Source organism: Streptomyces sp. NPDC033177, from assembly GCF_055577715.1.
Window position 1 is genome coordinate 89,867 of sequence record NZ_JBVIPS010000012.1, and the last position, 57,671, is coordinate 147,537.

The window sequence follows — 57,671 nt, forward strand, 5'->3', positions numbered from 1 at the left end:
GGCAGTTCCCCGCGCCCCTCTGCGGGGCTGGTGCGCCGTTGTTGCCTGCGGGTGCGTGGGGGTTTCTCGCGCCGTTCCCCGCGCCCCTTACGGGGCCGCGCCGTTCCCGGCGCCCCTTGCGGGCCCCTAGCGGGCCCGTAGGGCCCGGCTACGCCGTCGCTGAGCGACGGCGTAGGTGGCCTCGGTTGGGGCGGAGCAGGAGTGAGAGCAGGGCCGCTGCTACGGCTACTGCGCCCGCGAGGGTGCCCAGGGCGTGGCCCGCGCCCAGGGCCATGTGTGTGACGAACGCGCCGATCACGGCGCCTGCCACGCCGGTCGAAAGGACCAGCTTGCGCGCGGGGAGCCGCGCGGCCAGTCGGTGGGCCGCCGCCCATGCCAGGGCGAAACCGAGCAGTGCGGAGCCGAGTGCTTCCAGAATCACAGGGTCTTCCCTCCCTCGCGGCCAGGTGCAAAACGGTCGTAGCCGGTCTTACCCCTGGCGGCCGGAATGCAATCCTCCATAGCCTTCCCCCGCGGATCGCGTCGACGCATCGCGACCGGCGCGGCAGCCCATACGCGCACCACGCGTATCCCGCGTACCAACACACGAGAACGGCCCGGTGGTTGTGACCACCGGGCCGTTCTCGTCGTTCGTCCTGCGTGCAGCGCCTTGGACTACAGGGCGCTGAAGCCCACCTTGCGTGCGGTCGGCTCGCCGAGCTCGACGTACGCGAGGCGGTCGGCCGGAACCAGGACCTTGCGGCCGTGGTCGTCCACGAGGCTCAGCAGCGGCGACTTGCCGGTCAGCGCCTCGGACACCGCGTGCTCGACTTCCTCGGCACTCTGGCCGCTCTCCAGCACGATCTCGCGGGGCGCGTACTGCACGCCGATCTTGACCTCCACGGCTTTGTCCCTCCGACGGTCAGTGATGTGCGCGGCCTGCCGCGCCGTACTCAGCACACATTAGCCCGGTGAGGCGACCTGCATGCTTGTGCCGCTGCACGCCAGTAGCGAACAGAGATCGGGAACAGAAGTCAGTGGCCTTCCAGGCCGTGCAGCGGGAAGCCTGCGATACCGCGCCAGGCCAGCGAGGTGAGAAGCTCCACCGCCTTGTCGCGCGGGACCGTGCTGCCGCTGGCGAGCCAGTACCTGGCGACCACCTGGGAGTAGCCGCCCAGGCCCACCGCGAGCAGCATCGCCTCGTCACGGGGCAGGCCCGTGTCCTCCGCGATGACCTCGCAGATCGCTTCCGCGCACTGGAGGGTGACCCGGTCCACGCGCTCGCGGACCGCCGCCTCGTTAGTCAGGTCGGACTCGAAGACGAGACGGAAGGCACCGCCCTCGTCCTCCACGTACGCGAAGTACGCGTCCATCGTGGCCGCCACCCGCAGCTTGTTGTCCGAGGTCGACGCGAGTGCCGTACGGACGGACTGCAGCAGTGATTCGCAGTGCTGGTCGAGCAGGGCGAGGTAGAGGTCGAGCTTGCCGGGGAAGTGCTGGTAGAGCACCGGCTTGCTGACTCCGGCCCGCTCGGCGATGTCGTCCATCGCCGCCGCGTGATACCCCTGCGCGACGAAGACCTCCTGTGCCGCGCCCAGCAACTGATTGCGTCGGGCACGACGCGGCAGGCGTGTGCCCCGTGGGCGTGCCGCCTCTGTCTGCTCGATGGCTGTCACGCCGCCTCCCATGATCGTGAATGTGCGGTGTGCGCCGCGCGGCCATCGTACTTTTCGGTAACCACGATGTGCGCGGTACGAGCGGAGAATTTCACGGACCGGACGACCGAGAAAGCCGTGCGTAGCAGGGCAAACACGGGCAGCTCAGCGATAGTCGTCTTCGTCGATGCTGACGACGCGGGCCTGTTCGGCCAGGTCGGCCTCATTGGCCTCGTCCGTGTCCACACCCTGCAAGGAGTCGTCCCCGCGCGGTGCGAGGTCGGTCTGCTGCTCCGCGGCGTCCGCCTCGGGAGCTTCGGTGCTGGTGTCGGGGGTTACCTCGGCCTCGAAGGTTTCGGGGTCGGTCGGGTCGACGGTCATCGTGGCTCTCTTCCGTAGAGGACTGGAGGACTAGTGGTGCGAGTGCCCTGTCCGTCCTCTCCTATGAGCGTTTGCGCCCTCTTCTATGAGCGTAGGAGACCGCCGAACCGGGCGCTACGCGATCTCCGGGTGGGATCGGCCGGATCTGTGACGGCGAACACATGAACCACCGTGTGATCGTCTCGTAACATTGCTGCATGTCTTCGACCGAGCTGCCGAACGTGATCGCCGCCACCGTCGCCCCCAAACCGGGTGTCGTGGCGGTCGCGGCGGGCGAGCGGCTCGACTCGGTCACCCTCCCCGGGCTCACGCTTTCGGTGCGTTCCAGGCCGTCGGTCCGCGACGGGCTGCCCGCCGCGCTGTACGTGCACGGGCTCGGCGGTTCCTCGCAGAACTGGTCGGCCCTGATGCCGCTCCTGGAGGACGTCGTCGACTGCGCGGCCCTCGATCTGCCGGGCTTCGGTGACTCGCCGCCGCCGGACGACAGTGACTATTCGGTCACCGGGCATGCGCGCGCGGTCATCCGCTATCTGGACTCGCGCGAGCACGGGCCCGTGCACCTGATCGCGAACTCGTTGGGCGGCGCGGTGACCACCCGTGTCGCCGCCGTCCGCCCCGACCTGGTTCGTACGCTGACGCTGATCTCGCCGGCGCTTCCCGAGCTCCGGGTGCAGCGCACGGCGGTGCCGACCGGGCTCCTGGCGTTGCCCGGCGTCGCGTCCCTGTTCACCAGGCTCACCAAGGACTGGACGGCCGAGCAGCGGGTCAGCGGTGTCATGGGGCTCTGTTACGGCGACCCGGGCCGGGTCTCTCCGGAGGGGTACAGCGCGGCGGTGCGGGAGATGGAGCGCAGGCTCGCCCTTCCGTACATGTGGGACGCGATGGCCCGCTCGGCGCGCGGCATCGTGAACGCGTACACGCTGGGCGGGCAGCACGGCCTGTGGCGGCAGGCGGAGCGGGTGCTCGCGCCTACGCTGCTGGTGTACGGCGGCAAGGACCTGCTCGTGTCGTACCGTATGGCCCGCAAGGCCGCCGCCGCGTTCCGTGACTCACGGCTCCTCACTCTGCCGGACGCAGGGCATGTGGCGATGATGGAGTATCCGGATACGGTGGCCACGGCGATCCGCGAACTCCTCGCGGACGCGGGCGAGTTGCATGCATCCGGTCAATCGGGCGCGGAGAGCTGAGGCGGCGAGTGGGACGTCATAGCCGCCGGGGTTCAACCGACCTCGCAGACAACACGGGCACCACGGGCAGTACGAGCAACGCGAGTACCGACGACATACCGCTAGCGCAGGGCGCGCGCCCGCCGGGCCCCGGCACGGGGCGCCGCAGGCGCGCCCCGGGGGACGCCGGTACGCCCGCGCACGGCTTCCCGCAGGCCACGCCGCCGCACGGCTTCCCGCAGGCCACGCCGTCACACGGCACGCCCCAGGCCACCCCGCCGCACGGCATGCCGCACGTCCGTGGCGGGCACCCCGAGCAGCGTGAGCCGGGTGAGGCGTGGGGAGCCGGGCCGCGGATGGGCGCCGCCTACGGGACGCCGCCGGGAGCGCGGACCGCGCCGCCTCGCATGCCGGGGCCGCGTCGCGAGTATGTGGACGCGTTCGGCGACGAGTTCGTCGACGAGGACCTCTTCGGGGGCAGCGCGACCGGTGCCACGCGCGCGCCGACCGGGCCCCCGCCCGCGCGGACACCCCAGCCCCGCGACCCGTACGCCTCCGTCACCGACTGGGACCGCTCGGTCGACGAGGACGAGGAAGCACGGGGAGAGCTCTGGGCCGGCGGAGCCGACGGGACCGGTGGCACGGACGGAGCCGACGGCCCCGGCGCCTTCGCGGACGACGACGCCCGGGACGGCAAGGCAGGCAAGGGCCGCACCTTCACCGGGATCGCCGCCGCCGCTGTCACGACCGTGCTCGCGGTCGTGGTGGCGGGGCAAGTGGCCGATGGGGCAAAGGATTCTGCTCCCGAGACCGCCACGCGGGCAGCGAAGGGCCAGGACAGCCGTGCCGCGGGCGAGGACGCCTCCCGCTCGGACGACCGGCCCACGCCCCCCGAGTCCGCCCCGGCGACGTACGAGACGAAGATGGCGAAGAAGTACCCGCTCGACGCCAAGCTCACGGCGTCCGGCGACTTCGACGCGATGGCCGGGTTCGAGAAGGCGCCGGGCAAGGGGCAGTTGTTCCGCTACCGCGTGGACGTCGAGAAGGGGATGGGCCTGGACGGCGAGCTGTTCGCGTCGGCCGTGCAGAAGACCCTGAACGACGAGCGGAGCTGGGCGCACGGCGGAGGCCGGACCTTCGAGCGGATCTCCTCGGGGAAGCCCGACTTCGTCATCACTCTCGCGAGCCCGGGGACGACCGGGAAGTGGTGTGCGAAATCCGGTCTCGACACCCTTGAGCAGAACGTCTCCTGTGACTCCGCGGCCACCGACCGCGTCATGATCAACGCCTACCGGTGGGCGCAGGGCGCCAAGACCTACGGCGACCGCATCCACCCGTACCGGCAGATGCTCATCAACCACGAGGTCGGCCACCGGCTGGGCTTCAATCACACGGACTGCACGAAGGACGGCGACCTCGCGCCCGTCATGCAGCAGCAGACGAAGTTCCTCGACCACGACGGAATCAAGTGCAAGGCCAACCCCTGGGCGTTTCCCAAGAGTTGAGACAGAAGTGACCGTCATGCGGTCATTTCTGGATTCGAAGCTTTGACATCTGTCGCAAGTTCGTTCATATTTCTCCGCATGTCGCCTCGTCACGCCTCCTCGCGCGCAGCCCTTGCGCTGGCGCTCTTCGGCGTGACCGCGCTCTGCGTGTCCGACATTCACTGTTGCTGACGCCCGCCCCTGGCGCGTGCGTCGCTTTCGCATGACCTTTCGTGGTCCTGGCCTTCTTCGGCGACCCCGGGGCGAGCTCTGCTCATTTCCTGCTGATTGCTGCCCCACGCCCGTGTGCCGTGCAGCGCTCCCGAGAGGTCCCTTCCCATGCGTCAACCGTCCGTCATAGCCCGCCGCGTGGCAGCGGCATCCGTCAGCCTCGTCCTGGCAGCGGGCGCCGCCGCCTGCGCCGGTCCCGAGGGCAGCGGCGCCGGGAGCGGCGGCGCCGAAGGCAAGCCCGCGAAGGGCGGCACGCTCACCGTCCTCAACAGCGACCCGCAGGTCGACTTCGACCCGGCGCGGCTCTACACCTCCGGCGGCGGCAACGTCCCCTCGCTCGTCTTCCGCACCCTGACCACCCGCAACCGCGAGGACGGCGCCAAGGGCTCGGAGGTCGTGCCGGACCTCGCCACGGACCTCGGCAAGTCGAGCAAGAACGCCACGGTGTGGACGTACACCCTGAAGAAGGGGCTCAAGTACGAGGACGGTTCGCCGATCACCTCCGCCGACGTCAAGTACGGCATCGAGCGCTCCTTCGCCGGTGAACTCTCGGGCGGGGCGCCCTACTTGAGGGACTGGCTGATCGGCGGCGACAAGTACGCCGGGCCCTACAAGGACAAGGGCGGGCTCGACTCCATCGAGACCCCGGACGAGCGGACGATCGTGTTCCGGCTCAACAAGCCCGAGGGCGAGTTCCCCTATCTGGCCACGCAGACGCAGTTCACGCCCGTGCCCAAGAGCAAGGACAAGGGCACGAAGTACGAGGAGCACCCGGTCTCCTCGGGCCCGTACAAGGTCGTCGAGAACGAGAACGACGGCGAGCGCCTGACCCTGGAGCGCAACCCGCACTGGTCGGCGAAGACCGACTCCGAGCGCAAGGCCTACCCCGACAAGATCGACGTGCGGTCCGGCCTCAACTCCTCCGTCATCAACCAGCGCCTCTCGGCGGGCCAGGGCGCGGACGCCGCCGCCGTGACCACCGACACGAACCTCGGTCCCGCCGAACTCGCCAAGGTCACCGGCGACAAGGCACTCGCGTCACGCGTCGGCACCGGACATTTCGGATACACGAACTATCTCGCCTTCAACCCGAAGGTGAAGCCCTTCGACGACCCGAAGGTGCGCCAGGCGATCTCGTACGCCGTCGACCGGTCGTCCGTGGTCAACGCGGCCGGCGGCTCGTCGCTCGCCGAGCCCGCGACCACGTACCTGCCGAACCAGAAATCCTTCGGATACACGAAGTACGACCACTTCCCGGCGGGCGCGAACGGCAATCCGAAGAAGGCCAAGGAACTCCTGAAGGAGGCCGGCCACAAGGACGGGCTCACCATCACGCTGACCCACTCCAACGCCAAGGACTTCGAGACGAGCCCGGAGATCGCCACCGCGATCCAGGACGCCCTCAAGAAGGCCGGGGTCACCGTCAAGCTGCAGGGCCTGGAAGACAACGACTACTCGGACAAGATCCACAGCGCCCAGGACGAGCCGGGCCTCTTCCTCGCCCACTGGGGCGCCGACTGGCCCTCCGGCGGCCCCTTCCTCGCCCCGATCTTCGACGGTCGGCAGATCGTGAAGGACGGCGCCAACTTCAACACCGGCTTCCTGAACGACAAGTCGGTCAACGACGAGATCGACGCGATCAACAAGCTCACCGATCTGGACGCGGCCGCGAAGCGCTGGGGCGCCCTCGACAAGAAGATCGGCGAGCAGGCCCTGACCGTGCCGCTCTTCCACCCCGTCTACAAGCGGCTCTACGGCAAGGACGTCAAGAACATCGTGATCAGCGACTGGACGGGCGTCCTCGACGTCTCCCAGGTCGCGGTCAAGGCCGCGGACAAGTAAGGGTTACCGGTCACATCACCATGAGCGAGGCCCTGTTGGCCTCGGGAGCGGGGACGGGCGCCACGGCGCCCGCCCCGACTTCCGGTGCCCGTCAGTTCTGGCGGCGGCTGCGTGCGCAGCGTGCCGCCCTCGTCGCGGCGTCCGTCGTCGCGCTGCTCGTCCTGGTCGCGCTCACCGCGCCACTGCTCACCGCTGTCGAGGGCCAGGACCCCAGTACGTACCACCCCGACCTCATCGATTCCGGCCGCGGCGGCGTGCCGATCGGCTCGTTCGGCGGCATCAGCGCCGACCACTGGCTCGGCGTCGAACCGCAGACCGGCCGTGATCTTTTCGCTCGTCTCGTGTACGGCGCGCGCGTCTCCCTCGGCGTCGCGCTCGCCGCGACCGTCGTGCAGGTGCTGCTCGGCGTCGCCGTCGGCATCGCCGCCGGGCTCGGCAACCGCCTGGTCGACCAGGTGCTCAGCCGCGCCACCGACGTCATCGTCGCGATGCCCCTTATGGTCCTCGCGCTCGCCCTCATGGCGATCGTGCCCAGCGGATTCCCGCGCCCCGTCCTGGTCGCCCTGGTCATCGGGCTCGTCGCCTGGGGCAGCACGGCCAAGATCGTGCGCGCGCAGACCATCACCCTGAAGGAACTCGATCACGTGGCCGCCGCCCGGCTCAGCGGCTGGAGCACCTGGCGCATCGCGCGCCGCGAACTCCTGCCGGGGCTCGCCGCACCCGTCATCACCTATGCGGCGCTGCTCGTCCCGATGAACATCACGGTGGAGGCGGCGCTCTCCTTCCTCGGCGTCGGCGTCAAACCGCCGACCGCGTCCTGGGGGCAGATGCTCACCTCGGCCGACATCTGGTACCAAGCGGCGCCGCAGTACCTACTGCTGCCCGCCGGAGCACTGTTCGTGACGGTGCTCGCGCTGACCGTCCTCGGGGACGGTGTGCGGACCGCGCTCGATCCACGGGCCGCGTCGCGGCTGCGGATCGGCACCGGGCAGAAGCGGGAGGGCAAGGCATGACCGGCCCCCTGCGAGGCATGAGCGGCTTCTTGGGCTTCTTCTTGAGGCGCTCGGTGGGCGCACTCGTCACGCTGCTCGCCATCTCCGTGATCATCTACGCGGTCTTCTACGTCGCTCCCGGTGACGTCGCCCAGATCACCTGCGGGCCGCGCTGCTCACCGGCGCAAGTGGCGCAGGTGGCCGAGCAGTTGAGGCTCGATGATCCGGTGTACGTCCGCTACTGGGATTTCCTGCTGGGCATCTTCACCGGCCAGGACTACTCGACGGGTACGGGCGTGGAGCACTGCGACGCCCCCTGCCTCGGGCTCTCCTACCAGAGCGACCAGCAGGTCACCCAGCTGATCCTGGCGAAGCTGCCGGTCACCGGGTCGCTCGCGCTCGGCGCCATGGTGATGTGGCTGATCCTCGGCGTCGGCACCGGCGTCCTGTCCGCCTGGCGGCGCGGGCGCGTCACCGAGCGCGTCCTGACCGCCGTCACGCTCGCGGGCACGGCCACGCCCGTCTTCGTCATCGGCCTGCTGCTGATGATCGTGGTCTGCGGGCAGTTGAACTGGCTGCCCTTCCCGCAGTACGTACCGTTCACCGACGACCCCCAGCAGTGGGCGTGGAACCTGCTGCTTCCCTGGCTGTCGCTCGCGCTGATCGAGGCCGCCAAGTACGCGCGCCTCACCCGCGCCTCGATGCTGGAGACCCTCGCCGACGACCACGTGCGGACCTTCCGCGCGTACGGCGTCGGGGAGCGCTCGATCATCGGCAGACATGCCCTGCGGGGTGCGTACGCGCCGGTCATCGCGCTGAGTGCCAACGACTTCGGGTCGATGTTCGGCGGCGCGGTACTCAGCGAGACCCTCTTCGGGCTGCCCGGCATGGGGCGCGAACTCGTGCACGCCGTCAAGGTCGTCGATCTGCCGGTCGTGGTCGGCATGGTCCTGGTGACCGGCTTCTTCGTGGTGCTCGCCAACGCCGTCGCGGACGTGCTGTACGCGGTGGCCGACCGAAGGGTGGTCCTGTCATGAGCCCGGCCCAGAGCCTCGTCCAAGTGACGGACCTGGTGGTCGACTTCGGGGAGACCCGTGCCGTCGACCGGCTCTCCTTCACTTTGGAGAAGGGGGCCGCCCTCGGCCTCGTCGGCGAGTCGGGCTCCGGCAAGAGCACGGTGGCGTCCGCGCTGCTCGGGCTGCACCGGGGCACGGGAGCGACCGTCGGCGGCGCGGTGCGGGTCGGCGGCATCGACGTACAGGAGGCGTCCGGTGCGGAGCTGCGGCGGCTGCGGGGCGGGACGGCGGCCATGGTCTTCCAGGACCCGCTGTCGTCCCTCGACCCGTACTACGCGGTGGGCGATCAGATCGCCGAGGTGTACCGCGTGCACACCGGAGCATCTCGCCGGGCGGCACGCGCGCGTGCCGTCGAGGTACTCGACCGGGTGGGCATCCCGGACGCCGTGCGAAGGGCGCGCTCCCGGCCGCACGAGTTCAGCGGCGGCATGCGGCAGCGCGCGCTCATCGCCATGGCCCTTGCCTGTGAGCCGGAGCTGTTGATCGCCGACGAGCCGACGACCGCCCTTGACGTCACCGTGCAGGCCCAGATCCTCGACCTGCTGCACGTGCTGCGGGCCGAGACAGGGATGGGGCTGCTCCTGGTCACCCACGACGTGGGCGTCGCCGCGGAGAGCGTCGACGACGTCCTGGTCATGCGGTATGGGCGGGCCGTCGAGCGGGGTCCCGTGCGGGAGGTCCTGGGGGCGCCCGCGGACGCGTACACGAAGGAGCTGCTCGGGGCGGTGCCCCGGGTGGACTCGCCGCGGCCGGCGCCCATGGCCCGCCCGCAGGGTGACGTCGTCCTCGAAGCGGTGGACCTGCGCAAGGAGTTCGGCCGCGGCAAGCGCGCCTTCGCCGCGGTGGACGGGGTCTCGCTCACGGTCCGCCGGGGCGAGACGCTCGGGGTCGTGGGGGAGAGCGGCAGCGGCAAGACGACCCTCGGCCGGATGCTGGTGGGGCTGCTTGAGCCCTCGGCGGGGGATGTCCGCCACGGGGACGCGCGGGAGCCGGGCGGGAAGGCGGCGCGCGGTGGCACACGCGGCGGCGTGCAGATGGTGTTCCAGGACCCGGTCTCCTCGCTCAATCCGCGCCGCTCCATCGGTGAGTCCATCGCTGATCCGTTGCGTGCGCGGGGCGAGCGCGACACGGTCGTGCGCGCTCGCGTGAGCGACCTCATGGAGCGCGTCGGGCTCGATCCGGCGTACTACGGGCGCTACCCGCACGAGTTCAGCGGCGGCCAGCGTCAGCGCGTCGGGATCGCGCGGGCCCTCGCAGCCGAGCCGCGGGTCATCGTGTGCGACGAGCCGGTCTCGGCGCTCGACGTGACGACGCAGGCGCACGTGACCGCGCTGCTCGCCGAACTGCAGCGGGAACACGGGCTCGCGCTCGTCTTCATCGCCCATGACCTCGCGGTGGTACGCCAGGTCAGCGACCGGGTCGCGGTGATGCGGCAGGGGCGGATCGTCGAACAGGGCTCGGTCGACGAGGTGTACGGGACGCCCCGACAGGCGTACACCAAACAGCTGTTGGCGGCCGTACCAGCGCTCGACCCGGAGGCCGCGGCACAACGCCGCGCGGCCCGCAGGGAGCTGGCCGCAGCTTAACCCTCCGTAGCGAAAGAGCGCTCTCCCGGCTTCATAGCGCGACAGAACGCTACCGGGGCGAGAAAGTTACTGCCGTTCACCCCTTCTGGTGGCGCGATGGACAACCGTCCGTCGCGCCACCGGCATGTCCGCATACGTTCTTCCCGCTGCGAGCCGCCGGTTCAACGACGGCTCCCCACATGGGAGATCGGGGGTGTACGCGTGCGCATCGGATTGCTTACGGAGGGTGGTTATCCGTATGTGAGCGGTGAGGCAAGGCTCTGGTGTGACCGGCTCGTGCGCGGGCTCGGGCAGCACGAATTCGACATCTACGCCCTCAGCCGCAGTGAGCAGCAGGAGGCGCAGGGCTGGATCGAGCTGCCGCCCCAGGTGAACCGCGTGCGGACGGCGCCCCTGTGGACCGCCGACCGGACCGACGACGGAGCGTCCTTCGGGGCCGGGTACGGACGCCGGGCGCGGCGGCGCTTCGCGGAGTGCTTCGGCGAACTGGCCGCAGCGGTGTGCGACTCCGGAACAGGGGCCGCCGGTAGCGCCTCCGGCGACTCCGAAGCGTTGGCGGACCGTTTCGGCAGTGCGCTCTACGGCCTCGCCGAACTCGCCGGCGACCAAGGCGGACTCGTCGGCGCACTGCGCTCCGAAACCGCCGTGCGCGCCCTGGAGGGCGCGTGCCGCGCGCCCGGCGCACTCCGCGCGGCGCGCACCGCTCGCGTACCCGACCTGCTCGTCGTGGCGGGCCTCCTGGAGCGCGCGCTGCGACCGCTCTCCCTCGACTGGTACGGGGCCGATGGCCTCGGCGCGGTCGACCTGTGCCACGCCACGTCCGGCGGCCCGGCGGCGCTCCCCGGTCTCCTCGCCCAGCACTTCTCCGGAGTACCCCTCCTCGTCACCGAATACGGCGTGCAACTGCGGGCGCACTACCTCGCGACCGGCGACGAGGTCCTCAGCGCGCCGGCGCGGGCGCTGCTCACCTCCTTCCACGGCAAGCTCGCCGCCGAGGTGTATCGCAGGGCCACGGTCATCACCCCCGGCAACACGCACGCCCGCCGCTGGCAGGAGCGGTGCGGGGCCGAGCGGTCGAAGCTGCGCACGGTCTACCCGGGCATGGAGGCGTCCCGCTTCGCGGAGGTCGGCGAGCGGGAAGACCCGGGCGACCCCGACACCCTCCTCTGGGTCGGGCGCATCGAACCCGCCAAGGACCTGATCTCCCTGCTGCACGCTTTCGCGGAGATCCGCAAGGAGGAGCCCAAGGCCCGGCTGCGGATCGTCGGGGCGCCCGCGGAAGGCCCCGACGCGGCCGCCTACCTGGCCCACTGCAAGGCGCTCGCGGCGCAGCTCTTCCCCGACGAGGCGGACGGCGCGCACGCCGTCGGCGACAACCCGGTGTCCTTCGAGGAGATCGGCGCACCCGAGGTGCCCGAGCTCGCCGACGCGTACGCCGCGGGGAGCGTCGTCGTCCTTTCGAGCGTCGTCGAGGGCTTCCCGATCAGCCTGGTCGAGGCCATGTTCTGCGGGCGCGCCACGGTCTCCACGGATGTCGGCGCGGTCGTCGAGGTCATCGGCGGCACCGGACTCGTGGTCCCGCCGCGCAACCCGCGGGCGCTCGCGGAGGCGTGCGTGGCGCTGCTGCGCGACGCCGGACGGCGCGACCGGCTCGGGGCGGCGGCGCGTGCGCGGGCGCTCGAACTGTTCACCGTGGAGCAGAACACCGAAGCCTTCCGCGGCATCTACCTGGAGATCGTCTCGCACTGCCCGGTGCGCAGGGAGGCGCTCGACGACGCCGGCGAGCCGGTGCCCTTCGGCAATCCGGCGGAGGCGTACATGCCGGGCCGGTGGGCGGCGGCCTCCGGTGGCGGGGACGCGGGCACCGGCGCCGGCGGCGCCCCCCGCTGGGCCCAAGAGGCGGACGGACCTGAGCGGTTGAAGGAGGCGGGCGTATGAGCAAGGAACAGCAGATCGACGCGCCACGGGCTCCGGGGAGCCCCGGCGGGTGGGACGTGCGGTCGGAGGAACTGGTGGCCGACGCCGCCCTGGTGCGCGAGCCCGCGGCCTGGCGGGGCGCTGCGGGCGGTGCCGGGACGGACGCCAGGCCCGCGCGGCGCGGTGGCGTCGACCCGGTCAAGGCGCTGATGCACCGGCACCGGGAGCTGTGCGAGCGCGCCGTCGACCCGCTGGAGATCGCCGCGGGGCTCGAAGCGCACGGTGTGACCGACCGGACCGCCGCGCGCTTCAGGCACCGGGACGTGTTCGCGCTCGCCGAGGAGATGTACGCGCGCGTGCCGCGCGACGAGGAGGAACACGGCACCCCCCGGCCGGCCCCCGCACGCCGAGCCCCCGAAGTGCCTGCCGGGTGGGCGCTGTTCGCGCTGCTGCCGGGTGTGGCCTGCGGGCTCACCGCCGTCGGGATCGAGCTGAGCGAGGGGCGTGCGCGGTACGCGGTGGGGCTCGGTGGAGCACTCGCCGTGGCCGCCGCGCTCCGGGTGGCCCTTCGGTACGGGCCGCTGCGTTCCGCGCACCATGTCGTGCCCGCCACGCGCGCGTGGACGTGTTTCCTCGTCGCGTACGCCCTCTTCGGCGACGGGCTCACACGGGCTGCCGTATCGGGCGGGCCCGACGGCCCCTGGGCGCCGTCGATCGCCGCGGCCCTGGGTCTCACGCTCGCCGTGGCCCCCGCCATGTGGTGCGTGCGGCTCTTCGCCGTGGGGGCACGGCGACGGCTCGCGCTCAGCCGCGGGCTCGCCGATTTCACCGCCTCCGTACGGCCGTTGCTGCTTGGCGCCGTCGCGCTGTACCTGTGCGCCCTGGGGGCGCTGCTCGTGGGGGCCGCCGCCGTCCATGACGTACCGGCCTCCGCGGGCGCCGGTGCGCTGGGCGCGCTGCTGCTCCTCGGCCGGCTGCTCTCCTCGTACGGGTTCACGCGGGCTCCCCTGCTGATGCTGGGGGCGGCCGGCGCGGTGGAGGCGGTCTCGCTCGCCTCCGTGTTCGCGGGGCGCCTGCCCGGATGTGCATGGCTCGCGGCTCCGGTGGAGGGCGCGGTCCGGGCCGGGGGGCCCGGCATCGTCCCCCTCGTCGCGTGCGGCGCCGCCGCGTGCGTGCTGTTGCTGCACTGCCTGCGCGTGCTCAGCCGGGCCTCCGCGCACGGCGACGGAGCGCCCTGAGGATGCGCACCGCCAGTTCCACCTGGCCCCATTCGACAACTCACTCTCCCGCGGGGCCGACACCGCGGGCCTTACCCCGTGCATTACGGCAACCCCCTGAAGGAGAACGCCAGATGAGGACCCCCAGCATCCGAGAATCCGATCCGGGAGCCGCCCGATGAGGGTGCTGCTGATCGGAGCCAACGGATACCTCGGCCGGTTCGTCGCCGACCGGCTGCTCGCCGACCCGGCGGTGCAGCTCACCGCGCTCGGCCGCGGCGACGACTCGGACGTACGGTTCGACCTCGCGAGCGGCAGCCCCGGCGCGCTCACCCGCTTCCTGGACGCCGTGCACCCGGGCGTCGTGATCAACTGCGCGGGCGCCACCCGCGGCGGCGCCCGCGAGCTGACCCGGCACAACACCGTCGCCGTCGCCACGATCTGCGAGGCCCTGCGCCGCAGCGGGTGCGGGGCGCGGCTCGTGCAGCTGGGCTGCGGTGCCGAGTACGGGCCGAGCCAGCCGGGGTCCTCCACCGCCGAGGACGCCGTGCCCAGGCCCGGCGGGCCGTACGGCGTCAGCAAACTCGCGGCCACCGAACTGGTCCTCGGGTCCGGTCTCGACGCGGTCGTCCTGCGGGTGTTCTCGCCCGCCGGGCCCGGTACTCCGGCCGGATCACCGCTCGGGCGGCTCGCCGAGGCCATGCGGCGGGCCATGCAGGCCGGTGACGGCGAGCTCAAGCTCGGGGGGCTCGGCGTCCAGCGGGACTTCATCGACGTACGCGACGTGGCGCGCGCCGTGCACGCCGCCTCGCTCTCCGCCGCCCAGGGCATCGTGAACATCGGCGCCGGCCGCGCCGTACGACTGCGTGACGCGGCGGCCGTCCTGGCGCGCGTCGCCGGGTACGGCGGAGCCCTGCACGAGCTCGACCAAGGGACCCTGCGGCAATCCATCGGGCACCCCCGCGCCGAATCCGACCACGGGAGCCCGGCCGCCTACCCCTATCCCGACGGGTGCGGCAGCTGGCAGCAGGCCGATGTGCGCACCGCGCGCGACCGGCTCGGCTGGCGCCCCCGCATCAACCTCGAAGAGTCTCTCGCCGACATCTGGATGGAGGCGGCATGCCGCATCTGACAAGGACCGGCACAGGCACCGCGCACACCGACATACGTCTCGGCTTCGGCATCCCCGGGTTCGCGCACCCTCTCGTCGCGCCCACCGAATGGTCCGAACTCACCCGCCCTGGTGCCCCTTTGCACTGGGTCGTCCTGAATGTGAGCAGGGGCCCGGGGGACCGGCCCGACCCGCACTGCCTGGAGGCTGCCGGGCGGCTGCGGAACGCGGGCGTACGTGTTCTCGGTCACCTCGACGTGACGTACGGTGCCCGCGGCTTCGGGGAGCTCATCTCCGACGCGCACCGCTACCTCGACTGGTACCAGGTCGACGGCTTCTCCCTGGACCGCTGTCCCACGGAGCGGGCAGCGCTCCCGGAGGTGCGCAGGACGGTCACGACGCTGCGCGCGCTCTGTGACGACGCGCACATCGTCCTCGGGCACGGCACCCACCCGTATCCCGGATACGCCGAATCCGCCGACCAGTTGGTGACGTTCTCCGGCTCCTGGAGCGATTACCGCTGGTCACAGGTGGCCGAGTGGACCGCCGACTATCCGCCCGAGCGCTTCTGCCACTTCGTGCACGGCATGCCCCGCGGCCATCTCGACGAGGCGCTGCGCATCGCACGCTGGCAGGGCGCCTCGACGATCTACTTCACCGACAAGGTGGACGGCGGGGGAGGGGACGAGCCCTGGGAGTCGATGCCCGGGTACTGGGACGAAATCGTCTCGCGCATCGGAACGGGTGTCTCGGAATGAAGAGGGGCGTGGCAGTGTTACGGATAGAACAACCGTTTCCACATACCGACCAACGGAGTCTCCGTGTCGCTGCCACCCCTGGTCGAGCCAGCATCTGAGCTCACCGTCGACGAGGTCCGCAGGTACTCCCGCCACCTGATCATCCCCGACGTCGGGATGGACGGGCAGAAGCGGCTGAAGAACGCCAAGGTGCTCTGTGTCGGCGCCGGCGGCCTCGGGTCACCGGCGCTGATGTACCTCGCCGCGGCGGGCGTCGGCACGCTCGGCATCGTGGAGTTCGACGAGGTCGACGAGTCGAACCTGCAGCGCCAGATCATCCACAGCCAGGCCGACATCGGCCGCTCGAAGGCGGCGTCGGCGAAGGACTCCGTCCTCGGCATCAACCCGTACGTGAACGTGATCCTCCACGAAGAGCGGCTCGAGGCCGAGAACGTGATGGACATCTTCAGCCAGTACGACCTGATCGTCGACGGCACGGACAACTTCGCCACGCGTTACCTGGTCAACGACGCCTGCGTGCTGCTCAACAAGCCGTACGTATGGGGTTCGATCTACCGTTTCGACGGCCAGGCGTCCGTCTTCTGGAGCGAGCACGGCCCGTGCTACCGCTGCCTCTACCCGGAGCCCCCGCCCCCCGGCATGGTCCCGTCCTGCGCCGAGGGCGGCGTGCTCGGCGTGCTCTGCGCGTCGATCGGCTCCATCCAGGTCACCGAGGCGATCAAGGTCCTGGCCGGCGTGGGCGACCCGCTGGTCGGCCGCCTGATGATCTACGACGCCCTGGAGATGCAGTACCGCCAGGTCAAGGTCCGCAAGGACCCCGACTGCGCGGTCTGCGGCCCGAACGCCACCGTCACGGAGCTCATCGACTACGAGGCCTTCTGCGGCATCGTGTCGGACGAGGCCCAGGAGGCGGCGCTCGGCGCGACGATCACTCCCAAGCAGCTCAAGGAGTGGATCGACGCGGACGAGAAGATCGAGATCATCGACGTACGCGAGCAGAACGAGTACGAGATCGTCTCGATCCCTGGCGCCAAGCTGATCCCCAAGAACGAGTTCCTCATGGGCACCGCCCTGGAGAGCCTTCCGCAGGACAAGAAGATCGTCTTGCACTGCAAGACGGGTGTCCGGTCCGCGGAGGTCCTCGCCGTGCTGAAGTCCGCGGGCTTCAGTGACGCGGTGCACGTGGGCGGCGGCGTGATCGGCTGGGTCAACCAGATCGAGCCCGAGAAGCCGGTCTACTAGGCGTAGCGCCTGAGCAGACGAGATGGGGCCCGCACCTTTTGGTGCGGGCCCCATCTCGTCTGCGGCCCGTCCGGGGGCCGGCCTCAGAGCATCGCCTTGACGGCTCGTCCTCAAACGCCGGACGGGCTGGGGTTCCTTACGTCTCGCAGACCTTGCCGTCCTTCGGGGGCTTTCCGTTCAGGAGGTAGGCGTTGACCGTGCTGTCCACGCAGTCGCTGCCCATGCCGTACGCCCCGTGGCCCTCGCCCTTCCAGGTCAGCATGGTGCCGACCCCCTTGCCGAGCTCGTCGGCCATCTTCCGCGCACCTTCGTAGGGCGTAGCCGGGTCTCCGGTGTTGCCGACGACCAGGATCGGCTCCGCGCCGGGGGCGCTCACGTCGGGGGAGTCGTGCAGCCCGGCCACCGGCCATTTGTGGCACCAGCCGGCCGTGTCCCAGCCCATGAACTCGCCGAAGACGGGCGATATCCCGCGAAAGTCGGCCAGCTGCGCCTTCGCCTGCGCGGGCGTCGTCCGCGCCTTGGCGTCGCGGCAGGCGATCGAGCGCTGCGAGTGGCTCTGCGTGCTGTAACGCCCGGAGTCGTCCCGTTCGTTGTAGGCGTCGGCCAGCTGAAGCAGGGCCGAGCCGTCGCCCTTCTCGGCCGCTTCGAGGCCGCGGGTCAGGGCGGGCCAGCTCTGCTGGCTGTAGAGGGTGACCGTGATGCCGGTGAGGGCCAGGGACTGGGTCAGCTTGCGGTCGCCGGATCCGGGCAGCGGCTCGGCGTCGAGGCGCTTGAGGAGGCGCACTATCTTCTGCGAGCCGTCCTCGGGGTCCTGGCCCGAGGACTTCAGGTAGTTCTCCAGGGCGCGCTGGAATCCCCGCGCCTGGTTCCTGGCGTGGCCCACGGAGTCCGCGGTCGGGTCGACGACGGCGTCCAGGGTGAGGCGCCCCGCCTTCTCGGGGAACAAGTGGGCGTACGTACCGCCCAGTTCGGTGCCGTACGAGATGCCCATGTAGTGCAGCTTCTCGTCGCCGAGCACCTGGCGCATCACGTCCATGTCCTTGGCCGCCTCGACCGTCGAGACATGGCCGAGGAGCTTGTCCGCGTCGTCGGCGCAGCCCGCGCCGAAGTCGGCCGCGTCCTTGAAGTACGCCGCTTCCTCGGCCGGGGTGTCCGGGGTGAGGTCGACGGCCTCCGCGGCCTCGGTCTCCTTGTCGCTGCGGCAGCGGATGCCCTCGCTGCCCGCGACCCCGCGCGGGTCGAAGCTCACCAGGTCGTAGCGTTCGCGGAGCTTGTCGTACATGTCCGCGAACGACGGCAGCATGGAGACACCGGAGCCGCCGGGTCCGCCGAAGTTGAACAGGAGCGAGCCGATGCGCTTGCCCTCGCCGGTGGTCCTGGCGCGGATCAATGCGACGTCGATCGTCTCGCCGTCCGGCTTCGCGTAGTCCAGGGGGACCTTGAGGGTCGCGCACTGCCACTCGGCACCGGGGGCGGGGTCGCCGCCTCTCGCCTTGCAGCCGGCCCAGTCGAGCTTCTGGGTGGTGAGCGAGGCGGGCAGGGTGGAGGAGGGGTCGGGCTTCGGCGACTGCTCGGGTCCGGTCGGGGCGGGCTTGGCGTCGTCCTTGCCCCCGTCCCCGTCGGAGCCACCGCAGCCGACGGCGAGCCCCGCCACCAGAACCCCTGCGGCGGCCATGGCTGCTGACCGTACGAAACGCGGCATGGAGCGCTTCCCCCCTCGTCAAGACAGTCAATCCATAGTAGGCGGGGCCGCTGACAGTTCCCCGGGCGGGTTGATCACCCCGTCACGAGCAGACCGTGCCCTCCTTCGGCACCCTGCCGTCCAGCAGATAGCCGTTCACCGCGTCGCGCACACACTTGTTCTTGCTGTCGTACGCCCCGTGCCCCTCGCCCTTGTACGTCAGCTCGACGCCGACGTCCTTGCCCAGCGCGTCCGCCATCTTCTTCGCGCCCTCGTACGGAGTGGCCGGGTCGCCCGTGTTGCCGATGACGACGATGGGCGGCGCGGCCTGCGCGCTGACGTCCGGGTGCTCGGCGGCACCGTCCACCGCCCAGTCGGTGCAGCCGACCATGCCCCACGCCAGATAGTCGCCGAACAGCGGCGACGCCGCACGGAACCCGGGGAGCTTCTGCTCGACGTACTCCGGGGTGTAGCGCTCCTTGTCGTCCGCGCAGTTGATGGCGATGTTGGCGGCCTGGATGTTGCTGTACGTACCGTCCTGGTTGCGGCCGTTCATGGCGTCGGAGAGCGTCATGAGGATCTTCCCGTCGCCGTCGTACGCCTCGTCGAGGCCCTCGGTGAGATACGGCCAGAAGTCCTTGGAGTACAGCGCCTGCGCGATGCCGTTCGTGGCGGCGGTCTGGGTCAGTTCGCGCGGCGCGATGGCGGGCAGCGGCTTGGCGTCCAGGTCCTTGAGAAGCTTGGCGATCTTGTCCTTGACGTCCTGCTCGGTGTCGCCGACGGGGCAGTCCGCGACCTTCGACGTGCAGTCCTTGGCGTAGTTGTCGAGCGCGAGCTGGAAGCCCTCGGCCTGGCCGAGCGAGCCCTGTTCGGCGGTCTCGGTGGGGTCGACGACCGCGTCGAAGACGGCACGGCCCACCTTCTTGGGGAACAAGTGTGCGTAGACGCCCCCGAGTTCGGTGCCGTACGAGATGCCGAAGTAGTGGAGTTTGTCGTCGCCGAGCACTTGGCGCATCAGGTCCATGTCGCGGGCCGCGTCGGTGGTGCGTACGTGCGGGAGCACCTCGCCGGAGTTCTTCTCGCAGGCTCCGTTGAAGCCCTTCACGTTCTCGACGAGCTTCTTCTGCTCGGCGTCGTCGTCGGGCGTGGAGTCCTGCTGGAAGTACGTGTCGAGCTGTTCGTCGTCCTCGCACCGCACGCCCGCGCTGCGGCCGACGCCGCGCGGGTCGAAGCTGACCAGGTCGTAGCGGGTGCGCAGCTTGGCGTAGTCATCGCCGAAGGCCGGCAACGTGGTGATGCCCGAGCCGCCGGGGCCACCGAAGTTGAAGACGAGCGAGCCGATCCGCCGGTCCTTGTCGCCGCTCGCCGCGGCGCGGATCAGGGCGATGTCGAGGGTGTCCCCTTTGGGCTTGTCCCAGTCGAGGGGGGCCTTCATGGTGGCGCACTGCCATGTGGCGCCGCCTGGCAGCGGGGACGGGGCCTCGCCGCCGCCCTCGGACGCGGCGGGCGCGGGGCAGTCCTTCCAGCTGAGCTCCTGGGCCGACAGGTTCTCGTCCTCGGAGTCCTCTGAGTCCTTGGAGTCGCCTGTGCCACAGGCCGCGAGGGTCGCGGACAGCAGGACGACAGTGGCGGCGGCACGCGCCTTGAGGTTGGGCATGCTCCCCATCCTGCGGGGGGCGCGAACGGGGCGCACGGCTGGCTCGGCCTTCCGTGAACAGGCCTCCTTCTCATGAAGAAGGCGCGTCTTCTTAAAGAAGACCCCGCGTTCTAAAGAAGGCCCTTCCTTGTCAGGTGGTTGAAGAACAGCCACCCGGGAAGCACCGGCAGCCACAGGGTGAGGAGGCGGAACAGGAGCACGGCGGGGGCCGCGACATCCTTGGGCACGCCCACCGCGATCAGACCGAAGGTGAGCGTCGCCTCGACCGCTCCGACACCGCCGGGCGTGGGTGCCGCGGAGCCGAGCGCGTTTCCGGCGAGGAAGACCACGGCGACGCTGGCCAGGGTCAGCGGCTTCATCTCCGTGGTGCTGAAGGCGCGTACCGAAGCGTCGAGGCAGAGCACGAACATCAGCGTCAGGAGCAGCATGCCGCCGATGCCGGTGAGCAGCTTCTGCGGGCGCTGCAGCACGTCGAGCATGCGCGGCACGACGCCCGCGAACAGCGAGCGCACGCGCGTGACGACGAACTTCCGCAGGAACGGGATCGCGGTCACCACGAGCACGAGCACCGCGACCGACAGGAGACCGGCGATGACGGTCCGGGACGGCGACAGGGAGGGCGTCTTCTCCGTACCGGTCACATAACCGAAGATCATCAGCAGCATGATGTGCGAGCCGAGCCCGAAGAGCTGCGAGGCGCCGACGCTCGCCACCGCGAGGCCGGAGCGCACCCCGGAGCGCTGCAGGAAGCGCGTGTTGAGCGCGACACCGCCCACCGCGGCGGGCGCCACGATCTTCACGAACGACCCGGCGACCTGCGCCTGCACGGCCCGCAGGAACGGCACACGCTCCGGCACGAAGCCGAGCAGGCTCATCGCCGCCGCGAAGTAGCTCAGCGCCGAGCAGGCCACGGCCACGGCGACCCAGCCCCACTCGGCCTCGCCGATGATCGTGTTGAAGTCGACGTGGGTGAGCTGCGAGAGCAGGAAGTACGCGCCGATGGCCCCGGCGATGAAGCTGATGAGCGTGCGCGGCCTGATCCGCTCCAGCTGGGCGGGCTCGACGGGCGCCTGCGGCCGGATGAGCAGCACCTGGTGGCGGATCTGCGTGAGCAGATCCTCCTCGCGGGCCTGGTCGAGCGCGACGTCTATGGCCTGCTTCTCGGCCTGCTTCTCCGCGCGCACGGTCTTGCGGTCGGGGCCCTTGGCGCCGCCCTCGGCGGTCTCCAGGGCTTCCGCGGCCGCGTCGGCGCTGGCCTCCGCAGCGCGGGCCAGCTTGTCCTGGCGGGAGGCCTCGAGGACCGCCTCGCGCTCGCGCTGGGACCTCTCCCTGGCCAGCTTGCGCAGGGTGCCGCGGGTCGAGCGGGTCAGCGCGATGGGCTGGAGCAGCGGCAGACAGTCGGCGACGGAGTCGGGGCCGAGCACCTCGACCGCGGTCGCGACCGCGCGTTCGGCGCCCACGCGCAGCCCGAAAGCGGTCAGGAGCTGGGCGATGTCCATCCGCAGGACGAGGTCGCCCGCGGCGATCTCACCGCCCCTGAGGTCGGTCAGGATCACCGTGCCGGAACGATCCACCAGAATCGCGTCGCCGGCCAGCCTGCGGTGCGCGATGCGCCGCGACTGGAGCGCCTGCACCTGCCGCCAGGTGTCGCACAGCAGTTCATCGGTGATGGCGTCGTCCGGCAGGGAGTCCAGGGTGTGGCCGCCCGTGTGCTCGTAGACGAGGATCACCGCGTCGGGGCCGAGCTCGGAGGTGGCGATCAGCTTGGGCGCGTTGGCCCCGGCCGCGATCGCCGCGTACGCGAGGAGGGCCTCCTGCTCCAGGGCCTGGCGCAGCGACTGGAGGCTGCGGCGCTGGGTGATGCCGCGCAGCGTGAGTCTGCGCCATGCGCGGTAGAAGAAGCCCTGGGCCTGCTGTTCGCGGTCGATGACCGTGACGTCCAGGGGCGGGCCGTCCTCGAGGATGACGAAATAGCGGCGGCCCCGGTCGCCGTGCTCGCTGTCCGGGGAGTCCTCGCGGGCCGCGCTCACCGGGTGGAAGCCGACGTGCCGCAGGCCGGCGAGCAGGGTCTGGCCGGTGGGCCGCACGTTCGGTGAGCCGACCGCGTACAGCGTGCCGTAGGCCACGCTCCAGCCGAGGAGGACGGTCAGGAGGATCGAGAACGGCGTCGTGTAGCCGGTGACCAGCATGGTGAACGCGTCGAGCAGCAGCACCACCCACAGGACCACGCGCCAGCGCGGTCTGCGGGACATCCCCACGGCTGTCATGTACGCGATGACCGGGGCCAGATAGCCGTGCACGGGATCGGTGAGCGCGTGCAGATCACCGGGGGACGGCCGGGTCAGCGCCTCCTGGATGGAGCCAGGTGCGGCCTTGGCGACCCAGAGGTCGGTGGCAAGCGTCACGCCGTGCGCGAGGACGGCCGCGAGGACGCCGTCGGCGATGCGCAGACCGTCCCGTTTGACCAGCCGCTCGATGGCGAACGCGACCGGCACGAGCAGGACGCCGATGCTCGCGGTGAGGCCCGCGAACTTGATCAGGAGGTCGGGTGCCTGTTCCGTGCCCTTGTCGATGTCCTGGGCGAGACCCGATGTCGTGCCGTGCGCGAAGGCGGCGATGGCGAGGACGACGGCGATCCCGAGGATGCCGACGAGCAGCCGCATCAGGTCGGAGGGGCGGTGCACGCGCGCGGCGAGCAGCGGTTCGTCACCGGCCACGCGGTCGGTGTGGGCTTCCTCGTCGTGGGCGCAGTCATCGGGCACGACGAAGGCGTCGTGGATGTCCTGCTCGGCTCCGGACAGGCCGGCTCCGGATGGCCCGGCCTCGGACGGCCCAGCTCCGGACGGCCCGGCCCTGTCCTCGTCGGATCCGCCCGACTTCTCGAACTTCTCGTGCTTCTTCAGGGAGTGCCCACCGGTGTCCGGGTGCGCCTCGGCCGCAGGGGTGCCCGCCGTCTCATCGGGGTGCACGTCCTGCTGCTCCGTCGCCTCTTCTTGATCTCGTATCACCAGTCACCGCCCGCACGATGGTGGCATGTCCCACCGACAGAGGGGGGCATCAGGGTGCAATGCGGGGGCGCAAAGTGTTCACCGAGCTCCAGTTTGTCTCGTACCGCACACTCTGTCGCGGGCCGCTCACTGTGTCGGTGGGGTACGGCAGGATGGACCGGATGAGCGAGGAGAGCGGACCGGAGCAAGGGCTTCCGGAGTACCCGGAGTATGCGGAGCGGGTCCTCGAGGTCGCGGAGCTGATCCCTCCGGGGCGGGTGATGACCTACGGGGACGTCGCCGAGTGGCTGGAGGAGGGCGGTCCCCGGCAGGTCGGCCGGGTGATGGCGCTCTACGGAGGGGCGGTTCCGTGGTGGCGCGTGGTGCGCTCGGACGGCGTGCTCCTGCCCGGCCACGAACTGCGGGCGATCGGCCACTACCGCGCGGAGGGCACGCCGCTGCGTGAGGCGAGCCGCGCGGCCCAGGGCCACGTGCCGCGCCTCGACATGCGGCGGGCGCGCTGGGACGGCGCCGGTCCGCACAGCGGCGGCAAGGCGGCGGGCGACGACGCGGCGGGAAGCGGCGAGGCCGCTCACCCGCGGGCTCCGGAGGCTCACACCTGACAGCTTCGGCCATCCCGCGGTGTCGCGGGGGGCCGGTGGCCCGTACGGGGGAAGCCCCGCGTCCCGCACGCCCGCTGGCGTAGCGTCGACCGCACGCATTGCTCTCACCCCGCTCTCTCATCCCGCAGCCACCGCGCAGCCGTTTTTCACCACGTACACCCACCAGGACCGGCGACCCACGTGAGCTCCACTTCTTCCGCCCGGCACACCCGGCACCCGTCGCACCTCCAGGCGCGACAGGGGACCCAGGGTGCCTATCGGCTGGTGCGTACCCCGCCGGTCCGCGTGGACCCCCCTCGTCTTGACGCACGGCAGCGTGCGGTGGTTGACCACCCCGGAGGGCCACTGCTCGTCCTGGCGGGGCCCGGCACGGGCAAGACGACGACGCTCGTGGAGTCCGTCGCCGCGCGGATCGCCAAGGGCACGGAGCCGGAGCGGGTCCTGGTGCTCACCTTCAGCCGCAAGGCCGCGGTGGAACTGCGCGACCGCATGGCGCTGCGCATAGGAGCGGCCAACGCCCCGCAGGCGACGACCTTCCACTCCTTCTGTTACGCCCTCATCCGCGCCCACCAGGACACCGACCTGTTCGTCGAGCCGCTCCGGCTGCTCTCGGGCCCCGAACAGGACGTGGCCGTACGCGAGCTCCTCGCGGGCCAGATCGACCTGGCGGGGGAGGGGCGCTCCCACGTCCGCTGGCCGGACGAGCTGCGCGCCTGCCTGACGACGCGGGGCTTCGCCGACGAGGTGCGCGCGGTGCTCGCCCGGAGCCGTGAACTGGGCCTCGGTCCCGACGCCCTGGACGCCTTCGCCCGCCGCGCGGGGCGCCCGGACTGGGGCGCGGCGGCGGCGTTCCTCGCGGAGTACCTGGACGTACTCGACATGCAAGGAGTGCTCGACTACGCGGAACTGGTGCACCGTGCGGTGCTGCTCGCGCGGCGTCCCGAGGTCGCGCGGGCGCTCGGCGCGCAGTACGACGCGGTGTTCGTGGACGAGTACCAGGACACGGATCCGGCGCAGGTGCGGCTGCTGCACGCACTTGCCGGCGGCGGGCGGTCCCTCGTCGCGTTCGGCGACCCGGACCAGTCGATCTACACCTTCCGGGGGGCCGACGTGAACGGCATCCTGGAGTTCCCCGACCGCTTCCCGCGCGCGGACGGCACCGCGGCCCCGGTGGAGGTCCTGACGACCTCGCGCAGGTCCGGCGCCGGCCTCCTGGCGGCCACCCGCCTGCTCACCCGCCGCATGCCGCTCACCAGGCTGCCCGCGGACAAGGTGCGGGCCCACCGGGAGCTGGCCGCGGTCAGGGAGGGCGGCCGCGTGGAGACGTACACCTACCCGACGGCGGGCGCCGAGCTCGACAACATCGCGGACATCCTGCGCCGCGCGCACCTGGAGGACGGCGTTCCGTGGGGTGAGATGGCGGTCCTGGTCCGCGCGGGAGCCCACACGATCCCCGCGGTCCGCCGCAGCCTCACCGCGGCCGGCGTCCCCCTGGACATCGACGGCGACGACATCGCCCTGCGCCACGAACCGGCGGTCACGCCCCTTCTGACGGCGCTGCGGGCGGTGGCGACGGCGGTGGTATCGGACGGACCGCCCGCTGGGACCGAGGGTGAGCCGGAGGCCGAGAGTGAGGCTGCCCCCGGAGCCACGGCCTCCGCCTGGCTCGGCACCGAGACCGCCCTGACCCTCCTGACATCCCCCCTCGCCGGCATGGACGCCGCCGATCTCCGCCGTCTGGGGCGCGCCCTTCGCGCGGAGGAGCGCGCCGCGGGGAACCACCTTCCGCCGCCCTCCGACGACCTCCTCGCGCGCGCTCTCGCCGAGCCGGAGCGGCTCGTCGCGCACGACCCCGCGTACGCGCGTGGAGCCCAGCGGCTCGGCGCGCTGCTCCGCAAGGCCCGGGAGCGTCTCGCGGGCGGCGGCACCGCCGAGGAGGCGCTCTGGGAGCTGTGGGACGGGACGCCGTGGCCGCGCCGCCTGGAGCGGACGGCGCGCCGCGGAGGCGCCTCGGGGCGCAACGCGGACCGCGATCTCGACGCGGTCTGCGCCCTGTTCGCGTACGCCTCCCGCGCGGAGGAGCGCACCGGAGGGCGCGGCGCCCTCAACTTCCTGGAGGAGACCGAGGCGCAGGACATCGCCGCGGACACCCTCATGCGCAGGGCGGTACGCCCCGACGCCGTACGCCTGATGACGGCGCACCGTTCCAAGGGCCTCGAGTGGCGGCTCGTGGTGGTCGCCGGTGTCCAGGAAGGCCTCTGGCCCGACCTGCGCCGCCGCGGCTCCCTCCTGGAGGCCGACCGCATCGGAAGCGACGGCCTCGCCGAGCCCCTCACTCCCGGAGCGCTCCTCTCCGAAGAGCGCCGGTTGTTCTACGTGGCGGCCACGCGCGCGCGTGAGCGCCTCGTCGTCACCGCCGTCAAGGCACCCGCGGACGACGGCGACCAGCCGTCCCGCTTCCTCACCGAACTCGGCGTCGAACCCAAGGACATAACGGGCCGTCCGCGCCGCCCCCTGTCGGTCTCCGCGCTCGTCGCCGAGCTGCGCTCCACCACCGTCGACCCCCGGGTCTCGGAGCCGCTGCGCGAGGCCGCCGCGCACCGCCTGGCCCGGCTCGCGGCGCTGAGCGACGCCGACGGGCGCCCCCTCGTGCCGTCCGCGCACCCGTACCGCTGGTGGGGCATGTACGAGCCGACGGCAAGCGAGGTCCCCCTGCGGGACCGCGACAAGCCCGTCGTGCTCTCCGGAAGCGCCCTGGACCAGCTCGCCAACACCTGCTCCCTGCAGTGGTTCCTCGGCCGCGAGGTGAAGGCGGACGCCCCCGCGACGGCCGCCCAGGGCTTCGGCAACGTGGTGCACGTCCTGGCCGACGAGGTGGCCTCCGGCAGGACACCCGCCGACCTCGCCGTCCTCATGGAGCGCCTCGACTCGGTCTGGGACGCGCTGGCCTTCGACGCCCCCTGGAAGTCGGCGCAGGAGAAGGAGCACGCGCGCGTGGCGCTCGAACGTTTCCTGCAGTGGCATGTGATGGACCGATCGGCCCGCACCCCCGTCAGCAGCGAGCACGACTTCGACGTGACCCTCGAAGCGGGGCCGTACGAAGTACGCGTGCGTGGCTCCATGGACCGCGTCGAACAGGACGCGCAGGGCCGTGCCTACGTAGTGGACTTCAAGACCGGCAAGCAGACCCCCACCGCCGCAGAGGTGGCCCGGCACCCGCAGCTCGCCGTCTACCAGCTCGCGCTGCGCGAGGGCGCGGTCGACGACGCCTTCGAGGGCGTACGCCCGGAGGCGGGCGGCGCGGAACTGGTGCAGCTGCGTCAGGGTGCCGCCAAGAAGGACGGCGGCGAGACCCTCCCCAAGGTGCAGGCCCAGGAGCCGCTCGCCGGGGAGTGGGTGGGCGACCTGCTCGCCACGGCGGCCGGCAAGGTCCTGGACGAACGCTTCTCACCCACCACGGGCCAGCACTGCACGCACTGCGCCTTCCGCGTCTCGTGCAGCGCGAGGCCGGAGGGACGCCAGGTCGTGGAGTGACGGCTGCGGCGTCAGTGCGGTTGGTGGCCAAGCTCACGTTGGGGCACGCGCGTTCATAGCAGCCTCACAGGCCATCTAAAGTCGCCGTAAAGCTGATTACTGCACCACCGGACCCTCCGATCGTGCACCTTCCCGAGGAGATACAGACATGGCAGCCAACCGGAAGCTCCTGGCCGCGGCAGTCGCCTGCGCCACCGCGTTCGTCGGCATCACGGGCTGCTCCAGCGAGGAGAAGGACCCCTTCGAGGGGATGAGCGCCGACAAGATCGCCAAGAAGGCGTCCGACGCGTCCAAGGACGCGGGCTCCTTCAGGGTCTCCGGCGAGGGCAAGCAGGACGCCGAGACAGTCAAGGTCGACTTCTCGGTCGCCAAGTCCGGTGACTGCAAGGGCAAGGTAGGCGGCGGCGCGGCCGGCACCGCCGAGCTGCTCGTGTCCGGCGATACCCAGTACATGAAGGGTGACGAGGCGTACTGGAAGAAGGCCATGGGCGGCAGCGGCAAGGCCGCGGCCCTCAAGGACAAGTGGGTCAAGACGCCGACCGGGGAGAACGGCGGTGCCTGCGACCCCGACGCCATGTTCCGGTCCAAGGACCTCAAGGACATGAAGCGCGAGAAGGACTCCGAGGTCGACGGTAAGAAGGCGGCCGTCCTCACGAAGGAGAAGTCGGGCAAGAAGAGCACCTTCTACGTCGCCGCCGAGGGCAAGCCCTACTTCCTGAAGGTCGTCACGACCGGCAAGGAGGACCCGGGCACGATGAGCTTCTCCGACTACGGCAAGCCCGTCGCCGTCAAGGCCCCGGCGCCGAGCGAGGTCATGGACATGGAAGAGCTCATGAAGTCCTGACCCCAGGAGCGACGGCGGTCACAGACACCCGGGTCCGCCCCGATTGTCAGTGGCCGCCGCTAGCCTCTCTGACGTGTCACCTCGTATCACCGACCCCGAGCAGCTCAAAGAGCTCCTCGGCATCCCGTTCACCCCGGAGCAGACGGCCTGCATCATCGCGCCGCCCGCCCCGCAGGTGATCGTGGCCGGAGCCGGGTCGGGCAAGACGACGGTGATGGCGGCCCGCGTGGTGTGGCTGGTCGGCACCGGGCAGGTCGCCCCCGAGCAGGTCCTCGGCCTGACGTTCACGAACAAGGCGGCCGGTGAACTCGCCGAGCGGGTGCGCCAGGCGCTGATCAAGGCCGGGGTCACCGACCCCGAGGCCCTCGACCCGGACCACCCTCCGGGCGAGCCGGTCATCTCCACGTACCACGCCTTCGCGGGCCGTCTCCTGACCGACCACGGGCTGCGCATAGGGCTCGAGCCCACCGCCCGGCTGCTCGCCGACGCCACCCGTTTCCAGCTCGCCGCGCGCGTGCTGCGCGAGGCACCGGGCCCGTATCCCGCGCTGACCCGTTCCTTCCCCGACCTCGTCAGCGACCTCCTCGCGCTCGACGGCGAGCTCGCCGAGCACCTCGTACGTCCCGAGAAGCTCCGCGCGTACGACACCGAACTGCTGCACGCCCTGGAGGGCGCCAAGCTCTCCAACGCCGACCTGCGCAAGGTGCCGGAGACGGCGGCCACCCGGCTCGAACTGGCCGAGCTCGTCGGCCGCTACAGGGACGCGAAGAGCGCCCGCGACCTCCTCGACTTCGGCGACCAGATCGCCCTCTCCGCGACGCTGGCCCGCACCCGCGCGGAGGTCGGCGAGATCTTGCGGGACGAGTTCCGGGTCGTCCTGCTCGACGAGTATCAGGACACCTCGGTGGCTCAGCGCATCCTCCTGGCGGGCCTCTTCGGAGGCGGCACGGGACACCCCGTGACGGCGGTCGGCGACCCCTGCCAGGCGATCTACGGGTGGCGCGGCGCGTCCGTGGCGAACCTGGACGACTTCCCCGAGCACTTCGCGCACGCCGACGGGCGCCCCGCGGCCCGCCACTCCCTCAGCGAGAACCGCCGCAGCGGCGGCCGCCTCCTGGACCTCGCGAACGGCCTCGCGGAGCCCCTGCGCGCGATGCACGCGGGCGTGGAGGCGCTGCGGCCCGCGCCCGGCGCCGAGCGCGACGGCATGGTGCGCTGCGCCCTCCTTCGCACGCACGCCGAGGAGATCGACTGGTTGGCCGACTCCATCGCGCACCTCGTGCGCACCGGAAAGGCCCCCGGCGAGATCGCGGTCCTGTGCCGCACGGCCACCGACTTCGCGCAGATCCAGGGCGCCCTGGTGGCCCGCGACGTCCCCGTGGAGGTCGTCGGCCTCTCCGGACTTCTGCACCTCCCGGAGGTCGCCGACCTGGTCGCCGTCTGCGAGGTGCTCCAGGACCCGGGCGCCAACGCCTCCCTGGTACGCCTGCTGACCGGCCCGCGCTGGCGCATCGGCCCGCGTGACCTCGCCCTCCTAGGCCGCCGCGCACGCCTCCTCGTACGCCGTGGGCACGCGGCCCCGGACGACGACCCGGACCGGCGGCTCGCGGAAGCGGTCGAGGGGGTCGACCCGGCCGAGGTGATATCGCTCGCGGACGCGCTCGACACCTTCCTGGAGACGCCTCTGGAGGGGGACACGCAGGACGACGGGCTGCCCTTCTCGCCGGAGGCGAGGGTGCGGTTCGCCCGTCTCGCGGCCGAACTCCGCGATCTGCGCCGCTCCCTTGCCGACCCGCTGATGGACGTGCTGCACCGGGTGCTCGCCGTCACGGGCCTGGAGGTCGAACTCTCCGCGTCACCGCACGCCCTGGCGGCCCGCCGCCGCGAGACGCTCTCGAACTTCCTGGACGTCGCCGCGTCCTTCGCGGCGAACGACGGCGGGGCGAGCCTGCTGGCCTTCCTCGCCTTCCTGCGGACGGCCGCGCAGTACGAGAAGGGCCTGGACAACGCCCTGCCCGGCGGCGAGAACACGGTCAAGGTGCTCACCGCCCACAAGTCGAAGGGTCTGGAGTGGGACGTCGTGGCCGTCCCCGGCCTGGTCACCGGGACGTTCCCCAGCGCCCAGGGCCGCGAGAAATGGACGGCCCAGGGCAAGGCCGTCCCGCACGCGCTGCGCGGCGACGCGGCGACCCTGCCCGACATAGAGGCGTGGGACTCCCGGTCCATGAAGTCCTTCCATGAGGACATGAAGGAGCACCAGCGCACCGAGGAGCTCCGCCTCGGCTATGTGACGTTCACCCGGCCCCGCTCGCTGCTCCTGGGCTCCGGCCACTGGTGGGGCCCCTCGCAGAAGAAGCCGCGCGGCCCCTCGGACTTCCTCCGGGCGCTGTACGACCACTGCGCGGTGGGCCACGGGGAGATCGAGGCCTGGGCCGACGAACCGGAGGAGGGAGAGGAGAATCCCGCCCTGGCGGAAGGCGCCGCCGAGCACGCGTGGCCCCTCCCGCTGGACGACACGTCCCTCGCCCGCCGCAGGGCCGCCGCCCATACGGTCCTCACGCAGCTGGACCGCCTGACGGGGGAACCGGCGGGCGAGGGGGCGCCGGACGACGCCCGCTCGCACGAGGAGCCCCACCCCTCGGCGTACGACGACGTGCCGCCCGCCGAGGACCCGGACTGGCCGCCCCCTCCGGAGGACGAGGAGCCGCCGTACGCCGACCCCGGGGACGCCGGCCCCGGGGATTGGGACTCCTGGACATCGGCCCGCCCGGCGATCCCGCACCAGGCAGCCGCCCCGCCCTCTGAGCCGAAGGCCCGCCCGCACCCCTCGCCCGTCGACCAGGAAGACTCCCGCCTCACCCCGGAGGAGGCCCGCACGCTCGCCTCCTGGGACCGTGACCTGGACGCCCTCACCGGCGAACTCCTGCGCGCCCGCGAAGCGGTCAGGGACATCCCCGTACCGTCATCGCTCACCGCGTCCGAAGTGCTGCGCCTCGCCGCCGACCCGGAGGGCTTCGCACAGGAGCTCGCGCGCCCCATGCCCCGCCCGCCGCAGCCCGCGGCCCGGCGTGGCACCCGCTTCCATGCCTGGATCGAGACCCGCTTCGAGGAGCTGCGCCTCCCGCTGCTCGGTCCCGAGGACCTGCCGGGCGGCGGCCCCGGAGAGGCCGAGATCGCCGACGAGCGCGACCTGGACGCGCTCAAGGAGGCCTTCGAGCGCACCGAGTACGCCCACCGCACCCCGCACCGCGTCGAGGTGCCCTTCCAGCTGACCCTCGCCGGCCGTGTGGTCCGCGGCCGGATCGACGCGGTCTACAAGGAGGTCGACGGCGACGACGTGACGTACGAGATCGTCGACTGGAAGACCAGCCGCACCCGCACCGCCGCTCCCCTCCAGCTGGCCGTCTACCGCCTGGCCTGGGCCGAGCTGCACGACGTGCCCCCGGAGTCCGTGAAGGCGTCGTTCCTTTACGTGCGCAGCGGCGAGATCTCCCGCCCCGCGCACCTGCCGGGCCGGGCCGAACTGGAGCGGATCCTCCTTGCGGAACCGGGCAGGCAGTCGGGTGACGAACCACCGGACGAAACGGCTCCCGGGGGCGGCTAGGCTCGTGACCATGAGCCAGTCCGTTGACAGTGACGTCAGTGGCGTCAGCGCCGTTCGTACGTACATTCAGACCCACCGTGCCGCCTTCCTCGACGACCTCGCCGAGTGGCTGCGTATCCCCTCGGTGTCGGCACAGCCCGACCACGCACAGGACGTGCGGCGCAGCGCGGACTGGCTCGCCGCGCAGCTCAAGGAGACCGGCTTCCCGACCGCCGAGGTCTGGCAGACGGCCGGCGCTCCCGCCGTCTTCGCCGAGTGGCCCTCGGGCGACCCGCAGGCCCCCACGATCCTGGTCTACGGCCACCACGACGTGCAGCCCGCGGCCCGCGAGGACGGCTGGCACACGGACCCCTTCGAGCCCGTCGTCCAGGGCAACCGCCTCTACGCGCGCGGGGCCGCCGACGACAAGGGCCAGGTGTTCTTCCACACACTCGGCGTCCGCGCCCACCTCGCCGCCACCGGCCGCACCACCCCCGCCGTGAACCTCAAGCTCCTGATCGAGGGCGAGGAGGAGTCGGGCTCCCCGCACTTCCGCGCGCTGATCGAGGAGCACAAGGAGCGCATCGCGGCCGACGCGGTGATCGTCTCGGACACCGGAATGTGGGCGGAGGACACCCCCACGGTGTGCACCGGCATGCGCGGCCTCGCCGACTGCGAGATCGAGCTGCGCGGCCCCGACCAGGACATCCACTCGGGTTCCTTCGGCGGCGCCGTCCCGAACCCGGCGACCGCAGCCGCCCGCCTCGTCGCGGCGCTGCACGACGAGCACGCGCGCGTGGCCGTACCCGGCTTCTACGAAGGCATCACCGAACTCACCGACCGCGAGCGCGAACTCTTCGCCGAGCTGCCCTTCGACGAGGAGAGCTGGCTGCGCACGGCCAAGTCCCACGCGACCCACGGGGAAGCGGGCCACACCACCCTGGAGCGCATCTGGGCCCGCCCCACCGCCGAGGTCAACGGCATCGGCGGCGGCTACCAAGGACCGGGCGGCAAGACGATCGTCCCGTCGTCCGCCTTCCTGAAGCTCTCCTTCCGCCTCGTCGCGGGCCAGGACCCGGACCGCGTCGAAGAGGCCGTACGCACCTGGGTCGCCGACCAGCTGCCGAACGGAATCAGCCACACGATCACCTTCGGCGCCGCCACGCGCCCGTGCCTGACGCCGCTCGACCACCCCGCCCTGCAGTCCGTCGTACGGGCGATGGGCCGGGCCTTCGAACAGCCGATCCGCTTCACCCGGGAGGGCGGTTCGGGACCGGCGGCCGACCTCCAGGACGTGCTCGCCGCACCCGTGCTCTTCCTGGGCATCTCCGTGCCGTCCGACGGCTGGCACGCACCGAACGAGAAGGTCGAACTCGATCTGCTCCTCAAGGGAGTCGAGACGACGGCCTACCTGTGGGGCGATCTCGCCGAGCACTGGCCCGATGCACACTGAGCCGCGCCCTGTCGACCTTGCCGCACCACCCATTCCATCGGGGGAGTTGGAAGCACCTGTGACCACCTGGACCGACCGCACCGCTGACCGTCCCGTCTCGCTCACCGCACCGAGCGGCATCGATCGCGCAGCCCACCACCGCCTCGACGAGGCCTGGCTCGCCGCCGCCTGGAGCCACCCCACGACACGGGTCTTCGTGGTCTCCGGCGGCCAGGTACTCATCGACGAGACACCTGACGGCAGCACCGAACTGGTGATGACGCCGTCCTTCGAGGCGCCCCTCACCGAGGCCCACCGCTACTTCCTGGGCACGGACGACGACGGCGTCAGCTACTTCGCGCTGCAGAAGGACTCCCTGCCGGGCCGCATGGACCAGCAGGCGCGCCCCGCGGGCCTGCGCGAGGCCGGGCTCCTCCTGTCGCCCCGCGACGCGGGCCTGATGGTGCACGCCGTCGCCCTGGAGAACTGGCAGCGCCTGCACCGCTTCTGCTCGCGCTGCGGCGAGCGCACGGTCATCGCGGCGGCCGGTCACATCCGCCGCTGCCAGGCCTGCGGCGCGGAGCACTACCCGCGTACGGACCCGGCCGTGATCATGCTCGTGACGGACGACCAGGACCGCGCGCTCCTCGGCCGTCAGGTGCACTGGCCCGAGGGCCGCTTCTCGACGCTCGCGGGCTTCGTGGAGCCCGGCGAGTCCATCGAGACGTCGGTGCGGCGTGAGGTCTGGGAGGAGGCCGGCGTCACGGTCGGCGACGTCGAGTACGTCGCGAGCCAGCCCTGGCCGTTCCCCTCCAGCCTGATGCTGGGCTTCATGGCCGCCGCCACGTCGTCGGAGATCAACGTGGACGGCGAGGAGATCTCCGAGGCGCGCTGGTTCTCCCGGGAAGACCTGCGGGCCGCATTCGAGTCCGGGGAGGTCCTGCCTCCCTACGGGATCTCGATTGCGGCCCGACTGATCGAGCTCTGGTACGGAAAGCCCCTGCCGAAGCCGGGCACCGTCGGCTAGGCCAGCTTCTGCTTCACCTGGGCAAGCGACGGGTTCGTCAGCGTCGAGCCGTCCGGGAAGAGAACGGTGGGTACGCTCTTGCGATCTTGAACCTCGGGAATTTCGTCCCTGACCAGGCTGTTCCGCCTGGTGACAGTGGCCAGATGACAGAGGCGCAGGGACCTCGGGTTGCCCACCTGATCTTTCAGGGGCCCGTGATGACCGTTCGCCGTGCGCTAGGCGTGACCCGGATTTCAGTCGGGGGACTGAACCAGACCGGAGAAGGAACTCAGAAGAAGAAGATTCGCAACCGGTGCATTGCCGATGAAGTCGAATTGGTGGAGTTCGCTACCGACGTGGACGTCTCTGCGGACTACTCGCCGTGGGACCGCCCGAATCTCGGCAAGTGGCTGAACGACCGTAAGGACGAGTTCGACGTCCTGTACGTGCTGAAGATGGACCGAATCATTAGGTCCAACCGGGACTTGGTCGACCTGCTCGACTGGATGGACGCTCACGGGAAATCCCTGGTATCTGTCGAAGAAGGCTTCGACTTCTCGACCGCCCTCGGCCGGATGGTGGCCAAGCTGCTTTCCGTGGTGGCAGAGGCAGAGCTAGACGCAATCAAGGCCCGTATCCGCAACTCGCGTATTGCGATGCGGATTACGGGCCGTTGGCCTGGTGGCTTGGTTCCCTTTGGCCGCGTAGCCGTACCCGCAGAGAACGGCGAGGGATACACCCTCGAACTCTGCCCCACCTACGGGCCATGGCTGCTCAAGATGATCGAGAAGTTCCGGGAACTCCGCTCGTTCACCGCCGTTGCGACATGGCTGAACGAGAATCAGATTCCCACCTCACAAGACATCGCCCGTATGCGAGCAGCGAAAGCAGGAAGCACAAACACGCGATTGGGTAAGGAGAAGGCTAAAGCGCGCGGCAAGAAGTGGAGCGCTACCGCCGTACAGTCCATTCTCACGAACAAAAACCTACTCGGTTGGTACACGCGGGCAGACGGAACCGTCGAACGTAACCCCGATGGAACTCCGGTCATGCGATCCACACCGGTCTTGTCTCAAGAGAAGTTCGACGACCTACAGGAGACCGTACGGGTCTGTAAATTCTCCAAGGGTCCGCAGCGAACCAGTCCGGTACTTGGTCTCCTGAACTGTTCGTGTGGGGAAGCGTTGTACTTCGTGAAGGAGAACGGCAACAAGAAGGCACGTATCCGGTGCCAAGGGAATACGGCTAAGGGGAAGAAGCCCTGTACGGGGCAGTCCTACCCGGCGGAGCAAGTGCTCAGGGAGATCGAAACGGTGTTCCTGCGGAGGTTCAAGAACCGGAACATCCTCAAGAAGATGACAACTCCGGATGACAGCAACGCAGTTGAACTAGCCGTACTGGAATCCCAACTCACTCAGATCACGGAAGAGTTCAAGCGGGGCAAGATGACTGCGGTCGAGTTCGCCAAGATGACAGCAGCCACGGCACAGAAGCACGAGCGAGCGGCTCAGAAGCCCGTAGGGCCCCCTACCGCTACCTGGACCGACACAGGTGTGCCGTTTGCCGATTGGTGGGCGCAGACGGACGCACAGGCCCGTAGGGAACGGCTCATCCGGTGGAGCGTGAGTTTCGAGCGCAGCCCGTACGGGATGACCATGCGTCTCGGGGACGGCATCTACGAGGGGGCCGCCACCGACTCACGACTACGGAGCACGTTCGTACCCGAGCACAGGTTGACCGCGTAGCGGCTCTGTACGGCCCGCAGAGGCTCGAACTCCTCGGTTCGGGCCTCTCGCTACGTCTGAGGGGCTTTCAGGGCCGTACGGGGCGACTCGGTCTCGCCCAGGTCTAGCTGATATCGGACGGCCCGAACGTTCCCAGCTGGTCTGGCGAGTAGGCATCTACTCCGTCATCGAACAGCACGATCAACGGGTACTCGGGGTCTGTTGCGTCCACGCGTAGCACTAGGCCCGTATCGCTCGGCCCATTGTCTCGATAGAAGCAGACCGACCCTGGCTCGTATGTGTCCATGACTTCAGCGTGCGAAGGATGGCAGAGGTGCGCAAGGGCCTACGCCCGGAGCCTGTTAGACGCAAACACCCCGATCGGTATTGGCATGCGTTGACCTGCGGTCTCTTCGTAGGAGTACCCCTAACAGGCTCTAGTTGACGTATCCCGGTTGCCCCCCGTCCCATGGGTGGGCGTACCCGTCTTTAGGGAAGCTCAGGGACGCCCCCGAAGGATGGCTACCGAGACGCCCCTATCAGGTAGCAGAAATAGCCCCAACCGAATGTTCCGATTGAAGGCTGTAATCCCTCGGTCTGACGCTACTTGTCAGCCCACCGGGTCAGGCTATGCAGTTAGCGCCTACTGGCTTACCCGAATCCTTGAGTCCTGCTCTCTAGGGTCATGCGCCGGTTCCTGCGGGGATGTCGCATTGGCTCTGCCCTAGCTCCCCTACCGGGAATCCTTACTATGCATCCCATTGTACCTGGCTAACCCCATTAGGCGGTTAGGGAAAGGGTCCTATGGGTCTCCACCTGCGGGTATTCGATAAGCCGTCATGCCTCCTTCATTAGAGGGACTATCAGGTATCATTAGCATATAGCGCAGTTTATGCGCTAGGTATAGGAGGAGCTGAAATGCAGTACACCAACAAGCTGCACCACATCAGGACACCAGAATGGATGAACATCGCCGTGAAGGAAATCGCTTCGACCACCGGTCGCAGTGAGGGCGACATCTTCCGAACTGCGTTAGTCCCTTACCTGGCCGAGTACGGATACAGCGAGATTGATTGGGTCCGGGAAGCACGCAAGAACAACAACACTGAGGAGAAGAAGTGACCTACAGAGAAGGCTTCCACGTCGACCCGAAGATGGTCGACGCGATTGACGTCATCGCGATGTATCACGGCCAGACGCGCGCTGCCACGCTCGACATTCTTTTACGCTTAGGCATCTCCGGCATGGCACTGTCCGACCCAAGCCTGACCCGCGCAGTAGCGGAGGTATTAGGCGTATGAGTTACCCGAGTAGCGACCCCCGTCCGACACAGCATTTCCGTGCCGAACTGTCACAGGTGGCGGCCATCGAATACATCTGTTTGCGCGACGGAGCCGATAAGGCCGCTGTTCTCCGTCGACTGGTTGCCGACGCACTACGCCTGGACGCACAGACCGACCCGACCATTACAGCCATTGTCCAGGAGGACAACCGCTAAGACCCCCGTTAGGAATTGATCTGCAATGAACGAGAACACAAGTAGCCCGGACCGCATGGGGTATCCAGAGGGACGCCTTTTCTACGCGGATGCGGACTGGTGCAGCCCTATCCCGCTCAAGAAGGGAAGCAAGTTCCCTCCACCCAAGGGTGTGACCGGGAAGTTAGGGTTAGACGCTTCTGAAGAGCGTCAGAAGGAGTTAGACCAGGAATATCCATCCGGAGAGACAGCCGTTCGGCTGGCCTCATTCGTCGGCGCTCTGGATATTGATACCTATGGAGACAAGCACGGGTACGACGACTTATTAGCGCTTGAAAACGAGTTAGGGGCTCTCCCGCGCGGACCCATCTCCAGTAAGCGCGGGAATCCTGAGAAAAGCGGGAAGCGCCTTTTCATCGTCCCTGAGGGTAAGTCCTGGTCAGACCCGACCGAGAGTATTGAGTTCCTCCACGCGGGTTGGCGTTACGTCGTTTGCTATCCATCTGTCATCGACGACATGGAAGAAAAATGGTATTACCCGAATGAGGATGGCGACGGCTATCACGTAGAGGGTCGCGCCCCACGCAGGGACGAAATTCCCGCACTCCCGGATAAGTGGGTTGCGCGACTCAGTGAGGGCGACGCAGAGATTCCTGTATCTCCTGTCACTTCTGAGAAGGCTCAACGCTGGCTGGACTCCCTGCACCAGGGCGATATCTGTGACCGGGTTATGCACGTTATCGAAACCACAGACTTCAGTGTCGGCGGTCACGGCAACATGCTTAAGGTCCAGACGCACCTCTTTCGCTTAGGGCAGGAAGGCCACACGGGTGTTGAGACGGCTCTCGACACCATCGAGGGAATTTTCCTAGCCCAAGTATCCGACAGGCGCTCAAACGGGCTGAGGACGGCAAGCAGCGAATGGGACAGAGCTTACGACAGCGCGCTGTTCCGAGAGGCCAATACACCTGTCGGGCGTAAGTGCGTTTGCCGGGTGAGTCTTAAGGCTCTGCGGCTGAAGACGCCTAATCCGGGGCTGCTCCCCGAAACATTCTGGGATGCACGTCCCTCCCTGACTCACATCCGGCAGGCTGCGCATGCACGGCAGTCGTCGGGTGATCTCGTTCTCGCTGGATTACTGGCTCGTTTCGCCGCGATGGTAAAGGCCGGTACGCGGATCGACACCGGTATCAAAACTCCGTTGGCGCTCAACTCCTTTTGTGCCGTGGTCGGGGCGCCGGGTACGGGTAAATCGGACGGTCATGGTATCGCCGGAGAGTTACTCCGGGACGCCTTATTCGAGAAGGACGGAGTCGGTATCGGTACCGGCGAGGGTCTGGCAGAGGCGTATATGGGAACGAAGGATTTGGCGTATACCGACGAGAACGGTAAGGAGAAGTCCCGCAAGGTCAGGACTCAGACAGAATCTAGGGCGCTCTTCTACGAGGATGAGGCGGTCACTTTTAATACCCTCGCCACGCGTCCGGGGTCCACGCTGATGTCTGTACTTCGCACTGCGTGGAGTGGCGGACGTTTAGGCCAGTCGAATGGATCGGCGGAAACGTCCCGCAACGTCAAGGCTGGGTCGTACAGCCTTGGATTCCTTATGGGATGTCAGCCTGATTCTTGCGACTTCCTACTTTCAGAGGCGTCTCTCGGAACGCCGCACCGTTTTCACTGGGCGCCGGTTGTCGACCCTAATCGTCCGCGTACCCGTGTGAGGTGGCCTGGTCCGCTAAAGGTCAACCCGGTAAAGGTTGCCAACGATGCTGGCGGGTTCAAGGTGGTCGACTCAATTTCGGACATGCTATTCACGAATCACGATCAGGTGAGCCGTGGAGAGATCGAGGTATCGAACCTCGATTCCCACTGGGCATCGTCAATGGCCAAGTACTCTGCGTTCCTCGCAGCGTTGGACGGTCGCGCTCTAGTAACCGAAGATGATTGGGCTCTCGCGCAGATGATGTGGGACGCCTCTTGCGAGATGCGAAACGACATCGTGGCGTATCTGACAGAAAAGGCGGCCAAGGCCGAGGAGGCATCGGCCGCAAAGGCATCTGAGCGCCACGTGAAAACGGCTCTGCGTATCGAAGATGCTAAGGAGGAGCGCGAGTCTCAGAAGGCCGAGAAGACCGAAGAAATTGCTCGGAAGGTTGCGCGGTATGTCCGGGAGGCTGAGAACCAAACTCTGACCAAGAGGCAGCTTGGTCAGAAGTTCGACGCCAAGATCAGGAAGTACGTGCTACCGGAAGCAATTGCAGCTGCCGAGGATTACGACTGGATCGTGAGTCAGATAGGGGGACGTTCAGTGGTATTCACTCCGGGTAATTCACGCCCTGAGTGAGTGTGGAGCCGAGTGTGGAGTGTGGAGCTCTCCACACTCGCCCCCGGCTCCCCCTCTGAGAAACGACATCCTTGAAAGTAAATTTTTACATATATACGCAGCTCAGAGCGTTTCGGGCGTCTTTGCCTCCTCTACGGAAGGAGCCTTTTTTCGAGGGGGAGGGGGCTTTGAGTGTGGAGAGTCTCCACAGTTCTCCACACTCAGCAGTTACACAGAGTGGTTTATTCAGCTAGTCGTCACAGGAGGAAGAGCACCAATGAGCGCTTTCAACCCACGGCGAGCCAGCAAGCCCAAGCCGTTACCGCGTCCAGAGAATCCGACCCTTGCTGACACGCTACGCCTCTTGGTGGGCACGGAGCAGCCGGATGCATGTAACTCCTGCCCGGCTTATCAGACGACCGAGGAAGTGCACCCCAACGTGTTCGGGGTGCTCATCCACCACGATGACGAATGCCCGTTCTACATTGCCCGTCAGGCTAGGCAGAGTGGCTGACTGGCCTCTATGCGCGCGAGGCAGTGTTCATCTTCTTATGATCATGTGTGCTTTCCACTCGCCTAACACGTCGGGCTGCTGTGATGACTGGAATTCGCGCAGGTCAATAGGGGTGGGGCCTATCGGATAGGTACCTCAGGGGTGTTCAAACGGAACACCCTTGGAAACCCGCCTGTGTTAACCCCCTGCAAGTGTCCTGGTGCAAGTTCGGTTCGTGGCGGAACACAGACTCGGTAGCGCGAACCGGCAACCCCAGAGGTTTCGGATGTGACCGAGGTCACAGGCGACTTTCTCAGATTTTGGTCGCTAGATCGCGCCGCTCCGCCCTGCGAGGCGCCCCCAGGAAATACCCCACAGGGGGGGCCTTTCTGCTTTTCGGGTCCACCTCAAGGCGTACCGGCATGCGCTCCATTCAGTCCCGCCGGGCAAGTGAGCACCCTTACCCCAGGGGAGGCGTCAATGCCGTCTCTGCGTGCCTCTCTGTCGGCGAGGGTCCCTGACTGCCCGTCGGGGCGTAGCAGGCTCTCCACGGGCACTGGGGAGCAGTCAGCGTCGGTTGCCCGTCTCGGAATTACCTCTGCGTCTAATGCTCAGAGTCGACCCCGGACGTCCCATCGTCATGACGTCCCGCCGCAGGGCTCATCCGTGGATCGCGGGCAGGCTGCGGTCGAGCAAGCTCACCCCGCTCCGTCTACCGTCCCGCTCACCGACGGAGTTGTCTCGGCAGGCTGTCCACAAACGATCGTTTATGAGACGCCTGAGGGGCCGCCGGGTGGTGTCCGTTTCGCCCTAGCTCTTGCGTCTCATAACCCGTCTCAAAAGACCATGTCGTTCTCTAGCTTATGAGACGCGTTTATGAGACAGTCGGCGCATGACGAACTCAACGCACGCTACGCAGGTGGAACGCCATGACTGCCCCAAGTGCGAGGCTCCCGCAGGTAGCCCCTGCCGGACTACCACGGGCAAGGTGGCAGCGAACTACCACACGGGACGGTTCGCTCTTGTGCCCTCACTCAAGGCCGAACTAGCCGTGAAGACACCGTCCGACCGCAGCCCCGGCAAGGTGTGGGTAGCCGGTACGTCCCTGTCGGTGGCTACCGAGACGACGGGTGCAGCTATCCGCATCGGTTACGCCCGGTGTTCCACCGTGGGTCAGGAACTCCAGAGTCAGTTGGACGCACTGGCCCGTGCCGACTGCACACGGGTGTTCTCGGAGAAGATCAGTACGCGTGTGAAGGAACGGCCGGAACTCGACAAGGCCCTGACCCTGGCCCGAGAGATCAGGACTGCCGCGCCCGGACAGCCAGTCATCTTGACCGTGGTCGAGATGAAGCGTCTCGCCCGCAGTGCGGCTGAACTCATGACCCTTTCGTCTGCTCTCCAGACGGACGGAATCCAACTGGAGTTGCTCTCCGGTCCGCTGCAAGGTGTGTACGACCCGAACGGTGCCGGTGCCATCGTCTTTGCCGTACTGGCAGTCAGCGCAGAGGTGGAGCGCGAGGGTATCCGAGAGAAGACGCTAGAGGGTCTGGATACCGCAGCACGCAAGGGTAACCACGGCGGACGCCCGACCGTGGTGGATGACGACAAGATCGCTGCGGCTCGTGCCCGTCACGCAAAGGGCGAAAGTGTCAGTGCCATCGCTAAGGCTGTAGGTGTCTCACGCGCCACCCTGTACCGGCACCTGTGAGACGGGGCAGTACGTCCCGCGCGCAGAGGAACTGCCCTCGGCTCGAATTGAGTTGGGGGCTTTCCTGTGTCCGCGTACCGGAGTGGGAGCAGGTGCGGGGCCCTGGGAGGCCCGGTGCCCGTATAGGGCGGCACAGAGGCTCACAGGGGGTCTGCCGGAGCCTCCCTGTAGGGGTTCAGCCAATCGGTACGGCTCGGCTCCAAAGTTCCTCTGCGTGCTCAGAGAAGCGGTCGAACATGCCGCCTTCGTTGACCCGCTTCAAGTGCATGAGGGGCGAGTCATGCCCAACTAGCCGTGCCAGATGAGGGGTTACCAATGCGTGTTCATCGAACCTGAACACCGACAGGGAGACGTGGTTGACGGCATCCTCGGGAGCGCTGAACCGAGCCTCTAGCCCGTCCAAGTCTCCGATACGCCGTAGCGCTTCAAGGGTCATATGAATGCGCGTGGAGACCGTCAGAGCCACGTCCTCGATGACTTCCCGCTGCCGGGTGACCTCTCCCTCGGGGTCCCCCAGGAGGAAGCGGACGCGGCAACCCGCCTTTGTCTTCCGGCGCAAGAGGGCGGAGAACGTGGGGACCTGGGTCCAGAAGAAATAGTTGGTGTAGCCGCTCAAGAAGAGATCATCTTGGGTCTCTTCGATCAAGCTGGACCACAGGGTCGAGGGTGCAGCCGATCGGTACGGGTAGCTCTGGACGATCTCCAGATCACCACCCGTCTTGATCCGCTCTCGTACCGCCTTAGGCCACAACATGTCTTCATCTACTCCCAACGCGCGGGCAGCATCTTCCCTGTTCCGAGGGTGCGGCACGAGATCAGCGTCCGCCAGCCATCTCTCGATCGTCTTCCCGGTTACCCCGATGCGCGCGGCCAACCGGCGAGGGGACTGATTGGCGGAATCCATAGCTTGCCGTAGCGATGTGTTCAAGGCTTCCCCCCGAGACTTTTGGGATGTCTTCACGGTAGCGCCGGAACTCCCCAAGTGTCCCTGCACACGGGGGAGATACGTCCGTCCAAGGGGTCGACTCTCGATCTACGGCCCCGCGCGGGCTGAAGCTCCCTCGCCCGCGCGCGGTCGGCAAACGCAGGACCGCCCGACCACATGCAGCGTGATCGGGCGGCGAGCCGACGCTAGGAGTCGACCATGGTGAACGGTACAGCTCGGGGGACCGACGCACGCAAGGCGGAACGGGCGCCCGTAGACGTCGAAACGATCAGGGTTTCGGCGAACGAGGTACTCAGGGACGCGGCCAAGGTCACCGACCCGGACGAGATGGAAACGATCATTCTGCTTCTCCGGGGGATGCTCATGTTGATGATCCCGGACGTAGAGAGGCTGACGGAGCGTCTCCCGAAGGAAGACATTCCCCGCGCATGCGCCATGGCCTGCATGTTTGAGGCCAGGATGCGGCTACGCACGGACATCGGAAGCGATCTCCCGAAGCAGATCGCGCACGCTCAGGGACTGGCACGGTCGGCGGTCTCACTCAGTGATCACTACGTGAACCTTGGGGGTCCCCAGTGATCCCCGAGCAGCTCACCGAAGATCCGATACAGGTCGCGTTCTCGCGACTCCTGGGCCACTGCACAGAGTGCCCCACCTGCCTGGCTCTCGCCCCGGACGGGGCAAATGCCAACCTGCCGTGCGAGACCAGTGAGCGGCTGTCAGCGGAGTATCGAGCAGCCCGTCACCCTGCCGCGTGAGCAGCCGTCTGCCCGGCGTACAGGGCCGCATGGTGGCCGTTCCGCGATAGGGCCACACACATACGAGAGCCGTAGCCCCCGGACCCTGGGCTACGGCTCTCTTGTGTCGGCGTGCACCAGTCAGGCCCCTAGAGCCTGCTTCACCTGGGCAAGGGAGGGGTTCGTCATGACGACGTCCGGCGTACCATCGGTGGGAACAACCAAGACCGTGGGAACCGTCTGGTTTCCGCCGTTCGCCTTCTCGACGAAGGCCGCGGAGTCCGGGTCGTGCTCAATGTTGATCTCGTTGTACGTGATGCCCTCGCGGTCCATCTGGCCCTTGAGCCGGCGGCAGTAGCCGCACCACGTGGTGCTGTACATCGTCACAGTGCCCGGCATGTGTCTCGCGCTCCTTTGTTGCTCGGGTGCGTCATCGCAATGACCTGAACGTACGTGACCCGGCCACCATTCCCGCATTAGTACGACCGCACCGGCCTCCCTGTGGACAACCGGCTCACGCGCCTCCGGCGACCTGGCAGCATGGCGGGGTGACAGCAGCAACGCACTCCACCCTCTTCCCGCAGGTCCCGGACTCTGCCGACGCGGTGCTCGCCGGGCTCGATCCCGAGCAGCGCGAGGTGGCCACCGCCCTGCACGGGCCGGTGTGTGTCCTGGCGGGCGCCGGCACGGGCAAGACCCGGGCGATCACGCACCGGATCGCCTACGGCGTGCGTGCCGGAATCCTCCAGCCGGCCAGCGTGCTCGCCGTCACGTTCACCAACCGCGCGGCGGGCGAGATGCGCGGGCGCCTGCGCCAGCTCGGCGCCTCCGGGGTCCAGGCCCGCACGTTCCACTCCGCCGCCCTGCGCCAGCTCCAGTTCTTCTGGCCGAAAGCCGTCGGTGGCCAGCTCCCCCGGATCGTCGACCGCAAGATCAAGCTCGTCGCGGACGCGGCGGCCGCGTCCCGCATCCGCCTCGACCGCAATGAGCTGCGCGACGTGACGAGCGAGATCGAGTGGTCCAAGGTCACCCAGACCGTCCCCGCCGATTACGCTGCCGCCGCCGCCAAGTCCGGCCGCCTCATCCCCCGGGACGCGGCGGAGATCGCCCAGATCTACGGCGCGTACGAGGCCCTCAAGCGCGATCGCTCCGTCATCGACTTCGAGGACGTCCTGCTCCTGGCCGTCGGCATCCTCCAGGACCGCCACGACATCGCCGACCAGGTCCGCGCCCAGTACCAGCACTTCGTGGTCGACGAGTATCAGGACGTCAGCCCGCTCCAGCAGCGCCTCCTGGAGCTGTGGCTCGGCGACCGCGACAGCCTCTGCGTCGTCGGCGACGCCAGCCAGACGATCTACTCCTTCACCGGTGCGACCCCCGACCACCTGCTGAACTTCCGCACCCGCCACCCCGGGGCGACGGTCGTCAAGCTCGTCAGGGACTACCGCTCCACGCCCCAGGTCGTCCACCTCGCCAACGGCCTGCTCTCCCAGGCCCGTGGCCGCGCCGCGGACCATCGCCTCGAACTGATCTCCCAGCGCGACGCCGGGGCAGAGCCCTTCTACACGGAGTACGCGGACGAGCCCGCCGAGGCCGAGGGCGCTGCCCGCCGCATCCGTGCCCTAATCGCCGACGGCGTCCCGGCGAGCGAGATCGCTGTCCTGTTCCGCACGAACTCCCAGTCCGAGATCTACGAACAGGCGCTCGCCGACGCCGGTGTGCCCTACCAGCTGCGGGGCGCCGAGCGGTTCTTCGAGCGCACCGAGGTCAGGGAGGCGGGCGCCGCGCTGCGCGGCGCGGCCCGCTTCGGGGGCAACGACTCCCTGCTCGACGACGTCGTCGACCTGCCCTCGCAGGTGCGGGCCGTCCTCTCCACGAAGGGCTGGACGACACAGCCCCCGGCGGGCTCCGGCGCGGCCCGCGACCGCTGGGAGTCCCTGGCGGCCCTGGTGCGCCTCGCCGAGGACTTCGCGCGGGCCAAGCCCGGCGCGACGCTCTCCGACCTCGTGGGGGAGCTCGACGAGCGCGCGAACGCCCAGCACGCGCCGACCGTGGAGGGCGTCACCCTCGCCTCGCTGCACGCCGCCAAGGGCCTGGAGTGGGACGCCGTCTTCCTGGTCGGTCTCGCCGAGGGCATGATGCCGATCACGTACGCCAAGACCGACGAGCAGGTCGAGGAGGAGCGCCGCCTCCTGTACGTGGGCGTCACCCGGGCGCGTGCTCACCTCTCCCTCTCCTGGGCGCTGTCGCGCTCGCCGGGAGGCCGCGGGGGACGCCGCCCCAGCCGCTTCCTCGACGGGCTGCGACCTGGTTCGGGGGCGGGCGCCGGAGCCCGTGCCGCGGCCGGTGGGCCCGGCGGCGTCGAGCGCGGCAGCGGCAGCGGTGGCGAGGAGGGCGGGGGCGGCGCCAGGAGCCGCCGGCGGACGAGCAGGTCCCCGGCCCGGTGCCGGGTCTGCGGGCGGTCCCTGACCGACGCGGGTGAGATGAAACTGATGCGCTGCGAGGACTGCCCGTCCGACATGGACGAAGGGCTCTACGAACGCCTGCGGGAGTGGCGCTCGGGCCAGGCGGAGCTCCTCGGACAGCCCGCCTACTGCGTGTTCACGGACAAGACCTTGATCGCCATCGCGGAGGCCGCACCGGACGAGGAGGGCGAGCTGGCCCGGATCCCGGGCGTCGGCGTGCGCAAGCTCAACCGCTTCGGATCTGATGTCCTCGCCATCTGTGCAGGTGAGGAGCATGTAAGGGGCGCTGATGACGACTGATTCAAACTCGTCGAAAAAATAGTTTGCGCATGCGCAAGGAAGACCCATAGGTTCTTAAGCACGGGAACGGCGGCTTCTCCGAAGCCCTCGCCCCGTGCTGTACTTAATAGCCCGCAGGATCGGTCCGCCGATCCCATAGACGCCGAGAGGAGGCGATTCCAGTGATCAGCATCAACGAGAGCTTCATCAGCACCGCGAAAATGACCGATCGCTCGGTCGTCGCTTCCTGCCTGCTCGGCTTCTCGAACCTGGGCACCGGTCTGTCCGGTGGCATCGCTGCCGCCGCTGTCCGTCCGGAGCTCTCTGCCCTGCCTCTGTCCCCGCGCGCCGCTCGCATCGCTCTCAACGTTCTTCCGATGCGCGAGGTCAATGAGGGCAGCGAGCGAGCGACCAAGGCACCGGAAGCAGTAGTGACGGCACAGGCGCAGGCCTATGCCTTTGCCGCAGCCGGTGCCGGATCCAAGAAGCAGACGACGCAGCACCACACGATGTGGGCCTTCCGTGGGCTCGAACCCTGGAGTGATCCAGTCTGATCCTCGATCAGACCGGCGCCTTCAGGGCCGCGGAACCCCACCCGGGATCCGCGGCCCTTCTGTTTTCCCCAAAACGGGATGACGGAGCGAAGGGGCCGAGCAAGACCCGGTACCAGCCGCCAACCGGCCGACCCAGGCCGGCACGACCAGACGAGGAAAACACCACCGTGCAACTCGAAGCGCACGCCCCGTCCGTACCGCCTTCAGAGACTCTCCCCCCGCCCGCTCCCACGGAGGACCCGACCTTGACTCCCCTGACCGCGCTCACCGCGCTCGACGACGCCATCGAGAACCTCGGCGTACCCGTCCCCTGCCGTGCCTACGACCCCGAGGTCTTCTTCGCCGAGTCGCCCGCCGACGTCGAGTACGCCAAGTCCCTCTGCCGTACCTGCCCGCTGATGGAGGCCTGCCTGGCCGGCGCCAAGGAGCGGCGTGAGCCGTGGGGCGTCTGGGGCGGCGAGCTCTTCGTCCAGGGTGTCGTCGTTGCCCGCAAGCGGCCGCGTGGCCGTCCGCGCAAGAACCCGGTTGTTGCCGCATGAACGCCATCGGAACGATCGATCGCCCCCTGACGCACGACCCCAAGAAGCAGGCCCCGATGAAGGCAGCCACCGCCGAGCCCGCAGGCTCCGCCACCCCGGACTTCACCACCACCGGCGCGAACGACTCGCGTCAGAACAGGACCCGCGAGATGCAACTCATCCCAGAAGCCCTGGCTCGTGCGCATATGCACGAACGCATGCGTGAGGCCGAGGCCCAGCGCCCGGCCGCTCGCCTGATGGCTGCCCGCCGGATGCAGCGCCGCGCCGAGCGCGCGTCGCTGCGCGCCAGGCGCGCGCTCGCCATCGCCGTCATGCAGTGACGAGTCGGCCGACGCGCTGACCGAGCTACATCACGATGCCCGCGGGGGCCGGTCCGAACGGACCGGCCCCCGCGGTGCGTTGTGCCGGGCGAACCTCCGGGAGCGGCGATAGGGTCGCCGGGTGGACCAGCAGACTCCTCAGCCCTCGGGCAGCGAGAATGCCGAGAATCTCGTGTGTTCCCGCTGCGGCACCGTTGCGGAAGGCACGCCGCCCACCTGGACCTGCTCCGTGGAGAACGGCGTCAGACGCTACTTCTGCGACTCCTGCGCCCGCGAGAACCTCAGAGCCATCGAGGGACGACTCGACTCCCCGTGGTGGTGAGTCCTACCCCGTGGTGCGGTCCGCCTCGTCCTCCGGCTCCTCCTCCGTAAAGCCCGGCAGCCACTCCTCGAGTTCGTCCCGCATCCGCACTGTCGCCCCCAGCTGACACAGCACCCCGATCGTGCTCAACGTCACCCGGTGAATCAGCAGATACGACGGCGGGAGGTTCAGCCGCTTGCCCAATTGGTAGGCGGGGGAGCGGGGATCGGCCACCCGCGCCGCCTGTCCGCGCATCCAGCCGCGGGTGAAGGTGAACTCCTCCACCAGCATCGGTTCGATGATCGGCAGCAGATAGTCGAGCACCGCGTCCGGTTCGAGCTCCACGGACTCCTGGACGAAGTCCTCCTCGCGCAGCATCGCGTAGACCGCGTCGGCCTCGCCGTCGAGCGTCATCCGCAGGGAGCGGCCGATGGTCGGGGGGAGCCCGCCGGGCAGCCGGTCCACCGTGCCGAAGTCCAGGACCCCGAGCCGCCAGCCGTCCTTCTCGTCGGGCAGCAGCCGGAAGTTGCCCGGGTGCGGATCGGCGTGCAGCAGGCCCGTGCGCGCGGGACCCGAGAAGAGGAAACGGGCAAGGAGCTGTCCCGCCCGGTCCCGCTGCTCCTGGGTACCGTCCGCGATCACATCCGAGAGCGGTATCCCGTCGATCCACTCGGTCACCAGGACCTGCTCGCACTGGTGCACCACATCGGGGACCACGACATCCGGATCGTCCGCGAACTCCTCGGCGTGCGCGCGCTGAGCCTGGGCCTCCAGGCTGTAGTCGAGCTCCTCCGACACCCGGTCGCGCAGCTCCGCGATGAGCGGCTTGATGTCCATGCCCGGGATCAGCGGCCCCAGGAGCTTTGCGAACCTGCTGAGTTGGTTCAGGTCGGAGAGCAGCGCCTCGCCCGCCCCGGGGTACTGCACCTTGACCGCGACCTCGCGCCCGTCCGCCCACACCGCCCGGTGGACCTGGCCGATGGAGGCGGCGGCGGCCGGTTTGTCCTCGAACTCCAGGAACAGCTCGCGCCAGTCCTCGCCGAGCCGCTCGGCGAGCACGGCGTGCACGGTGCGCGTCGGCATCGGCGGGGCCGCTTCCTGCAGCTTCGTCAGCGCGGCGCGATACGGCCCCGCGACCTCCTCGGGCAGCGCCGACTCGAAGACCGACAGCGCCTGGCCGAACTTCATGGCCCCGCCCTTGAGCTCGCCGAGCACCTTGAACAGTTGCTCCGCCGTGCGCTGCTGCAGCTCACGGCCGACGATCTCCGCCGACTTGCCCCCGATCCGCTTGCCGAGCCCCCAGGTCGCCCGCCCGGCGAAGCCGAGTGGCAGCGCGGCCAGTTTGGCGGTACGGGTTACCGCCTTCCGGGGAAGATCAGACATGCGCCCCTCCAAGTCCCAGACAGCCACGCCCTTGCAGGCGGTTACCCGGCCATTGTGTCGTGCGGCTCTTTGTCCCCGGCGGGGTGTTCCCCCTTATCCACCACACCCGCCCCGCATGGGCACGTGAGATGCGGTGGCACCGGCCGTGCGTGCCAGTCGAATCCGGGCACGGACGCCTCCCAGCGAGCACCCGCGCTCGCCGGTGCCGCCCCGTCCAGAAAGGCCAGGGCATGCGCCGCGGCAAGGCCGGCGACCGTGGTCGACAGCGCCAGATCGCACGCGTGCACATGACGTGCCCGTCCCGAACGCCACTGCGCAAGCAGGCGCGGCCAGGTCGGATCACGGTCGGCGCGATCCAGTGCCAGACAGTTCGCGCAGGCTGTCGTCCCCGGCAGGACGAGCGGACCGACCACTCCGGTTCCTTCCATCACTCCCGCATAGAGATGCGGCGTCCCCGATGTGACGAGCGCCTCGGCCGTACGCGGGTCGGGCGCGTGGACGTCGAGCCCGTCCCGCGGGGCGATGATCACGAGAGCAAGCCCCGGATCACCTTCGGCCGGTTCGCGCGGCGAGCCAGCCTCCTTCCGGTTGCGCCGTGGCGGGCGGTCCGGAGCCGACTGCCGCACGATCCGCCGCGCCGCCGTGTCCCTGCGGTCGCCGACCGCCTCCGCGGGCAGGCCGCCCGGCGCCACGTCCCAGGGTTCGACGACTCCTCCCTCCATCACGTCGACCTGCCCCACGCCCGCCCCGGAGAGGACCGCGGCCACCACCGCCCCCACCCGGCCCGCCCCCCGGACCTGCACCCGCATCGCGCGACGCGCCGCCAGCTTCCGCATCCCGTCACCCGGCCCGGGAGTCACGACCGACAGGGAGGCCAGATCCGGACGCAGCCGGTCCATGGCCGCTGTCCTCTTGCGCAGGGCGTCGGCCGCCGCGCCGCCGCCCGTCGCGTCGTCGAGGAGCCCGGCTGCGGACAGTCGCCGCACGAGCTTGTCCACGTGCTCGTCGGGCAGCCCCATCCGCTTGCCCTCGTCGCGCAGGAGCGGCAGCCCGCGTGTCCCGTCCAGGAGCTGGAGGAAGCTGCCCGTCGCCGTGTCCACCGGGCCGAGCACCAGGGCATGGGCGGGCGCCACGCCGAACTGGATCGTGTTCAGATCGCGCCAGCCGCGCCGCAGCGCCGGTTTCAAGATCGGATGCATGGCCTTCGTCCCCCGTCATTCTCCGGCGCTGTCCCCGTCCGCAGCACCGGTCGACAGCCAGAATGCCCGGCTCGGCGGACAGCCGCGCAGCGTTGTCCACAGGCGGGGGGTATTCGTCGTACTAATCGATCGCACGGGGAGCGATACCCCGCCGAACCGTCCCGGAGGCGGGACTTCCCCCACGTCCAACGGGTAACGTCGTGGCGTGCCCGCCGACCCACTGCACCGCGCCGGAAACCCACAGCGCAGCATGACCAGCCCGCCGTCACCCGGCTCGGTGGCGAGCGCGGTCGAGGTCAGACGGAGCGCCCGCCGCCGCAGAACGGTCTCCGCGTACCGAGAGGGCGATCGCACCGTCGTGCTCATCCCCGCCCGGATGTCCGAGGCCGAGGAACAGCGCTGGGTCAACGTCATGCTCGACAAGCTCGCGGCCCAGGAGAGCAAGCGGGTCCTCGGCGACGCGGAGCTCGCCGAGCGCGCCGAGCGACTCTCCGAGCAGTACTTCGACGGCCGGGCGAGGCCCACGTCCGTTCGCTGGGTCACGAACCAGAACACCCGATGGGGCTCGTGCACCCCGTCGGAAGGCAGCATCCGCCTTTCGCACCGGCTCCAGGGAATGCCCGAGTACGTCGTCGACTACGTCCTCGTCCACGAACTCGCGCATCTCCTCGTCCCCGGGCACGGCCCCAACTTCTGGCAGCTCCTCGAGGCGTACCCCAGGACGGAACGGGCTCGCGGGTACCTCGAAGGTGTGGTCGCGGCCGACCGCCTGCCCCATCTGCCGGCTGCCCGCGACGAGTGATCTTCCGTCGCGCGCGGTGGTTGTGTACCGGGTCTGTACCGGCTTGGTCCGCTGTCGCGGATTGCGGTTAGCCTGGCGCGACGCATTTACATTCGGGATGGGGGACGGTCGTTACGTATGGCCAGGGAATTCCAACGCGGCCACAAGGCCAAGATCAGTGACCTCACCGCGGGTACCGATCTGTACGTAGGTGTGCAGATCTCCGCCCCCGGACTGAGCTTCGACATCAGCTGCTTCGGCCTCGACGCGGACGAGCGCCTGTCGGACGACAGTTACTTCATCTTCTTCAACCAGCCGAAGTCGCCCGAGGAGTCCATCCAGCTCCTCGGCGCGCAGGCCGGTGACACGGAATCCTTCCGGGTCACGCTCGACCGGATCCCGCCGCAGATCACGAAGCTGTCGTTCACCGCGACGATCGACGGCGCCGGACAGATGTCGCAGGTCGCCCCCGGGTACATCCGGATCGTCGCGGGTGGCGAGGAAGTGGCCCGCTACTCCTTCAACGGCGCGGAGTTCTCCACGGAGCGAGCCGTGATGCTGGGCGACTTCTACATGAAGGACGTCTGGCGGTTCGCCGCGATCGGCCAGGGCTTCGACGGCGGTCTCGACGCTCTCCTGAAGAACTTCGGCGGCGAGGTCGCCGAGGAGGAGCCCGAGCCGCAGGCACCGCAGGCCACCGGCGCCCCGGCCTTCGCCCCGCCCGGCCAGGCCGCCGCCCCGCCCGCGTTCGGCGCGCCCGCCGCACCCGCGCAGACCCCGCCTCCTGCACCCGCCCCGGCTCAAGCCCCGGCCCCTGCCCAGAATTTCGCGCCACCGGCCCCAGCGCCCGCGGACCCCTCGGTGCACGCCGCGCAGACCATCGTGGCGCCGATGACCCCGCCGCAGGGCGGCACGGTCCCGCCCCCGCCGGCCCCCGCCCCGTACGGGCAGTCCGGCCAGCAGCAGCCTCCGCAGCAGCCGCAGTTCGGCCAGGTCCCCGGCCAGTCGGCGCCCCTGCCGCCCGGTTACGGTCAGCAGCCGAGCGCCCCGATGCCTCCCGGCTACGGTCAACAGCCCCCCGGTCAGTTCCCCGGCCAGCCCGCAGCCCCGTCCCCGTACGGAGCAGGCGCCCCCCAGGGCGCCCCGCAGCCCGGCGGCGTGGCGGCGGCTCTCGCCGCGTACCGCGAGGCCCCCACCGGGCAGCGCTGGACGCAGCAGAACGAGAAGATGATCCGCGTCGACCTCGGCGTCAGCGAGCAGGCAGTGCTCGCCCGGCAGGGCAGCATGGTGCTTTACCAGGGCAAGGTCGAGTTCAGCTACAAGGGCGCGGGCTTCGCCGGCCGGGTCGTGGGCAACTCGACCGGCCAGGAGATGCAGCTCATGCGCTGCTCCGGCCGCGGCCAGGTCTTCCTCGCCGAGGAAGCCACGCATCTGCACCCCATCGAACTCCAGGGCGACGCGATCTGTGTCTCCGCGGAGAACGTCCTCGCGTTCGACGAGTCCCTCCAGCACGAGGTCCGCAGGATCGAGGGCCACGGCATCCCCGGTGGCGCGCTGTTCGTGATGCAGTTCCAGGGCACCGGCACGGTCATCGTCAAGACGCACGGTGTGCCCGTCGTCCTGCCCGTCACCCCGACGACCTTCGCCGACTGCCACGCCGTGGTCGCCTGGTCGGCCGCGTCCCAGGCGATCGTCTCCAGCCAGGTGCGGCTGCGCGCCAACGCGTCCGCGGGCTCCACGGGGGAGAGCGTGAACCTGCAGTTCCGGGGCGCTCCCGGCAACTTCATCATCGTCCAGCCGTTCGAGGTCTGAGGGAGCCCGTCATGAATCAGCAACTCGCGGGCTTCGCCCCCGCGCCCGTCGCCGCCCGTATGGAGAACCACGGCCACCACATGGTCAAGGTGGCGATGCAGACCGGAAACGACCTCCTCGCGCGCGTGGGCTCGATGGTCGCCTACGAAGGGTTCGTGCAGTACGAGCCCAATCCGCCCGCCGTGCGGCAGATCGCGCGGGAGTGGATGACCGGCGAAGGCGCACCTCTGATGAAGTGCTCCGGAGACGGCCTGCTCTATCTCGCCGACTACGGAGCCGACGTCGTCGTCATCAATCTGGCGGGCGACTCGCTCTCGGTGAACGGCACGAACCTGCTGGCCTTCGACGCGAACCTCCAGTGGGGCGTCGAGCGGGTCAAGGGTCTCGCCAAGTTCGCCGGCCAGGGCCTGTGGAACATCAAGATCTCCGGCCAGGGCTGGGTCGCGCTGACCTCCCGCGGCACCCCGGTCGTCGTCGACTGCGGTCGCGGCGACGACGAGACGTACGTCGACCCGGACGCCCTGATCGCCTGGTCCCCGAACCTCAAGGTGAAGGGCAAGCGCAGCTTCAAGGCCGGTTCGCTCATCGGGCGCGGCAGTGGCGAGGCCTACCAGATGGGCTTCTCCGGGGAGGGCATCGTCGTCGTACAGCCCAGCGAGGACAGCACCGACCGTCTCCGAGCTCGGGGCTGAGGGGGAGCAACACATCATGCAGAGCCCACTTTTCGCGCACACCGAGCAGCAGACTCAGGAGCGCTACACCGTCCAGAACCCGCAGCTGCTGCGGGTCGCCCTCGCGGGCCACGACGACATCCTGGCCCGCAAGGGCGCGATGGTCGCCTATCAGGGTCTGATCGAGTTCGACGCCGAGTATCAGAGCCAGGGCAACCAGCGGGCCCGTGCGCACACGGGCGAGGGCCTGGACCTGATGCGCTGCCACGGTCAGGGCACGGTCTATCTCGCCAACCTCGCCCAGTACATCCACCTGGTGGATGTGGACCAGGACGGCCTGACCGTGGACAGCAGCTATGTCCTCGCGCTCGACTCGTCGCTGACCCACCAGGTCATCGCCGTGGACAGCCAGTACGGCATCTCCGGATCCGGCAAGTACCAGCTCAACATCACGGGCCGCGGCAAGGTCGCCCTGATGACCTCGGGGCAGCCGCTGATGCTGCAGGTCACGCCCGATCAGTACGTGAACGCCGACGCCGACGCGATCGTCGCCTGGTCCAACGGGCTGCGGGTGCAGATGCAGGCCCAGACGCACTCCTCCGGAGTGTGGCGCCGCCGCGGCAACACCGGTGAGGGCTGGGAGCTCAGCTTCATGGGCCAGGGTTACGCCCTCGTCCAGCCGAGCGAGCTGCTGCCGCCCCAGAACGCGGTCATCGGGCAGGGCGCCAGGGCTCAGTACGGCATGGGCCAGCAGGGGGCCCGGGGGCAGAACCAGGGCAACGTCTGGAGCTAGCCCCTACGCGGGGGGCGGGAGCGGTGACAGGAGCGCGGGAGACTGCGGGTCGGCTGTGGCTGAGCGCGCAGTTTCCCGCGCCCCTTACGGGGCGCCCCTGAGGGACGTTCTTAAAGTCGCGCCCTTGTTGCTTCCACCAAGCGCACCACCGACTCGTCCGCCACCCCCGCCACCTCGTCGTAGGCGAACCAGCGCAGGTCCAGTGACTCGTCGCTGATCGTCTCGACGGCGTCCTGCGGGGCCAGGGCGGCGTACTGCACGTCGAGGTGCTGCGTGCAGGGCCCCGGGATCGGGTGGCGGTCCAGCCGGACGGGGCCCCCGGAGAGCAGCGTCAGGCCCGGCACACCCGACTCCTCCGTGGCCTCGCGCAGCGCCGCCGCGGCCAGGGTCGGGTCACCCGGCTCGCAGTGGCCGCCCATCTGCAGCCACATCCGCAGCTTCTTGTGCAGGGTCAGCAGCACGCGCCCGCGCTCCGGGTCGATCACCAGGGCGCTGGCCGTCACATGGCCGTCCGTGCACGCCTTCCACATGCCGTTCTCGGGGTGGGCGGTCAGGTGGTCCAGGTAGTACTGACGCAGCTCTTCCTGGGCCTCGTAACCCTTCAGCACGAGGACCGTGTCGTCGTACAGGCTCACTTCTCGTCGTCGCCCTTGTCGTCGGTCTCCTCGGTGGCCTCGGCCTCGGCCGCCCCGGTGTCCTTCTTCAGGTCCGGCTTCCCGGCGTTGCCGCCCGCTGCCTCGCCGAGCATCTTGTCCAGCTCGGAGAAGTCCAGCTGCTCGTGGTGCACGAAGCCGTCCGGGTCGTCCAGGTCCGAGGCCGTCGGCAGCATGTCCGGGTGGGCCCACAGGCCGTCACGGCCGTCCACGCCGCGCGCGTCCGTGAGCGAGGCCCACAGGCGCGAGGCGTCCCGAAGCCGCCGCGGACGCAGCTCAAGGCCGATGAGCGTGGCGAAGGTCTGCTCGGCGGGGCCGCCCGACGCGCGGCGCCGGCGCAGCGTCTCGCGCAGGGCGTCGGCGGACGACAGGCGGGGCTTGGCCGCGGCGTGCACGACCGCGTCCACCCAGCCCTCGACGAGCGCGAGAGCCGTCTCCAGGCGGGCCAGGGCGGCCTTCTGCGCGGGGGTGTCCTCCGGCTGGAACATGCCCTGCTGGAGCGCTTCCTGCAGCTGCTCGGGGTTCTGCGGATCGAGCTGGCCGACCACGTCCTCCAGCTTGGCGGTGTCGACCTTGATGCCGCGGGCGTACCCCTCGACCGCGCCGAACAGGTGCGAGCGCAGCCACGGCACGTGTGCGAAGAGCCGCTGGTGGGCGGCCTCCCGCAGCGCCAGGTAGAGCCGGACCTCCTCCTGGGGGACGCCCAGGTCCTTGCCGAAGGCCTCGACGTTCACCGGAAGAAGGGCGGCCTTGCCTGCCGGGCCGAGCGGCAGGCCGATGTCCGTGGAGCCGACGACCTCGCCCGCGAGCACGCCCACGGCCTGGCCGATCTGCTGGCCGAACATGGCGCCGCCCATGGAGCGCATCATCCCGATCAGCGGGCCCGCCATGGCCTGCATCTCCTCGGGGAGCACGTCACCCATGGCGAGGCCGACGCGCTCGGCGACCGGGTCGACCAGTTCCTTCCACACCGGGAGGGTCGCCTCGACCCACTCGGCGCGGCTCCAGGCCACGGCCACGCCGGAGCCGGACGGCAGCGACGTCGCGTCGTCGAGCCACAGGTCGGCGAGGCGGATGGCCTCCTCGACCGCGCCGCGCTCGGCGGGACCGACGCTCGCGTCCTTGGTGCCGTCGGACGTCCCCTGGGAGACGGTCTGACGGGCGATGTCCTTGGCCATGTCCCAGTTCACCGGACCGCCCTCGTACGAGAGCATCTGGCCGAGCTGCTGGAACGCGGCGCCCAGGTCGTTCGGGTTCATCGACCCGAACATCGCGGCGAAGGGGTTGTCACCGCCAGGGCCGCCAGCGCCGGGCAGGCCGCCGAAGCCGAAGGGGTTCGAGGGGCCACCGGAGCCCTGTCCTCCGCCCTGTCCCCCTCCGGGGGTGTCCTTCTTCTTGCCCTCGTCGCCGTTCTCCGGCTCCTCCGGCGGAAGGCCGAATCCGAATGGGGTGTCACTCACGGGATTCCTCGGCTCGTCAGGCCGCCGGTACGGTTCCGGCGGCGGCTGCCCTACAACACCACCCAGCGTAGACACCGTGACGGGATCGGGCCTCAGTGCTCCGCCGACGCATGGCCTGCGGCAGGATGGATGCCACCTGGTACGTACGCGTCATTCGCGTATCTACTGAAGACAACCGCTGGAGACGCCTGGTGAGTTCCCCAGATCCACAGGTTCGCGCAGCGCGAAACCTTTCTACACCGGCCCCGGTCCGCGGGCCCGTGGTCGCCGTCACCGGCGCCGCCTCCGGCGTGGGCGCGCTGCTGACCGAGCGCCTGGCCGCGTCCGAGGAGATCAAGCAGGTCGTGGCCATCGACGAGCGGCGGGGCGAGTGCGCCGAGGCTCAGTGGCACATCCTGGACGTCAGGGACCCGGCCATCGCCGAGAAGCTGCGGGGCGCGGACGTCGTGGTCCACCTCGCGCTCGATCTCGACCTGGAGTCGGACCCCGCGGCCCGTACGGCGTACAACGTGCGGGGCACACAGACCGTGCTGACGGCCGCTGCGGCGGCCGGCGTCCACCGTGTCGTGCTCTGCACGTCGGCGATGGTCTACGGAGCGCTGGACGACAACGAACTGCCCCTCTCCGAAGACGCCGAACTGCGCGCCACCGCGGAGGCCACCGGTGTCGGCGACCTCCTGGAGGTCGAGCGCCTCGCCCGGCGCGCTCCCCGGGCCCACCCCGGCCTGAACGTCACCGTGGTGCGGCCCGCGATCCTGGTGGGCGGCACGGACACCGCGCTCACGCGGTACTTCGAGTCGCCCCGTCTGCTCGTGGTGGCGGGATCCCGCCCCGCCTGGCAGTTCTGCCACGTCGAGGACCTGTGCAGCGCCCTGGAGTACGCCGTCCTGGAGAAGGTCGACGGGGAGCTGGCCGTCGGCTGCGACGGCTGGCTGGAGCAGGAAGAGGTCGAGGAGCTCAGCGAGATCCGGCGCATGGAGCTGCCCTCCACGGTCGCCCTGGGCGCGGCGGCGCGGCTGCACCGCATTGGTCTCACCCCGTCCCCGGCCGGTGACCTCGCGTACAC

At 69.4% G+C, this 57,671-nt stretch carries 47 protein-coding genes and 1 pseudogene (1 of these 48 cut by a window edge); 34 read left to right on the forward strand and 14 right to left on the reverse strand.

Annotated features, from left to right (window positions below; all coding sequences use genetic code 11):
• Window positions 1–148: 148 nt before the first annotated feature.
• The 4 genes from ACZ5U5_RS35130 to ACZ5U5_RS35145 all read right to left on the reverse strand — a co-directional run bounded on the left by ACZ5U5_RS35130 (window position 149) and on the right by ACZ5U5_RS35145 (window position 2,015).
• Window positions 149–421 carry a hypothetical protein gene (locus tag ACZ5U5_RS35130; protein WP_469030021.1) on the reverse strand — a complete coding sequence of 91 codons (273 nt, stop codon included), beginning with the start codon at window positions 419–421 and terminating at the stop codon, window positions 149–151.
• Window positions 422–654: 233 nt separating this feature from the next.
• Window positions 655–882, reverse strand: a complete 228-nt coding sequence (locus ACZ5U5_RS35135; protein WP_055565193.1) for a DUF3107 domain-containing protein — start codon at window positions 880–882, stop codon at window positions 655–657.
• Window positions 883–1,013: 131 nt separating this feature from the next.
• The gene (locus ACZ5U5_RS35140; RefSeq protein ID WP_249587903.1) at window positions 1,014–1,655 is read right to left on the reverse strand and encodes a TetR/AcrR family transcriptional regulator; all 642 of its coding nucleotides are present in this window, start codon (window positions 1,653–1,655) and stop codon (window positions 1,014–1,016) included.
• A gap of 144 nt (window positions 1,656–1,799) precedes the next feature.
• Window positions 1,800–2,015, reverse strand: coding sequence for a hypothetical protein (locus tag ACZ5U5_RS35145; RefSeq protein ID WP_469030025.1), 216 nt, complete (start codon window positions 2,013–2,015; stop codon window positions 1,800–1,802).
• Window positions 2,016–2,212: 197 nt separating this feature from the next.
• Here ACZ5U5_RS35145 and ACZ5U5_RS35150 point away from each other — a divergent pair, with 197 nt between their 5' ends.
• From ACZ5U5_RS35150 to moeZ, 12 genes are all read left to right on the forward strand, one after another.
• Complete coding sequence (locus ACZ5U5_RS35150) at window positions 2,213–3,202, forward strand: alpha/beta fold hydrolase (RefSeq protein WP_469030027.1); 990 nt, start codon at window positions 2,213–2,215, stop codon at window positions 3,200–3,202.
• A gap of 8 nt (window positions 3,203–3,210) precedes the next feature.
• Window positions 3,211–4,686, forward strand: coding sequence for a DUF3152 domain-containing protein (locus ACZ5U5_RS35155; RefSeq protein ID WP_469030029.1), 1,476 nt, complete (start codon window positions 3,211–3,213; stop codon window positions 4,684–4,686).
• A 78-nt stretch (window positions 4,687–4,764) separates the two neighbouring features.
• Window positions 4,765–4,857 carry an Ms4533A family Cys-rich leader peptide gene (locus tag ACZ5U5_RS35160; RefSeq protein WP_469030031.1) on the forward strand — a complete coding sequence of 31 codons (93 nt, stop codon included), beginning with the start codon at window positions 4,765–4,767 and terminating at the stop codon, window positions 4,855–4,857.
• Window positions 4,858–5,004: 147 nt separating this feature from the next.
• Window positions 5,005–6,738 carry an ABC transporter substrate-binding protein gene (locus ACZ5U5_RS35165; protein ID WP_469030033.1) on the forward strand — a complete coding sequence of 578 codons (1,734 nt, stop codon included), beginning with the start codon at window positions 5,005–5,007 and terminating at the stop codon, window positions 6,736–6,738.
• Window positions 6,739–6,758: 20 nt separating this feature from the next.
• The gene (locus ACZ5U5_RS35170; RefSeq protein ID WP_469030035.1) at window positions 6,759–7,751 is read left to right on the forward strand and encodes an ABC transporter permease; all 993 of its coding nucleotides are present in this window, start codon (window positions 6,759–6,761) and stop codon (window positions 7,749–7,751) included.
• Between the two features lie 17 nt (window positions 7,752–7,768).
• A complete protein-coding gene (locus ACZ5U5_RS35175; protein WP_469030612.1) occupies window positions 7,769–8,767 on the forward strand; it encodes an ABC transporter permease in 999 nt (332 codons plus the stop codon).
• Window positions 8,764–10,392, forward strand: coding sequence for a dipeptide ABC transporter ATP-binding protein (locus ACZ5U5_RS35180; RefSeq protein ID WP_469030038.1), 1,629 nt, complete (start codon window positions 8,764–8,766; stop codon window positions 10,390–10,392). The genes ACZ5U5_RS35175 and ACZ5U5_RS35180 overlap by 4 nt, the downstream gene beginning before the upstream one ends.
• 201 nt (window positions 10,393–10,593) lie before the next feature.
• Complete coding sequence (locus ACZ5U5_RS35185) at window positions 10,594–12,330, forward strand: DUF3492 domain-containing protein (protein ID WP_469030040.1); 1,737 nt, start codon at window positions 10,594–10,596, stop codon at window positions 12,328–12,330.
• The gene (locus ACZ5U5_RS35190) at window positions 12,327–13,547 is read left to right on the forward strand and encodes a hypothetical protein (RefSeq protein WP_469030043.1); all 1,221 of its coding nucleotides are present in this window, start codon (window positions 12,327–12,329) and stop codon (window positions 13,545–13,547) included. Before ACZ5U5_RS35185 ends, ACZ5U5_RS35190 begins: the two co-directional genes overlap by 4 nt.
• 157 nt (window positions 13,548–13,704) lie before the next feature.
• Window positions 13,705–14,658 (forward strand): NAD-dependent epimerase/dehydratase family protein, encoded by a 954-nt coding sequence (locus tag ACZ5U5_RS35195; RefSeq protein ID WP_469030046.1) that lies wholly within the window; start codon window positions 13,705–13,707, stop codon window positions 14,656–14,658.
• Window positions 14,646–15,395: a spherulation-specific family 4 protein gene (locus ACZ5U5_RS35200; RefSeq protein ID WP_469030049.1), complete on the forward strand. Its 750-nt coding sequence runs from the start codon at window positions 14,646–14,648 to the stop codon at window positions 15,393–15,395. Before ACZ5U5_RS35195 ends, ACZ5U5_RS35200 begins: the two co-directional genes overlap by 13 nt.
• Before the next feature lie 63 nt (window positions 15,396–15,458).
• A complete protein-coding gene (gene moeZ / locus ACZ5U5_RS35205; protein ID WP_469030051.1) occupies window positions 15,459–16,637 on the forward strand; it encodes an adenylyltransferase/sulfurtransferase MoeZ in 1,179 nt (392 codons plus the stop codon).
• A gap of 136 nt (window positions 16,638–16,773) precedes the next feature.
• Here moeZ and ACZ5U5_RS35210 read toward each other — a convergent pair whose 3' ends face one another.
• The 3 genes from ACZ5U5_RS35210 to ACZ5U5_RS35220 form a co-directional block, all read right to left on the reverse strand.
• The gene (locus tag ACZ5U5_RS35210; protein ID WP_469030054.1) at window positions 16,774–18,339 is read right to left on the reverse strand and encodes an alpha/beta hydrolase; all 1,566 of its coding nucleotides are present in this window, start codon (window positions 18,337–18,339) and stop codon (window positions 16,774–16,776) included.
• An 82-nt stretch (window positions 18,340–18,421) separates the two neighbouring features.
• Complete coding sequence (locus ACZ5U5_RS35215; protein WP_469030057.1) at window positions 18,422–19,975, reverse strand: alpha/beta hydrolase; 1,554 nt, start codon at window positions 19,973–19,975, stop codon at window positions 18,422–18,424.
• A gap of 110 nt (window positions 19,976–20,085) precedes the next feature.
• Window positions 20,086–22,983, reverse strand: coding sequence for a lysylphosphatidylglycerol synthase transmembrane domain-containing protein (locus tag ACZ5U5_RS35220; RefSeq protein ID WP_469030059.1), 2,898 nt, complete (start codon window positions 22,981–22,983; stop codon window positions 20,086–20,088).
• A gap of 161 nt (window positions 22,984–23,144) precedes the next feature.
• Between ACZ5U5_RS35220 and ACZ5U5_RS35225 the strand changes: the two genes are divergently transcribed.
• The 6 genes from ACZ5U5_RS35225 (at window position 23,145) to nudC (ending at window position 34,005) form a co-directional block, all read left to right on the forward strand.
• Window positions 23,145–23,585, forward strand: coding sequence for an MGMT family protein (locus ACZ5U5_RS35225; protein ID WP_469030062.1), 441 nt, complete (start codon window positions 23,145–23,147; stop codon window positions 23,583–23,585).
• A gap of 180 nt (window positions 23,586–23,765) precedes the next feature.
• The gene (locus ACZ5U5_RS35230) at window positions 23,766–27,119 is read left to right on the forward strand and encodes an ATP-dependent helicase (RefSeq protein WP_469030064.1); all 3,354 of its coding nucleotides are present in this window, start codon (window positions 23,766–23,768) and stop codon (window positions 27,117–27,119) included.
• A gap of 148 nt (window positions 27,120–27,267) precedes the next feature.
• Complete coding sequence (locus ACZ5U5_RS35235) at window positions 27,268–27,963, forward strand: hypothetical protein (protein WP_469030067.1); 696 nt, start codon at window positions 27,268–27,270, stop codon at window positions 27,961–27,963.
• Window positions 27,964–28,036: 73 nt separating this feature from the next.
• Window positions 28,037–31,567, forward strand: a complete 3,531-nt coding sequence (locus ACZ5U5_RS35240) for a UvrD-helicase domain-containing protein (RefSeq protein ID WP_469030070.1) — start codon at window positions 28,037–28,039, stop codon at window positions 31,565–31,567.
• A gap of 10 nt (window positions 31,568–31,577) precedes the next feature.
• On the forward strand, window positions 31,578–32,999 hold the full coding sequence (locus ACZ5U5_RS35245) for a dipeptidase (RefSeq protein WP_469030072.1): 1,422 nt from the start codon (window positions 31,578–31,580) through the stop codon (window positions 32,997–32,999).
• A gap of 58 nt (window positions 33,000–33,057) precedes the next feature.
• On the forward strand, window positions 33,058–34,005 hold the full coding sequence (gene nudC / locus ACZ5U5_RS35250) for an NAD(+) diphosphatase (RefSeq protein ID WP_469030074.1): 948 nt from the start codon (window positions 33,058–33,060) through the stop codon (window positions 34,003–34,005).
• Here the strand turns inward: nudC and ACZ5U5_RS35255 are convergent.
• A pseudogene (locus ACZ5U5_RS35255) lies at window positions 34,002–34,085 on the reverse strand (thioredoxin domain-containing protein); the annotation flags it as partial. The gene nudC and the pseudogene ACZ5U5_RS35255 overlap by 4 nt on opposite strands.
• A 63-nt stretch (window positions 34,086–34,148) precedes the next feature.
• Between ACZ5U5_RS35255 and ACZ5U5_RS35260 the strand changes: the two are divergent.
• The 5 genes from ACZ5U5_RS35260 to ACZ5U5_RS35280 all read left to right on the forward strand — a co-directional run bounded on the left by ACZ5U5_RS35260 (window position 34,149) and on the right by ACZ5U5_RS35280 (window position 41,712).
• On the forward strand, window positions 34,149–35,729 hold the full coding sequence (locus tag ACZ5U5_RS35260; RefSeq protein WP_469030077.1) for a recombinase family protein: 1,581 nt from the start codon (window positions 34,149–34,151) through the stop codon (window positions 35,727–35,729).
• 897 nt (window positions 35,730–36,626) lie between these two features.
• Window positions 36,627–36,830 carry a hypothetical protein gene (locus ACZ5U5_RS35265; RefSeq protein ID WP_469030080.1) on the forward strand — a complete coding sequence of 68 codons (204 nt, stop codon included), beginning with the start codon at window positions 36,627–36,629 and terminating at the stop codon, window positions 36,828–36,830.
• The gene (locus tag ACZ5U5_RS35270; protein ID WP_469030083.1) at window positions 36,827–37,009 is read left to right on the forward strand and encodes a hypothetical protein; all 183 of its coding nucleotides are present in this window, start codon (window positions 36,827–36,829) and stop codon (window positions 37,007–37,009) included. The genes ACZ5U5_RS35265 and ACZ5U5_RS35270 overlap by 4 nt, the downstream gene beginning before the upstream one ends.
• 222 nt (window positions 37,010–37,231) lie before the next feature.
• Window positions 37,232–39,529, forward strand: coding sequence for a bifunctional DNA primase/polymerase (locus ACZ5U5_RS35275; RefSeq protein WP_469030085.1), 2,298 nt, complete (start codon window positions 37,232–37,234; stop codon window positions 39,527–39,529).
• Window positions 39,530–40,893: 1,364 nt separating this feature from the next.
• On the forward strand, window positions 40,894–41,712 hold the full coding sequence (locus ACZ5U5_RS35280; RefSeq protein ID WP_469030088.1) for a recombinase family protein: 819 nt from the start codon (window positions 40,894–40,896) through the stop codon (window positions 41,710–41,712).
• Window positions 41,713–41,887: 175 nt separating this feature from the next.
• Here the strand turns inward: ACZ5U5_RS35280 and ACZ5U5_RS35285 are convergent, their stop codons facing one another.
• Entirely contained in the window at window positions 41,888–42,466 is a 579-nt protein-coding gene (locus ACZ5U5_RS35285; RefSeq protein ID WP_469030615.1) for an XRE family transcriptional regulator, read from the reverse strand.
• 390 nt (window positions 42,467–42,856) lie between these two features.
• Between ACZ5U5_RS35285 and ACZ5U5_RS35290 the strand changes: the two genes are divergently transcribed.
• Window positions 42,857–43,237 carry a DUF6415 family natural product biosynthesis protein gene (locus ACZ5U5_RS35290; RefSeq protein ID WP_469030091.1) on the forward strand — a complete coding sequence of 127 codons (381 nt, stop codon included), beginning with the start codon at window positions 42,857–42,859 and terminating at the stop codon, window positions 43,235–43,237.
• A gap of 299 nt (window positions 43,238–43,536) precedes the next feature.
• Here the strand turns inward: ACZ5U5_RS35290 and ACZ5U5_RS35295 are convergent, their stop codons facing one another.
• Window positions 43,537–43,794 carry a glutaredoxin domain-containing protein gene (locus ACZ5U5_RS35295; RefSeq protein ID WP_469030094.1) on the reverse strand — a complete coding sequence of 86 codons (258 nt, stop codon included), beginning with the start codon at window positions 43,792–43,794 and terminating at the stop codon, window positions 43,537–43,539.
• 44 nt (window positions 43,795–43,838) lie between these two features.
• Between ACZ5U5_RS35295 and ACZ5U5_RS35300 the strand changes: the two genes are divergently transcribed.
• From ACZ5U5_RS35300 to ACZ5U5_RS35320, 5 genes are all read left to right on the forward strand, one after another.
• Window positions 43,839–46,160, forward strand: coding sequence for an ATP-dependent DNA helicase UvrD2 (locus ACZ5U5_RS35300; protein ID WP_469030617.1), 2,322 nt, complete (start codon window positions 43,839–43,841; stop codon window positions 46,158–46,160).
• Between the two features lie 161 nt (window positions 46,161–46,321).
• A complete protein-coding gene (locus tag ACZ5U5_RS35305; protein ID WP_469030097.1) occupies window positions 46,322–46,693 on the forward strand; it encodes a hypothetical protein in 372 nt (123 codons plus the stop codon).
• Window positions 46,694–46,860: 167 nt separating this feature from the next.
• Entirely contained in the window at window positions 46,861–47,232 is a 372-nt protein-coding gene (locus ACZ5U5_RS35310; protein ID WP_344522157.1) for a WhiB family transcriptional regulator, read from the forward strand.
• The gene (locus tag ACZ5U5_RS35315; RefSeq protein ID WP_451206460.1) at window positions 47,229–47,552 is read left to right on the forward strand and encodes a hypothetical protein; all 324 of its coding nucleotides are present in this window, start codon (window positions 47,229–47,231) and stop codon (window positions 47,550–47,552) included. The genes ACZ5U5_RS35310 and ACZ5U5_RS35315 overlap by 4 nt, the downstream gene beginning before the upstream one ends.
• Before the next feature lie 121 nt (window positions 47,553–47,673).
• A complete protein-coding gene (locus tag ACZ5U5_RS35320; protein WP_451206458.1) occupies window positions 47,674–47,874 on the forward strand; it encodes a hypothetical protein in 201 nt (66 codons plus the stop codon).
• Between the two features lie 3 nt (window positions 47,875–47,877).
• On the opposite strand, the gene ACZ5U5_RS35325 is transcribed toward ACZ5U5_RS35320, so the two are convergent.
• Both ACZ5U5_RS35325 and ACZ5U5_RS35330 read right to left on the reverse strand, forming a co-directional pair.
• Window positions 47,878–49,236: an ABC1 kinase family protein gene (locus ACZ5U5_RS35325; protein ID WP_469030103.1), complete on the reverse strand. Its 1,359-nt coding sequence runs from the start codon at window positions 49,234–49,236 to the stop codon at window positions 47,878–47,880.
• Window positions 49,237–49,277: 41 nt separating this feature from the next.
• Window positions 49,278–50,435, reverse strand: a complete 1,158-nt coding sequence (locus ACZ5U5_RS35330) for a ThiF family adenylyltransferase (protein ID WP_469030106.1) — start codon at window positions 50,433–50,435, stop codon at window positions 49,278–49,280.
• A 205-nt stretch (window positions 50,436–50,640) separates the two neighbouring features.
• Between ACZ5U5_RS35330 and ACZ5U5_RS35335 the strand changes: the two genes are divergently transcribed.
• The 4 genes from ACZ5U5_RS35335 to ACZ5U5_RS35350 all read left to right on the forward strand — a co-directional run bounded on the left by ACZ5U5_RS35335 (window position 50,641) and on the right by ACZ5U5_RS35350 (window position 54,492).
• Entirely contained in the window at window positions 50,641–51,237 is a 597-nt protein-coding gene (locus ACZ5U5_RS35335; protein ID WP_363209155.1) for a M48 metallopeptidase family protein, read from the forward strand.
• Between the two features lie 117 nt (window positions 51,238–51,354).
• Window positions 51,355–53,028 carry a TerD family protein gene (locus ACZ5U5_RS35340; protein WP_469030110.1) on the forward strand — a complete coding sequence of 558 codons (1,674 nt, stop codon included), beginning with the start codon at window positions 51,355–51,357 and terminating at the stop codon, window positions 53,026–53,028.
• Between the two features lie 11 nt (window positions 53,029–53,039).
• On the forward strand, window positions 53,040–53,720 hold the full coding sequence (locus tag ACZ5U5_RS35345) for an AIM24 family protein (protein ID WP_453689865.1): 681 nt from the start codon (window positions 53,040–53,042) through the stop codon (window positions 53,718–53,720).
• 16 nt (window positions 53,721–53,736) lie between these two features.
• On the forward strand, window positions 53,737–54,492 hold the full coding sequence (locus tag ACZ5U5_RS35350; RefSeq protein ID WP_469030113.1) for an AIM24 family protein: 756 nt from the start codon (window positions 53,737–53,739) through the stop codon (window positions 54,490–54,492).
• A 110-nt stretch (window positions 54,493–54,602) separates the two neighbouring features.
• Here the strand turns inward: ACZ5U5_RS35350 and ACZ5U5_RS35355 are convergent, their stop codons facing one another.
• The gene (locus tag ACZ5U5_RS35355; RefSeq protein ID WP_469030115.1) at window positions 54,603–55,127 is read right to left on the reverse strand and encodes an NUDIX hydrolase; all 525 of its coding nucleotides are present in this window, start codon (window positions 55,125–55,127) and stop codon (window positions 54,603–54,605) included.
• Window positions 55,124–56,605, reverse strand: coding sequence for a zinc-dependent metalloprotease (locus ACZ5U5_RS35360; protein WP_469030117.1), 1,482 nt, complete (start codon window positions 56,603–56,605; stop codon window positions 55,124–55,126). Before ACZ5U5_RS35360 ends, ACZ5U5_RS35355 begins: the two co-directional genes overlap by 4 nt.
• A 191-nt stretch (window positions 56,606–56,796) precedes the next feature.
• Here ACZ5U5_RS35360 and ACZ5U5_RS35365 point away from each other — a divergent pair, with 191 nt between their 5' ends.
• Window positions 56,797–57,671, forward strand: partial view of an SDR family oxidoreductase gene (locus tag ACZ5U5_RS35365; protein ID WP_469030120.1) — the 5' portion only. The gene runs 238 nt beyond the window's last position; the window shows 875 of its 1,113 coding nt (coding positions 1–875); the start codon lies at window positions 56,797–56,799; the stop codon falls past the right edge of the window.

Coding starts and splice junctions, on each gene's coding strand:
- ACZ5U5_RS35145 (WP_469030025.1), bottom strand. CDS start 2,015: ATGACCGTCGACCCGACCGACCCCGAAACCTTCGAGGCCGAGGTAACC.
- ACZ5U5_RS35150 (WP_469030027.1), top strand. CDS start 2,213: ATGTCTTCGACCGAGCTGCCGAACGTGATCGCCGCCACCGTCGCCCCC.
- ACZ5U5_RS35160 (WP_469030031.1), top strand. CDS start 4,765: ATGTCGCCTCGTCACGCCTCCTCGCGCGCAGCCCTTGCGCTGGCGCTC.
- ACZ5U5_RS35165 (WP_469030033.1), top strand. CDS start 5,005: ATGCGTCAACCGTCCGTCATAGCCCGCCGCGTGGCAGCGGCATCCGTC.
- ACZ5U5_RS35170 (WP_469030035.1), top strand. CDS start 6,759: ATGAGCGAGGCCCTGTTGGCCTCGGGAGCGGGGACGGGCGCCACGGCG.
- ACZ5U5_RS35175 (WP_469030612.1), top strand. CDS start 7,769: ATGAGCGGCTTCTTGGGCTTCTTCTTGAGGCGCTCGGTGGGCGCACTC.
- ACZ5U5_RS35180 (WP_469030038.1), top strand. CDS start 8,764: ATGAGCCCGGCCCAGAGCCTCGTCCAAGTGACGGACCTGGTGGTCGAC.
- ACZ5U5_RS35190 (WP_469030043.1), top strand. CDS start 12,327: ATGAGCAAGGAACAGCAGATCGACGCGCCACGGGCTCCGGGGAGCCCC.
- ACZ5U5_RS35195 (WP_469030046.1), top strand. CDS start 13,705: ATGAGGGTGCTGCTGATCGGAGCCAACGGATACCTCGGCCGGTTCGTC.
- ACZ5U5_RS35200 (WP_469030049.1), top strand. CDS start 14,646: ATGCCGCATCTGACAAGGACCGGCACAGGCACCGCGCACACCGACATA.
- ACZ5U5_RS35210 (WP_469030054.1), bottom strand. CDS start 18,339: ATGCCGCGTTTCGTACGGTCAGCAGCCATGGCCGCCGCAGGGGTTCTG.
- ACZ5U5_RS35215 (WP_469030057.1), bottom strand. CDS start 19,975: ATGCCCAACCTCAAGGCGCGTGCCGCCGCCACTGTCGTCCTGCTGTCC.
- ACZ5U5_RS35225 (WP_469030062.1), top strand. CDS start 23,145: ATGAGCGAGGAGAGCGGACCGGAGCAAGGGCTTCCGGAGTACCCGGAG.
- ACZ5U5_RS35235 (WP_469030067.1), top strand. CDS start 27,268: ATGGCAGCCAACCGGAAGCTCCTGGCCGCGGCAGTCGCCTGCGCCACC.
- ACZ5U5_RS35245 (WP_469030072.1), top strand. CDS start 31,578: ATGAGCCAGTCCGTTGACAGTGACGTCAGTGGCGTCAGCGCCGTTCGT.
- ACZ5U5_RS35260 (WP_469030077.1), top strand. CDS start 34,149: ATGACAGAGGCGCAGGGACCTCGGGTTGCCCACCTGATCTTTCAGGGG.
- ACZ5U5_RS35265 (WP_469030080.1), top strand. CDS start 36,627: ATGCAGTACACCAACAAGCTGCACCACATCAGGACACCAGAATGGATG.
- ACZ5U5_RS35275 (WP_469030085.1), top strand. CDS start 37,232: ATGAACGAGAACACAAGTAGCCCGGACCGCATGGGGTATCCAGAGGGA.
- ACZ5U5_RS35280 (WP_469030088.1), top strand. CDS start 40,894: ATGACGAACTCAACGCACGCTACGCAGGTGGAACGCCATGACTGCCCC.
- ACZ5U5_RS35285 (WP_469030615.1), bottom strand. CDS start 42,466: ATGTTGTGGCCTAAGGCGGTACGAGAGCGGATCAAGACGGGTGGTGAT.
- ACZ5U5_RS35290 (WP_469030091.1), top strand. CDS start 42,857: ATGGTGAACGGTACAGCTCGGGGGACCGACGCACGCAAGGCGGAACGG.
- ACZ5U5_RS35295 (WP_469030094.1), bottom strand. CDS start 43,794: ATGCCGGGCACTGTGACGATGTACAGCACCACGTGGTGCGGCTACTGC.
- ACZ5U5_RS35315 (WP_451206460.1), top strand. CDS start 47,229: ATGAACGCCATCGGAACGATCGATCGCCCCCTGACGCACGACCCCAAG.
- ACZ5U5_RS35325 (WP_469030103.1), bottom strand. CDS start 49,236: ATGTCTGATCTTCCCCGGAAGGCGGTAACCCGTACCGCCAAACTGGCC.
- ACZ5U5_RS35330 (WP_469030106.1), bottom strand. CDS start 50,435: ATGCATCCGATCTTGAAACCGGCGCTGCGGCGCGGCTGGCGCGATCTG.
- ACZ5U5_RS35340 (WP_469030110.1), top strand. CDS start 51,355: ATGGCCAGGGAATTCCAACGCGGCCACAAGGCCAAGATCAGTGACCTC.
- ACZ5U5_RS35345 (WP_453689865.1), top strand. CDS start 53,040: ATGAATCAGCAACTCGCGGGCTTCGCCCCCGCGCCCGTCGCCGCCCGT.
- ACZ5U5_RS35350 (WP_469030113.1), top strand. CDS start 53,737: ATGCAGAGCCCACTTTTCGCGCACACCGAGCAGCAGACTCAGGAGCGC.